Annotated in this window: 47 protein-coding genes (1 of these 47 running past the window's edge); 24 read left to right on the forward strand and 23 right to left on the reverse strand. The window is 55.6% G+C overall.

All coding sequences use genetic code 11. The features are described 5' to 3' along the window. From ACEYDX_RS01260 to ACEYDX_RS01285, 6 genes are all read right to left on the reverse strand, one after another. On the reverse strand, positions 1-604 hold a 604-nt coding region (locus ACEYDX_RS01260; RefSeq protein ID WP_373740223.1), incomplete at its 3' end, for a NosD domain-containing protein. A gap of 207 nt (positions 605-811) precedes the next feature. Next, complete coding sequence (nosZ, locus tag ACEYDX_RS01265; RefSeq protein WP_373740224.1) at positions 812-2833, reverse strand: TAT-dependent nitrous-oxide reductase; 2022 nt, start codon at positions 2831-2833, stop codon at positions 812-814. A 178-nt stretch (positions 2834-3011) separates the two neighbouring features. Continuing rightward, positions 3012-5327, reverse strand: coding sequence for a 4Fe-4S binding protein (locus ACEYDX_RS01270; protein ID WP_373740327.1), 2316 nt, complete (start codon positions 5325-5327; stop codon positions 3012-3014). 520 nt (positions 5328-5847) lie between these two features. Further along, positions 5848-6588 (reverse strand): pseudouridine synthase, encoded by a 741-nt coding sequence (locus ACEYDX_RS01275; protein ID WP_373740225.1) that lies wholly within the window; start codon positions 6586-6588, stop codon positions 5848-5850. 490 nt (positions 6589-7078) lie between these two features. Continuing rightward, a complete protein-coding gene (locus tag ACEYDX_RS01280; RefSeq protein ID WP_373740226.1) occupies positions 7079-8056 on the reverse strand; it encodes a tRNA dihydrouridine synthase in 978 nt (325 codons plus the stop codon). Between the two features lie 125 nt (positions 8057-8181). Then, positions 8182-9000: a ferritin-like domain-containing protein gene (locus tag ACEYDX_RS01285; RefSeq protein ID WP_373740328.1), complete on the reverse strand. Its 819-nt coding sequence runs from the start codon at positions 8998-9000 to the stop codon at positions 8182-8184. Between the two features lie 401 nt (positions 9001-9401). Between ACEYDX_RS01285 and lolA the strand changes: the two genes are divergently transcribed. After that, positions 9402-10022 (forward strand): outer membrane lipoprotein chaperone LolA, encoded by a 621-nt coding sequence (gene lolA / locus ACEYDX_RS01290; RefSeq protein ID WP_373740227.1) that lies wholly within the window; start codon positions 9402-9404, stop codon positions 10020-10022. Between the two features lie 733 nt (positions 10023-10755). On the opposite strand, the gene hpnC is transcribed toward lolA, so the two are convergent. Together hpnC and ACEYDX_RS01300 are read right to left on the reverse strand one after the other, a co-directional pair. Further along, entirely contained in the window at positions 10756-11571 is an 816-nt protein-coding gene (gene hpnC / locus ACEYDX_RS01295; RefSeq protein WP_373740228.1) for a squalene synthase HpnC, read from the reverse strand. Between the two features lie 436 nt (positions 11572-12007). Then, on the reverse strand, positions 12008-13780 hold the full coding sequence (locus tag ACEYDX_RS01300) for an ABC transporter ATP-binding protein/permease (protein WP_373740229.1): 1773 nt from the start codon (positions 13778-13780) through the stop codon (positions 12008-12010). Between the two features lie 312 nt (positions 13781-14092). Here ACEYDX_RS01300 and ACEYDX_RS01305 point away from each other — a divergent pair, with 312 nt between their 5' ends. Both ACEYDX_RS01305 and yjgA read left to right on the forward strand, forming a co-directional pair. Continuing rightward, a complete protein-coding gene (locus tag ACEYDX_RS01305) occupies positions 14093-16294 on the forward strand; it encodes a TonB-dependent siderophore receptor (RefSeq protein WP_373740230.1) in 2202 nt (733 codons plus the stop codon). Positions 16295-16451: 157 nt separating this feature from the next. Next, entirely contained in the window at positions 16452-16988 is a 537-nt protein-coding gene (gene yjgA / locus ACEYDX_RS01310; protein ID WP_373740231.1) for a ribosome biogenesis factor YjgA, read from the forward strand. Positions 16989-17365: 377 nt separating this feature from the next. Here yjgA and ACEYDX_RS01315 read toward each other — a convergent pair whose 3' ends face one another. Then, on the reverse strand, positions 17366-17659 hold the full coding sequence (locus tag ACEYDX_RS01315) for a hypothetical protein (protein WP_373740232.1): 294 nt from the start codon (positions 17657-17659) through the stop codon (positions 17366-17368). A 94-nt stretch (positions 17660-17753) separates the two neighbouring features. Next, a complete protein-coding gene (gene recJ, locus ACEYDX_RS01320; RefSeq protein WP_373740233.1) occupies positions 17754-19499 on the reverse strand; it encodes a single-stranded-DNA-specific exonuclease RecJ in 1746 nt (581 codons plus the stop codon). 19 nt (positions 19500-19518) lie between these two features. On the opposite strand from recJ, the gene ACEYDX_RS01325 reads away from it, so the two are divergent. The 4 genes from ACEYDX_RS01325 to infB all read left to right on the forward strand — a co-directional run bounded on the left by ACEYDX_RS01325 (position 19519) and on the right by infB (position 24646). After that, the gene (locus tag ACEYDX_RS01325) at positions 19519-19725 is read left to right on the forward strand and encodes a hypothetical protein (RefSeq protein ID WP_373740234.1); all 207 of its coding nucleotides are present in this window, start codon (positions 19519-19521) and stop codon (positions 19723-19725) included. A gap of 107 nt (positions 19726-19832) precedes the next feature. After that, entirely contained in the window at positions 19833-20264 is a 432-nt protein-coding gene (gene rimP, locus ACEYDX_RS01330; protein WP_373740329.1) for a ribosome maturation factor RimP, read from the forward strand. A 59-nt stretch (positions 20265-20323) separates the two neighbouring features. Next, complete coding sequence (gene nusA, locus ACEYDX_RS01335) at positions 20324-21820, forward strand: transcription termination factor NusA (RefSeq protein ID WP_373740235.1); 1497 nt, start codon at positions 20324-20326, stop codon at positions 21818-21820. Between the two features lie 15 nt (positions 21821-21835). Continuing rightward, on the forward strand, positions 21836-24646 hold the full coding sequence (gene infB / locus ACEYDX_RS01340) for a translation initiation factor IF-2 (protein WP_373740236.1): 2811 nt from the start codon (positions 21836-21838) through the stop codon (positions 24644-24646). A 391-nt stretch (positions 24647-25037) separates the two neighbouring features. Here infB and ACEYDX_RS01345 read toward each other — a convergent pair whose 3' ends face one another. The 4 genes from ACEYDX_RS01345 to nrdG form a co-directional block, all read right to left on the reverse strand. Beyond that, entirely contained in the window at positions 25038-25919 is an 882-nt protein-coding gene (locus tag ACEYDX_RS01345) for a peptidoglycan DD-metalloendopeptidase family protein (RefSeq protein ID WP_373740237.1), read from the reverse strand. Positions 25920-26003: 84 nt separating this feature from the next. Next, positions 26004-26765 (reverse strand): 5'/3'-nucleotidase SurE, encoded by a 762-nt coding sequence (gene surE / locus ACEYDX_RS01350; protein WP_373740238.1) that lies wholly within the window; start codon positions 26763-26765, stop codon positions 26004-26006. Positions 26766-27050: 285 nt separating this feature from the next. Further along, the gene (nrdD, locus tag ACEYDX_RS01355; RefSeq protein ID WP_373740239.1) at positions 27051-28832 is read right to left on the reverse strand and encodes an anaerobic ribonucleoside-triphosphate reductase; all 1782 of its coding nucleotides are present in this window, start codon (positions 28830-28832) and stop codon (positions 27051-27053) included. Between the two features lie 219 nt (positions 28833-29051). Beyond that, entirely contained in the window at positions 29052-29570 is a 519-nt protein-coding gene (gene nrdG / locus ACEYDX_RS01360; RefSeq protein WP_373740240.1) for an anaerobic ribonucleoside-triphosphate reductase activating protein, read from the reverse strand. A gap of 397 nt (positions 29571-29967) precedes the next feature. Here nrdG and waaF point away from each other — a divergent pair, with 397 nt between their 5' ends. The 4 genes from waaF (at position 29968) to rep (ending at position 36036) form a co-directional block, all read left to right on the forward strand. Next, entirely contained in the window at positions 29968-30990 is a 1023-nt protein-coding gene (gene waaF / locus ACEYDX_RS01365; RefSeq protein WP_373740241.1) for a lipopolysaccharide heptosyltransferase II, read from the forward strand. Between the two features lie 484 nt (positions 30991-31474). After that, entirely contained in the window at positions 31475-32662 is a 1188-nt protein-coding gene (locus tag ACEYDX_RS01370; protein WP_373740242.1) for an acetylornithine/succinyldiaminopimelate transaminase, read from the forward strand. 244 nt (positions 32663-32906) lie between these two features. Beyond that, complete coding sequence (locus ACEYDX_RS01375; RefSeq protein ID WP_373740243.1) at positions 32907-33839, forward strand: AEC family transporter; 933 nt, start codon at positions 32907-32909, stop codon at positions 33837-33839. Between the two features lie 196 nt (positions 33840-34035). Beyond that, on the forward strand, positions 34036-36036 hold the full coding sequence (rep, locus tag ACEYDX_RS01380) for a DNA helicase Rep (RefSeq protein ID WP_373740244.1): 2001 nt from the start codon (positions 34036-34038) through the stop codon (positions 36034-36036). A 420-nt stretch (positions 36037-36456) separates the two neighbouring features. Here the strand turns inward: rep and ACEYDX_RS01385 are convergent, their stop codons facing one another. After that, positions 36457-38187: a potassium/proton antiporter gene (locus ACEYDX_RS01385; RefSeq protein WP_373740245.1), complete on the reverse strand. Its 1731-nt coding sequence runs from the start codon at positions 38185-38187 to the stop codon at positions 36457-36459. A 62-nt stretch (positions 38188-38249) separates the two neighbouring features. On the opposite strand from ACEYDX_RS01385, the gene ACEYDX_RS01390 reads away from it, so the two are divergent. After that, positions 38250-38441, forward strand: a complete 192-nt coding sequence (locus ACEYDX_RS01390; protein ID WP_373740246.1) for a hypothetical protein — start codon at positions 38250-38252, stop codon at positions 38439-38441. Here the strand turns inward: ACEYDX_RS01390 and ACEYDX_RS01395 are convergent. The 3 genes from ACEYDX_RS01395 to cueR all read right to left on the reverse strand — a co-directional run bounded on the left by ACEYDX_RS01395 (position 38438) and on the right by cueR (position 40700). After that, positions 38438-39622, reverse strand: a complete 1185-nt coding sequence (locus ACEYDX_RS01395) for a sugar transporter (protein ID WP_373740247.1) — start codon at positions 39620-39622, stop codon at positions 38438-38440. The two genes, ACEYDX_RS01390 and ACEYDX_RS01395, sit on opposite strands and share 4 nt — an antisense overlap. 37 nt (positions 39623-39659) lie before the next feature. Beyond that, positions 39660-39914 carry a hypothetical protein gene (locus ACEYDX_RS01400; RefSeq protein WP_373740248.1) on the reverse strand — a complete coding sequence of 85 codons (255 nt, stop codon included), beginning with the start codon at positions 39912-39914 and terminating at the stop codon, positions 39660-39662. 399 nt (positions 39915-40313) lie between these two features. Then, complete coding sequence (gene cueR / locus ACEYDX_RS01405) at positions 40314-40700, reverse strand: Cu(I)-responsive transcriptional regulator (RefSeq protein WP_373740249.1); 387 nt, start codon at positions 40698-40700, stop codon at positions 40314-40316. A 96-nt stretch (positions 40701-40796) separates the two neighbouring features. On the opposite strand from cueR, the gene ACEYDX_RS01410 reads away from it, so the two are divergent. From ACEYDX_RS01410 to ACEYDX_RS01420, 3 genes are all read left to right on the forward strand, one after another. Continuing rightward, on the forward strand, positions 40797-41006 hold the full coding sequence (locus tag ACEYDX_RS01410) for a heavy-metal-associated domain-containing protein (RefSeq protein ID WP_373740250.1): 210 nt from the start codon (positions 40797-40799) through the stop codon (positions 41004-41006). A gap of 43 nt (positions 41007-41049) precedes the next feature. Beyond that, positions 41050-41658 carry a DUF1349 domain-containing protein gene (locus ACEYDX_RS01415; RefSeq protein WP_373740251.1) on the forward strand — a complete coding sequence of 203 codons (609 nt, stop codon included), beginning with the start codon at positions 41050-41052 and terminating at the stop codon, positions 41656-41658. A 168-nt stretch (positions 41659-41826) separates the two neighbouring features. After that, complete coding sequence (locus ACEYDX_RS01420) at positions 41827-44064, forward strand: heavy metal translocating P-type ATPase (protein ID WP_373740252.1); 2238 nt, start codon at positions 41827-41829, stop codon at positions 44062-44064. 706 nt (positions 44065-44770) lie between these two features. On the opposite strand, the gene ACEYDX_RS01425 is transcribed toward ACEYDX_RS01420, so the two are convergent. Then, entirely contained in the window at positions 44771-46132 is a 1362-nt protein-coding gene (locus ACEYDX_RS01425) for a DEAD/DEAH box helicase (RefSeq protein WP_373740253.1), read from the reverse strand. Between ACEYDX_RS01425 and ACEYDX_RS01430 the strand changes: the two genes are divergently transcribed. Beyond that, positions 46131-46454, forward strand: coding sequence for a hypothetical protein (locus ACEYDX_RS01430; protein ID WP_373740254.1), 324 nt, complete (start codon positions 46131-46133; stop codon positions 46452-46454). The two genes, ACEYDX_RS01425 and ACEYDX_RS01430, sit on opposite strands and share 2 nt — an antisense overlap. Positions 46455-46537: 83 nt before the next feature. Beyond that, the gene (locus tag ACEYDX_RS01435; protein ID WP_373740255.1) at positions 46538-47482 is read left to right on the forward strand and encodes a class I SAM-dependent methyltransferase; all 945 of its coding nucleotides are present in this window, start codon (positions 46538-46540) and stop codon (positions 47480-47482) included. Here ACEYDX_RS01435 and ACEYDX_RS01440 read toward each other — a convergent pair. After that, positions 47469-47618 carry a hypothetical protein gene (locus ACEYDX_RS01440; RefSeq protein WP_373740256.1) on the reverse strand — a complete coding sequence of 50 codons (150 nt, stop codon included), beginning with the start codon at positions 47616-47618 and terminating at the stop codon, positions 47469-47471. The two genes, ACEYDX_RS01435 and ACEYDX_RS01440, sit on opposite strands and share 14 nt — an antisense overlap. Positions 47619-47770: 152 nt before the next feature. Between ACEYDX_RS01440 and dnaB the strand changes: the two genes are divergently transcribed. The 6 genes from dnaB to ACEYDX_RS01470 all read left to right on the forward strand — a co-directional run bounded on the left by dnaB (position 47771) and on the right by ACEYDX_RS01470 (position 52612). Then, positions 47771-49180, forward strand: a complete 1410-nt coding sequence (gene dnaB, locus ACEYDX_RS01445; protein WP_373740257.1) for a replicative DNA helicase — start codon at positions 47771-47773, stop codon at positions 49178-49180. Between the two features lie 219 nt (positions 49181-49399). Further along, a complete protein-coding gene (locus tag ACEYDX_RS01450) occupies positions 49400-50074 on the forward strand; it encodes a GspH/FimT family pseudopilin (protein WP_373740258.1) in 675 nt (224 codons plus the stop codon). 44 nt (positions 50075-50118) lie between these two features. Next, entirely contained in the window at positions 50119-50754 is a 636-nt protein-coding gene (pilV, locus tag ACEYDX_RS01455; protein WP_373740259.1) for a type IV pilus modification protein PilV, read from the forward strand. Further along, positions 50754-51659: a PilW family protein gene (locus tag ACEYDX_RS01460; protein ID WP_373740260.1), complete on the forward strand. Its 906-nt coding sequence runs from the start codon at positions 50754-50756 to the stop codon at positions 51657-51659. Before pilV ends, ACEYDX_RS01460 begins: the two co-directional genes overlap by 1 nt. After that, the gene (locus tag ACEYDX_RS01465; RefSeq protein ID WP_373740261.1) at positions 51638-52141 is read left to right on the forward strand and encodes a PilX N-terminal domain-containing pilus assembly protein; all 504 of its coding nucleotides are present in this window, start codon (positions 51638-51640) and stop codon (positions 52139-52141) included. The genes ACEYDX_RS01460 and ACEYDX_RS01465 overlap by 22 nt, the downstream gene beginning before the upstream one ends. Before the next feature lie 6 nt (positions 52142-52147). Continuing rightward, positions 52148-52612: a PilX family type IV pilin gene (locus tag ACEYDX_RS01470; protein WP_373740262.1), complete on the forward strand. Its 465-nt coding sequence runs from the start codon at positions 52148-52150 to the stop codon at positions 52610-52612. Positions 52613-53949: 1337 nt separating this feature from the next. On the opposite strand, the gene ACEYDX_RS01475 is transcribed toward ACEYDX_RS01470, so the two are convergent. The 3 genes from ACEYDX_RS01475 to secA all read right to left on the reverse strand — a co-directional run bounded on the left by ACEYDX_RS01475 (position 53950) and on the right by secA (position 57428). Then, entirely contained in the window at positions 53950-54108 is a 159-nt protein-coding gene (locus ACEYDX_RS01475) for a phage virion morphogenesis protein (protein WP_373740330.1), read from the reverse strand. Beyond that, positions 54099-54326, reverse strand: coding sequence for a hypothetical protein (locus ACEYDX_RS01480; protein ID WP_373740263.1), 228 nt, complete (start codon positions 54324-54326; stop codon positions 54099-54101). Before ACEYDX_RS01480 ends, ACEYDX_RS01475 begins: the two co-directional genes overlap by 10 nt. Before the next feature lie 345 nt (positions 54327-54671). Further along, complete coding sequence (secA, locus tag ACEYDX_RS01485) at positions 54672-57428, reverse strand: preprotein translocase subunit SecA (protein WP_373740264.1); 2757 nt, start codon at positions 57426-57428, stop codon at positions 54672-54674. Between the two features lie 155 nt (positions 57429-57583). Here secA and ACEYDX_RS01490 point away from each other — a divergent pair, with 155 nt between their 5' ends. Beyond that, positions 57584-57671 carry the start of a DciA family protein gene (locus ACEYDX_RS01490; RefSeq protein WP_373740265.1) on the forward strand. It continues 332 nt past the right edge of the window, so the window shows 88 of its 420 coding nt (coding positions 1-88); its start codon is at positions 57584-57586; its stop codon lies beyond the right edge, outside the window.

Consider the following 57671-nt stretch of genomic DNA (forward strand, 5'->3'; position numbering starts at 1 on the left):
AGAAACGGTTGTTGCTGAACACGTTTTTGGTGCTGGCATTGGAAAAAATGCCGTCGCGGCCTTGCGAAATGTCGTTGCCGGTTACTTTGGAGCCCGGGGCGTTCCACACGGTTACGCCGTTGCCGCGCTCGTTGCGGCGCAGTTTGCTGTCGCCGACTATTTTGTTGTTGCGCACCAGCGAATCCGTTGCGCCGTGGATATAGACGCCGACTGAATTTTCAAGCACATCATTATGCTCTACCAAGGCGCGCAGGGCGGTTTCTTCAAGATAGATGCCGGCATCCATGGCGGGCAGGCTCAGGCCGGATTTCGTAACGGTCAGATTGCGGACGGTTACGTCGGGGGCGTGGACGGACAATGTGCGGCCGGTACGGTCGCCTTCGATTTCGGCGCTGCGGTCGGCGGGGCCTTCGAGCGTGAGCGGCTTGTTGACGATGACTTTGCCGCGGTACACGCCGGAAGCGAGTTTCAGCGTGTCTCCCGCCTGTGCGCGGTCAACGGCTTCCTGCAGGTTGCTGCCTGCGGCGATATGGACGGTGGCGGCGGATGCCGTCTGAAAAACGGCGGCAACAGCTGTGGACAAGAAGAAGGTTTTGATGTGCATAGGTCGGTTTGGTTTTGTCTGCCGGTTTTCAGACGGCGCTCCTGTTACGGGCCGTCTGAAAAATACCGGCGGGGTTAGGTTGTTTTCAGGGCAAAACCGCCTGTGGCCTGAAACGGCTTTGCTGTAAAAACATGGTGTCCGAAACAAGAAAAAGGCCGTCTGAAAAATCTGTTTTCAGTTTTTCAGACGGCCTGTCTGCCTACTGTATTACGGTTTGACGATCATTTGGCCGGACATCTCCATGTGGAGCGCGTGGCAGAACCATTGGCAGTAATACCAGTGTACGCCCGGAATCGCGGCTTTGAAGGTGATCGATGCAGTAGCCTGAGGGCCGATTTCCATCGCTACGCCGTGGCCTTCGAGCGTGAAGCCGTGGGTCAGGTCTTCGATGGTTTCGTTGTTGGTTACATACACGGTTACTTCGTCGCCGAGTTTGACTTCAAACTGCGGAATGCTGAATGCGGGAGCAACGGCGGTCATGTAAACGCGCACTTTATTGCCTTCGCGGATGACTTTGGAATCTTTCTCCAGCACCACGCCGTCTTTTTTCGCCTGCTCGACGGCATCCGCCCACATCCAGGGGTCTTTCCTGTCCCAGGTTTTTTTCGGGCTGACTTTGTCTGCCGACACAATCATCAAATCGTGCGGTTCGGCAAAGCTGGGGCCGTCGTGCACCAATACCATCTCGTCGCCGGAAATATCAATGAGCTGGTCGTTTTCCGGTTTCAGCGGGCCGACGTTCAGGAAACGGTCTTTGGAGAATTTATTCAGCGAAACCAGCCATTTGCCGTCTGCATCTTTGGTTTCGCCCATAGAGGTATGGTTGTGGCCGGGCTGGTAATGCACGTCGAGTTTCTGAACAATGTAGTCTGCCTGCGGTTTTTTATCGCCCGAAGCGGCAGCCGCACCGCCTTTGGCACCGGAGCCGCCTTTTTTGTAGGCTTCGATGGCTTTGTTGATGTCCCATTTTACCATCTGGCTGTCGATAAACAGCGTGGTATAGGCGAAACCGCGGCCGTCGAAGGCGGTATGCAAAGGACCCAAGCCCAATTCGGGTTCGGCCACGACGACATCGCGTTCTTTGATTTTGCCGGCGAACAGGTCGTCGAGCTTGCGCACATCGAGCACGGTAACGGTGGGTGACAGCTTGCCGTTGAGCATGATGTAGTTGCCGTCGGGCGAAGCGTTACAGCCGTGCGGCGAATTGGGCACAGGGATGTAGCGGGTGTATTTGGATTTGGCTTCTGCACGGCCGTCCAACACTTTCACGCCGTTGATTTCTTTGAAATCGCCGTTTTTGATGCCTTCTTCGATGGCGGCGATGTTGAACACCACACACCAGTCCTGCTCGTTTTTCGATGCTTCGGCCACAGTCAGGCCTTTTTCGGAGTTGTAGCAGGTGGAGAACGAGTATTTGCCCTGATAGTCGGCATCGCCGTTGTCAAGGTTGCCGTCCACCATTACCTGCCACGCAACCTGCATGGTTTCGCCGTCCACGGCGGTATAGACCGCCCACCAGTTTTTCTTGGGATCGTCGAGCAGGCTGCCTTCGTTGGGGATGGGAACGATGTGTTCGCCGTTGGCAAATACATAGCCCGTTTTCGGATAACGCTGCGGACGCAGGCCGTGAACGCCCGACACGTTGGGAATTTCCAGAATTTTGTCGGTTTTCATCACATCACAGCGGATGCGCGCCACTCGGTTGTTGGCTTTGTCGTTTACATACACAAAACGGCCGTCGTATGTTTTGTCGGTAAACGACATATGCGGGTGGTGCAGGTCGCCGTTGGGAATAACCGGCTGGCCGGTGGCTTCGAGATATTTGCGGGTTGCTGGCGTGAGGTTTTCGTTGAGAATCTTGCGGCTCTCGTTGGTGCGGCCCCAACCTGTCGCGCTACACATATTGAACACGGGAACGCGCACCAGCTCGCGCATGGAAGGAATGCCCAACACGCGCAGTTCGCCGGTTTGGCCGCTGGAACTGAAACCGTAATACTGGTCAAGTTCGCCCGGCCCCACATGGACGGACTGGCCGCCTTCGCCCGCTGCGGCAGCGGTTTTCGCACCCGATGCGCCGCTTGCGCTTTTACCGCCCGCACCGCCTTTATTGTCGCATCCGGCAAGCCCCAAAAGGCTTGCGCCGGCAATACCCGCTCCCGAAGCGGCGGCCGTGCCGATGAACGAGCGGCGGCTCAGGCCTGCCTGTTCGGTTTTTTTATCGTCTGACATGACAACTCTCCTTGTTATGAAAATCCGGTATTCAGTCTTGTTTTTCAGACGGCCTACCGCGTTGGAAACAAACTGCTTGGTTGGAAATGTCCGGATACCGCCATACGGCTTGAATCCGATTCGTTTTGCAGATATTCAGACGGCCTGTCCTTCCGCCGCGTAAGGCCGCCTGAAAGCATTATTCCTGTTTGGACGCAGGTTTTACAAAATGCACCACCTGCTCCTGCGGCTGCCGTGCGCGCTGCTCTTCCAGCTCGGCTTTGGCCGCCGCCTGTTTGGCCTTTTTCTTATTGTCGGCAACCACTTGCGGACAACGCGAAGTGTGGTTGTAAAGCACTTGGCAGTGTAGGCACTGGATACATTCGTTGGGGTTAATCTGCCCTTCGGGTTCGATGGCCTGCACGGGGCATTCGTTGGCGCAGAGCTGGCAGGGATTGCCGCACATTTTGTAGCGGCGCAGCCAATCGAACAGGCGCAGCTTGGCCGGAATCGCGATGCCCGCCCCCAAAGGGCAGAGATAGCGGCAGAAGAAGCGCTCGACAAACAGTCCGGCCAGCAGCAATGCCGCGGCAAACAGCACAAACCACCATTCGCGCACGAATTTCAAAATAATCGCGGTTTTAAACGGTTCGACTTCCGCAAACCGTTCGGCCACGGCAAAATCGTAAAGCGACAGCCCGAACAGCAGCATAAAAATCAAATACTTGAATGCGGAAAGACGGGTATGCACGCCCCACGGCAGGGTAAACTGCTTCACGCCCAGTTTTTTGGCGATGCGGTTGCTCAATTCCTGTAAAGCACCGAACGGACACAGCCAGCCGCAGAATGCGCCCCTGTTCCAAAACAGCAGCGAAATCGCCGTTGCGCACCACAGCAGGAACACAATCGGATCCATCAGGAAGTAGTCCCACGAAAACCCCGTCCGCAGCGAATTGGTAAAGGTAAAAACGTTGACCACCGACAACTGGGCGTTCAGATACCAGCCGATATAAAACAGCGTAAATGTGAGATAAACCAAACGGAAGCGATCGTAAAAAACAGGATATTTGACCAACGTGTCCTGAAAGAAAAACACCGCAATCAATACCAGCAGGGCAAAAGACACCACGGCGATTTCCACCGTTTTGCCCAACCAAACCTGTTTCCACAAACCGTTGCTTTCCGTATCGATGGCAGCTTGGGCGTTGCCCTGTACAGGAGCGTCATCGGTTTTTTCCGACGCAGGGACCGTCTGAACCGGTGCTGCGGGTGCTGCCGTTTCTGCAGTGATTTCCACCGGCTCGGCTTTTGGATCGTCTTTGTAATAGCCTTTCGGCAGTTCGTAGTTCAAATCGGCCGTCACAAACGCTTTGTCGCTCACCCCCAAAACTCGCTGGATCATCAGTTGCAGCCGCCACGGTTCCGCACCGTCGATTTTGATGTCTTCCGGTATGGTAAACAGAGAAACTTCTTTAAAATGCGGCGCGCCTTTTGCGGCCAGGCTAACCAAACGCTCGTGCTGCTGGTCGGTAAAACGCAAGCTGGTATCGCCCTGAATCAGCTCGATGCGGTCGAAAATACCGCCGCGCACATAACCCGAACCCTTCCACGAATAGCGGCCTTCGCCTGCCACCACAACCGCAGCCTGCCCTTCTTTCAGACGGCCTTTGAGCGTGTTGTAGGCGGATTCTCCCAGCAGGCTTTTGCCCACGGAAGGCTGCGTCGCCAGTGCCACATACAGGTCGACGAAAGTATCGCTGCCCGGCCCTTTCTCCGCATGTTCGGCGGAACCCGCTTTGCCGTTCTGCTCAAACAGCTTGTTTGCTTCGTCGACCGTCATATGCAGCTTGGCCACCGCTTTTTGGTCGAGCAGCTGCTGCCAGGTTTGAATATCCTGCTTACTGTCGTCCACCATGCGGCGCGGACGGGTTTTCACTTCAGGTGCAGGTGCGGCTGCGGAAGCCGTTTTGCCGTCGGAAGCGGCGGCTACCGCAACCGCAGCCTGTGCGGTACCGAGTCTGTATTGGTGGGCAACAGCCTTCACCGAACGCTGCATGCTGTCGTTAATCACCATCAGCGTTACCGTTGCCCCGCTGATGATGTCGGCAGGTGCCACGCCGGGCTTGGGCGGATTTTTCAGAAAATTCAGACCGACATAGTTTTCGATAAATTTGTCGACTTTCGACTGCGGAATCCCGATCAGCACAATCGGTTCATGGTGGTTGACCAGCTTCGCGCCTTTAATCGTACCGTCGTTGGCCAGCGCCACCATCATATCGATGGGTTTGCTCGAATAGCCGCGCGTGTTCACAACGTCGGTCGTGATGTACACCAGCCCGATCTGTTCCTGCCCTTTGTACACACGAGCCACCATCGGCTTGCCTTCCGGCTTGCCGATACGGTCCGCACCCGGAAAAATCTCCGCCACAGGCACTTTGCCGACAAAATCAGGCAACCGCTCGGCCAACGCCTGCGGCATAAACAAAGCAGCCATTACCAACAACATGGCCAGCATCTGCACCCAAATGCCTGCCCTGCTTCTACGGATTGCTTTCCGGTCGGACATAATTTCTTCCCGTTTTACAGATACTCTAGAACATCTACATTATATGAATCAAATATCCGAAATTTATTGACCTAAATCAATATGCCTAATCTTAACGGCCTATAAACACTTTACAATAAGACTTTGTAATCATATGAAACACCATACGCTTACTTACTATTTCTTTGGGAATAATTGCAATTTCCCAAACAAAAGGCAAACGGACAGACAGGCCGTCTGAAAACATACGGAACATTTTGTGTACAGCCGCATCATCCGAATTACCGAATCATCGGTGCATATTATCTAAACCCTGCCGCTGCACGCAGCTCACGGAAAGGCCGTCTGAAAAGATTTTCAGACGGCCTTACGGCGCAACCAATCTGTCTGTTTTACGGCAGGGCCATACAGCAGCAAAGTGCAGGCAACCCCGTTTTCCGGCTTGCACAAGCGCTGATGAACGGCCGTTATACCCGCACGGGGCTCCGTTTCAAAACCGCTCGCCGGCTTTCAGATAACGCCATTTGCCCGGCGGCAGTTTGCCCAATTTGACCTTGCCCATGCGGATGCGTTTGAGGCCGGTAACGCGCAGGCCGACGAGTTCGCACATCCTTCGGATTTGGCGTTTCTTACCCTGCTTGAGCACAAAGCGCAATTGGTCTTCGTTTTGCCATTCCACTTTGGCGGGGCGCAATGCTTCGCCGTCGAGGCTCAGGCCGTGGTTGAGCAGCTTGAGACCGTCTGCAGACAGTTTGCCTTTCACGCGCACGAGGTATTCTTTTTCCGTGGTGCTGTTTTCGCCGATAAGCTGCTTCGCAATGCGCCCGTCCTGGGTGAGCACCAGCAGGCCGACGGAGTCGATGTCGAGCCGTCCTGCGGGGGCGAGGCCGAATCGGTGCTGCTCGCTGAAACGGATGCGGCTGTCGTCGCCTTCCCATTGGTTTTCGGCGGTAATCAGTTCGGCGGCGGAGAGATAGCCTTTTTCCGCCTGCGCGCTGACATAGCCGACGGGTTTGTTCAGCAAAACGGTAACGCGCTGCGCCTGCCGCTCGTGTGCGCGTTTGTCCAAATCGATGCGGTCGGTGGCGGTTACTTTCTGGCCGAGCACGGCGGTTTGGCCGTTTACTTTCACCCAGCCCTGCTCGATATAGCTGTCGGCTTCGCGGCGGGAACACAGCCCGAGTTCGGCCATGCGTTTGGAAAGGCGTAAAGGTTCTTGGTTTGCGTTCATCATCGGCTTTCAGACGGCATTGGATGTTGAAATTATAACGTCAATCGGCACAGGCCATCTGAAAAACCCTGCCGCAGCGGTCGGAACAGGCTGTGATGCAACGGAGCATCGGCTTCCATGATGAGCGCGCAGACTGCAATCCACCGCCGACACGCACAAGCGGATGGATTAAAAAGTTTTGGCTGTGCAGACATCGTATTGATTACATACCGGTAAGACTGATTCGCCTCAATGTCCGCCATTACCGCGCAGGCGGAATCCGACTTTGATATTTGCAAGCGATTGTTGAAAATAAAAGATGGATTTCAAATATGGATTCCCGCCTGCGTGGGAATAACGAAAAACCAAGTATCGATACAATCAATATCCAAACACAGCCAAATCTTGTAAGGTTACAGCAGGGATAGCGGTATCGCTGTCATCACACTGCCCCAACAGCCTATACAAACAAGGCCGTCTGAAAAACTGTTTTCAGACGGCCTGTTCAGTTTCACCTCCCGCGCTGTTCCTCTTCAAACCGAAGCAGAATCCCCTTCACTTCGTCCGCATCCTTTACCGCCCGGATACGCTCGAACAGCTCCTGCGCCTGCGGGTACACCTTTTTCATCATCCCCAGCCACTGCTTCAGGCGGGCGACGGGGTATTTGTTATTGGCTTCCTTGGCAAGGCACAAATCGAAAAACAGGTTTATCCAGCCCGCAATTTCGGCGAAACCCGCTTCCTGAGCCGCCTCCCCCCGCAGATGCAGTTTGATGCGCCGCGCCAAATCCGGCCGCATCACCGCGCCGCGTCCGAGCATCACGTCGCGGCATCCGCTGACGCGGCGGATGTCGAGATAATCCTGCAAATCAAACACATCGCCGTTGGCCGTTACCGGAATGCCGACCGAACGGCGGATTTTGTCCACCCACTCCCAATGTGCGGGCGGCTCGTAACCTTCCACTTTGGTGCGCGCGTGTACGGTCAGGCCGCAGGCGCCGCCGTCGGCGATGGCGGCGGCACATTCGAGCGCACGGGTTTTGTCGTCGAAACCGAGCCGCATTTTGGCGGTTAACGGAATGTGTTCGGGCAGGCTGCAGCGCAGGGTCTGCACGATATGGAAAATCCGTTCCGGCTCTTTCAGCAGCACCGCACCGCCCTGATGTTTGTTGACCGTCGGCGCGGGGCAGCCGAAGTTCAGGTCGATTTTGTCCGCACCGAAGCGCACGGCTTCCAGCGCGTTAACGGCCATGTTTTCCGCATCGCTGCCCAAAAGCTGCACGGTGCACGGCACGCCCGCAGGCGTTTTGTTGGCGGATGCGATTTCGGGAACGTATTTCAGCCAGGTCGGACGCGAATGGACGGTATGGGTGATGCGCACGAATTCGCTCACGCATTCGTCGAAGCCGCCGATGCGGGTCAGCAGGTCGCGCATCACGTCGTCAACAAGGCCCTGCATCGGGGCGAGAATCAGGCGGGGAGTCGGCATATTCGGTCCGTGTCGTGTGTGGTTTCGGGGAATCGGGGTGGTTTTCAATATATCGTGTACCGCCGCAAACAGGCCGTCTGAAGAACGGCGGCGGCAACTTTTTCAGACGGCCTTGCTGCGGCGGTTTACCCGCCTTTCAAACTTTTCTCGAAATCTTCCAGCATCTCCAGTTCGAAGCGGCTGAACCCGGCTTTTTCCCGCGCCTCGATGTTCACATAGCCCCTGAAAATAAACATATCGTAACGGGAAATCAGTTTTCGGAACAACGATATAGGCTCAAGCCCGCGTTCGGCGCAAAGGTGTTGGTACCAACGGTTGCCGATTTGCACATGGCCGACTTCGTCGCGGTAGATGATGTCGAGCACGGCGCAGGTTTCCACATCGCCCTTCTGTTCCACTTTGGCTCGGATGGCGGGGGTAACGTCCAAGCCCCGCGCTTCGAGCACACGCGGCACCAGCGCCATGCGCACCAGCGGATCGTAGGCGGTTTTGTAGGCCATGTCCCATAAATGCCCGTGCGCCTCGAAACTGCCGTAATCGAAGCCGTAAGTTTTCAGACGGCCCCGCATCAGGCGGAAATGGTGCGCTTCTTCCTTGGCCACGCGTATCCAGTCGCGAACAAATTCAGACGGCATCAAACGGAAACGGTAGGCCGCATCCAGCGCAAGGTTGACGGCATTGAACTCGATGTGGCAGATGGCATGCAGCATCGCCGCATATCCTTCCGGCGTGTGCATTTTTCGCGGCGTAACCTGCGAAGGCGCAACCAGATCGGGCTTGGCGGGCCGGCCGGCAAAACGGAAATCCAAGGGCTTATCCGCGCCGTCGGCACAGACTCCGGACTGCTGCACGGCGGCGGACACTTCATCGGCCAACGCGCATTTTTCATCGGGGTCGCACGACAACAAGGCGCGTTCGAGCAAAGGATAGGGGTTGTAAAGCATGGCGGTTCGCATCGGCGGTTGAGGCCGTCTGAAAAAGTTTCCGTTTGCAGATTTCAGACAGCATCATCATATTTAGAGAATACCGGATTATATCGCCAAACCGCGGCACGGCAGTACCCGCATCCGTACCCGTACATACGCACGAACCCCATCCGACACAGGCGTTCCGCGCGAATCCGCTGTGTTAACAAACCGTTTTTTTCGCAGAAAAGCATCACGGCAGCGTATAAATAAATGTCAAAGCCCCAATGCATATTCAAAACAAAACCCTTAAAATTCATGAAATTAAAAAACAGGCAACCGTTTTACACAAATTAAACCGCCCCGCCGCCCTTGTCTGTTACACAATAACACCTATACTGGACACCGAAACACCCAAACCCGAAAGGAAGGAAACATCCATGAAACAAAACACTCTGTTGAAACTCATCACCGCAGCCGCACTGAGCACCACCGTCGGACTTGCCCAAGCGGGCGCGGTCGATGCGCTGAAGAAGTTCAACAACGACGCAGACGGCATCAGCGGCAGCTTCAGCCAAACCGTCAAAAGCAAAAAGAAAACCCAAACCACACAAGGCACATTCCAAATCCTGCGTCCCGGCCTGTTCAAATGGCAGTACAACAGCCCCTACAAACAGACCATCGTCGGCGACGGCAAAACCATCTGGCTGCACGATGCCGATTTGAACCAGGTAACCAAATCCGCACAAAACCAAGCCATCGGCGACAGCCCCGCCGCCATCCTGTCCAACAAAACCGCGCTTGACAGCAGCTACACGCTCAAAGAAGACGGCTCTTCGGGCGGCATCGACTACGTTTTGGCCACGCCCAAGAAAAACAATGCGGGCTACCAGTTTATCCGCATCGGTTTCAAAGGCGACACTCTGGCCGCCATGCAGCTTAAAGACAGCTTCGGCAACCAGACCACCATCAACTTCAGCGGTCTGAACACCAAACCCAACCTGTCGCGCGGCGCATTCAAGTTCACCCCGCCCAAAGGCGCGGACGTTGTGAGCAACTAAACCGCTTGTAATGTTTCGAGCATAAAAGGCCGTCTGAAAAACTTTTCAGACGGCCTTTGCCGTGTTCTTTTATTTTGTGCGGCTTTTACTTCGGTTGCAATTGGACAAAACCTTGATTTGCACCATATCGTCCGCAACCGCCATTTCCGTACACACGGGAATCCATGGTTCATATTCACAAACGCATGCATCAACAAGGTTTCCGAAACTTCAAGCCGGATTCCCGCCTGCGCGGGAATGACGGAATGGTTTCAGCAACGCATGGTTGTACGGTTACGCCGCTTCGGGCGGGCTAACCGTACCTCCCCGTTCTAAATTCTCCGGGCACGGCGGTCCGACCCTTCGCAGAACGAACATTCGCGGTCGGGATTTGCAACCCAGTCTTCATAGTCCATATCCAAATGAATCCAAGGCTCGAAACCTGCGGCCGCGCCACCCGTTACCTGTTCCGATTCACATGCCGATAATTGTTTCATCATCATCTCCTGAATGTTATTGCATACAAAGCCAATCCGTATATTCCGATACAGCGGAAACAGCCGGTTGGCCGGGAAAACGGCCGGTTTTTCGGAATACGCATCCCGTGCCGGCCTGTTTATGGGACAGGCAGTTTCGCAAACAGTTCCCGAAAATCCTGCCCCTGCCCCAAAGCTGCCATCTTGCGCGGTTGTACGGTTGCCGCATAGCAAAGGCCGTCTGAAAACAGGTTTTCAGACGGCCTTGTCGTTGCAGTCTATTTTTTCATCACGGCGCGTTTCACGATGATCCACCAGTCTTTCTTATCCAGCACGGGACGGCGGTTGAACACATCGTATTTTTCACCGTCGAGTTTTTGCAGAATCATCTGACCGCCGGCCACAATCATCCGCAGTTCGAAACCGATGCGGCCTTTGAGCGTTTTGCCCAGGGGCGAACCGGCCTTGAGCATTTTGAAAGCGCGTTCGCATTCGTAGGCCATCAGCCGCTGGAAGGCAAAATCCGCCCTGCCTTCGGCAATCTGCGCTTCGGTTACGCCGAATTTCTGCAAATCGTCCTGCGGGATGTAAACGCGGCCTTTCTGCCAATCCACGGCCACGTCCTGCCAGAAGTTGATGAGTTGCAGCGCGGTGCAGATGCCGTCGCTTTCGGCGATGCTGCGCGGATCGGTTTCGCCGTAGAGGTGCAGCATGATGCGGCCGACGGGATTTGCACTGCGGCGGCAGTAATCGGCCAATCCGGCGAAATTCTGATAGCGTTTGGTTACGACGTCCTGTTTGAATGCGGACAACAGGTCGTAAAACGGCTGCAACGGCAGTTTGAACGGCCGCACGGCTTCGTTGTTCAGACGGCGTACCAGCTCGGTTTCGGGTTCGAGGCCGTCTGAAATGCGGGTCAGTTCCGCCTCCAATGCGCCGAGTGCCTGCAAACGGCTTTCGTTGTCCGTTTCGCCTTCGTCGGCGATGTCGTCGGCGGTGCGGGCAAAGGCATACACGGCGTGTATCGGGCGGCGCAGACGGCGCGGCACGGCAATGGAACCGACGGGGAAGTTTTCGTAATGGTTGACCGACATGGCGTTTCCTTGTTTTTTTCAGACGGCAGTATAGCGGATATGGCTGCGGTTGGGGTTCGGCTCAGACTTGGTTTTGGTTTTGTCGGATTTGGTTTCGAGCTGGAATTCAGATTCAGATTGGATTTACCCTGCCCTGTCATATTTAGGCCGTCTGAAAAACCATTCTCAGACGGCCTTGGTATTCGGTTGGATTTCTACGGCATGTTGACTGATGCGGTATCGTGAACCACCGTCATTTCCGCGTAGGCGGAAATCCGGCTTTAAATTTCAGAAACCTTTTTGATTCATGCGGTCGTGAATATCAACTCTGGATTCCCGCCTGCGCGGGAATGACGGTCAATCCGAATCCCAAGCTCTCTAAACGCAGCCTTCAAAAAGATAAGCGCAATGTAAAGGCCGTCTGAAAAACCATTTTTCAGACGGCCTTCATTACGGCTTAACCACACGCTGCTTCGCCTACCTGCACGATGCGGTTGTGGAACGCGTCCAGCGTGCTGCGGTGGCCGATGCTGACAATCACGGCTTCGGGCAGGCTGCGGCGCAACAGGGTGTAGAGCTGCGCTTCGGTCGGTTCGTCGAGCGCGGAAGTGGCTTCGTCGAGCAGGATGATTTTCGGGCGGGCAAGCAGGGCGCGGACGAAGGCGACGCGCTGTAATTCGCCGGGCGAGAGTTTGCTCTGCCAGTCGTCGGTTGTGTCGAGCCTGCCGACGAGATAGCCGAGCCTGCAATCGCTCATTGCCTGTTCGAGTTCGGGGTGGTGCGGGGCTATGTCGGGATAGCACACCGCTTCGCGCAAGGTGCCCTGCGGGGTGTAGGGGCGTTGCGGCACAAACAGGATTCCGCTGTGGGCGGGGCGTTCGATGCGGCCACTGCTGCCGAACGGCCACAGCCCTGCCAAGGCGCGCAGCAGCGAGGTTTTGCCGCAACCGCTGGGGCCTTTGATCAGCAGCGAGTCGCCGCGTTTGACGTCAATATGGATGCCGCCGAGCAGGATTTCGCCGTTGTGGCGGTAAAGGGCGACGTTGTCCAGTTTGAGGCCGTCTGAAATTTCATGTACTTCGGGCTGTTGCGCGGAATACTGTTCTTCGGTGCTGACGAGAAAGCCGTAGAGACGTTCCTGTCGTGCGCGGTAGGCGGTGAATTCTTCGTAAAACAGGCGGAAAAACGACAGGGCGCGTTGCAGGCGGGAAAAGACCTGCACGGTCTGCTGCACGTCGCCCACTTTGATTTCGCGGGCGAACACGCGCGGGGCCTGCAAAATCACGGGGAAAAGCTGGATGCCGCGGCTGAACATTTCGTTAAACCCGCTGAGTGCAACGCTTTGGCGGGCGATGCGCCAGCGGTTGCCGATAATGGCGGCAAAACGGCTGCGCAAGCCTTGTTCTTCCCGCCATTCGCCGTTGTAAAAGGCGACGCTTTCGGCGTGGTCGCGCACGCGGATGAGCGAGTAGCGGTAGTTGCCGTTGAGTTTTTCGTTTTCATAATTGTATTTAATCAACGGGTTGCCTATCCACATCGCGATTGCGGTGGCGATGATGACGAAGATGAACACAAACCACACGATGCCGCGCGGAATTTCGATGCCGAACACGTTCAGCACGCCCGCCAAGCCCCATAATACGATGGCGAATTCCATCGATGAAATCACGGAATCGAGCATGCCGCGTATGAATTTGATGGTGGACGTGATGAAATCCTGCGCGTCCTGCTGGATACGCTGGTCGATGTTGTCGGGTGCGTGGCGGCGCATGTGCAGGCGGTAGTAGTTTTTGTCGGCCAGCCAGCGTTCGGTCAGCACCGCGTTGAGCCGTTCCGACCATTTGATCGCCAATACCTGATCGAAAAATTCGTTGACCACGCCGTTGAACGTGCGCAGCAGAATCACGCCCGCATTCATTGCGGCAAACAGCCAAAAGGCTTCGGCATCAAGGTCTTGCAGGGTGTTGAGCAAACCTGCGGTCATGTAGGTGCTCATCACGTCGAGCCGCACTTCGGTGAGCAGCAACACCACCATCAGCAGCACCGCCGCCGCGATTTTCAGACGGCCTTTGAAGTCGGGCAGGCACGGTTTCAGGATATACCAAAACTCGCGGCCGAAACGGGTCCTGCCCGCCAGAAAAATAATCACGGCCGCGGCAAGCGCAATGCCGGCGGACGTTTGCAGCAGCCACAAGGGGGTAGCGTAGAGTTCGGTTTGCCATTTCTGCATGATGTTCCGTACTTCGATGGTTTGTGTGATAAACGGCGGTTTTCCGTTTTTCAGACGGCCTGATTCGGCTCAGGCCGTCTGAAAAACCTTCACAACTGTTTGTCGGATAACTATCAGTGAAGTTTGTATAATGTTGTATTTAAATCAGAATTTCACAGATAAAAGTTATTTTCACGTTAAATTTTAGAAAATGCGAGATGGTATCAAATATAATATTGCCGCGAAATTACTTTGTAATTTTTTACCTTGCCGGAGATTCCCGCTCCGTTTTCCCTCAAATACCCAAACCTTGAACCTTTGAAGAAGAGAACGATGAACAGCAGACTTGCCCTCCTCCCCCTGCTCGTGGCCGCCGCATTCGCCTGCGCCGCCGACGAAACCGCCCCTGCACAACCCGACAGCAGCGTCGAACTGCAACAGGTCGAAGTCAGGGGCACCAACAAATCCTTCCGCTCCTTTTCCATCGCCAGCGACGGCGATTTGCGCGACCGCGTAAACTTGGGACTGCTGGGCAAAGCCAACGCCTTCACCGCCCCGGTTACCGTAGTCAACTACGACGAAAAAGCGATTAACGACAAAGCCGCCCGCAATCTGGTGGACGTTGTCGCCAAAACCGATGCCTCCACCATGTCGTTCGGCGGCGAAACCAACACCCTCAACGGCCTGTATGTGCGCGGCCAGCAGCTCGATGCCCGCCAGTTCAGCGTCAACGGCCTGGCCGGCATGTATTCCTACCAATCCTCCCCCACCGCAGCCGTCGGTTCGGCGCAACTGATTAAAGGCGCGTCCAGCGCGATTAACGGCATGGATCCCGAAGGCGCGGTTTCAGGTTCCGTCAACATCGAAACCAAAAAAGCCACCGACACTCCGATCAACACAGTCGGCATCGGCTACTTCAGCGACAGCCGCGCCCAAGGTTCGTTTGATTTCGGCCGCCGTTTCGGTACCGACCAAAAATGGGGCGCACGCATCAACGGCAAACTGCGCAACGGCGACACCCCGCGCGACGGCTATAAAGAAGACAACAAAGAATTCGCCCTCAACGCCGATTACCGCGGCGAGCAACTGCGCGTCGCCATCGACAGCATGTATTCCAAACGCAAAACCACAGGCGGCCGCGGCCGCGTACAGGACATCCAGTTTCTGAATTTCCGCCTGCCCGCCGCACCCGACGGCAAAACCAACCTTGTCCCGGACTGGCAGGGCCAAACCACGCGCGACCAAACCAATATGCTCACGTTTGAATACGACGCACACGACAAAGTCCAGCTTTCAGGCGGCATCGGTTACAACCATTCGCGCTACTACGGCAACTTCGCCCAAATCAACGCAGGCACAATCAACAGAAATACCGGCAGAATCACCACGCTCATCGAACCAAACGGCGATTATTATCTCGGTGCAAATAGAAACAACGGCTCCCGCCTGAGCGACCAAACCTCCAAAACCTTCAGCATCAATTTGGGCGCACGCGGCGAATTCGAAACCGGCCCGGTAACCCACACTTGGAGTACCGCATACGACCGCGTCCGCCGCTCACGTCTGAATTATTGGGGCAGCGACTACACCAACAGTATCCGAACCAACTTCTACAACCCCGATTTCAGTTCCGGCACACGCACCCTCGCCCCGCTTGCCGCCACACCCAGTGTCAACGCCACCTACGTTGCCAACAGCCTCGCCCTGTCCGACACGCTCGGCCTTTCAGACGGCAAATACCGCCTGACACTCGGCGGCCGCATGCAGTGGATTAAACAGGAAGACAAAACCGAAACACCCGTTTCCAAAGGCAGCGCCCACCGCTTCAGCCCCATGCTGATGGCCGCATGGCGTCCGCAACAGGATACCGTCGTTTACGGCAACTACATGGAAGACCTTGAACCCGGCGCCATCGATGCCGATTCCGGCACCATGGCCGACCCGCGCGTCAGCCGCCAGTTCGAAGTCGGCGTACGCAAAAACTGGGGCAACGTCGTTACCGCACTCAACGCCTTCCAGATTACCCGTCCCGGCTATTGGCGCACCACTGGCGCGGCACAAGGCAAAGAACGCAGCCGCGGCATAGAATTCAACACCTACGCCAACCTGCTCGACAAAACCCTGCGCCCCAGCTTCGGCATCATGTACCTGCGCCCCGACCTCAAAAACTACCCCACCTACACCGACACACTGGTCAACGGTACCCAAGTCGCCAGCCCCCGCATCATCGCCAAAGCAGGCATCGAATGGGACACCCCGTGGGTCAAAGGCCTGACGCTCAACAGCCACGCCCAATACTACGGCAAGTCCTATCAGGACACGCAAAAACAGTACAGCTTCCCCTCATACACCCTGTTTGACGTCGGCGCCAGCTACGCCGCCAAAGTCGGTAAAAACAAACTGACCGTCAGCGGCTCGGTGGAAAACCTGTTCAACAAAAACTACTGGCAGGTCCAACGAGGCCAATACGACCGCAGCTTCGCCGTCGTCGGCATGCCCCGCACCTACTGGCTGAAAGCGGAATACGCGTTCTAAAAACCCGCCTGCTTATCATGATGCAGAAGCAGAGAAAGGCCGTCTGAAAATATTTTCAGACGGCCTTCAAACTACTAGCCACATAATTAAGAATATATAGCGGTTACACATACAGCACGGTAAAATGCTCAAAATAATTTAATTTTCAGATACACACATGAATACCAACGATACCGAATGGGTCAGCAAAACCCGTATGAAGCAGCAAATGAACGATTTACAGGATTTAGGCATGCAGCTTACCCGTCTTGCGCCCGATACGCTGAAAAAAATCGGGTTGCACGAAGATTTGTTGGAAGCTATTCTTACCTATAAGAAAATCACAGCCAACGGTGCGCTCAAGCGGCAGGCACAGTATATCGGGCGTTTGATGCGCGACACCGATCCCGAGCCCATCGAACGCTTTCTGGCCAAACTGCGCGGCGACAATGCAGCGCACAACGCTTTTCTGCAACGCGTCGAACAGACTCGCGAGCGTTTAATCGCAGATAACGACGCGCTTACTGTATTTATGGCCGACCATCCCCATGCTGATGCCAACAAGTTGCGTACGTTAATCCGCAACACCCGCAAAGAACAGGAGCTGAGCAAACCTCCGAAAAATTTCCGTGCGCTGTTTCAGGAAATCAAATCCGTCATGGAAGGTGGCGGCTCGGACAGCAGTATTCAGGAGCAGCAACAAGCAGAACCGTAACTCCATTCGCAGCAGCCGTGTACGACAGTTACGGCAAAGGCCTAAAGGCCGTCTGAAACATGATTTTCAGACCGCCTTTAGGCCTTTAAACTGATTCTCCATTAAAAAATACCGAATGCCGTGAAATATTCCCGACAATCTTTATAAACATTTAAATATTTTTTGCATAAAAATCATACATATATCCTAATTTTTTTTTAATTTATAAAATATAATCTATTAAAAAATAGGAAAATTTTTTATACAGCCAATCCGGTTGTTTTTCAAAACTTAACCGGGGCGGATTGTTCTGTAAAAATGCGGCTAAAACTGCAAGTATGTTTGAATTTAAAAACAATCCAAACCTAAATACCTCTTTTGGAAGCAAACTCCATTGTTCAACCGCAACCGAAATTTTCAGACGGCCTGTCATTTAAACCGCGAATACGGCTGCCGCCGTTTGGACTGCGTTCGGATATTGCACCGATACCTGATTTTTCGTCATTTCCATTCAGACGGAAATCCGTATCCGATATACGCCGACGCTTCTTAAAAATAAAGCTGTGTGTGTGGATATTATATTGATTGGCAATTGGCAAGACAGCCCCTCCAATCTCCGTCATTCCCGCGTGGGCGGGAATCCATGTTTGAAATCCGGTATCTTTTTCTAAGCCAGCACTTATGAATATCAAAACCGGATTCCCACCCGCACAAGAACGACGCAAACCAAAGTATCAGCACCATACCCAAACATACAGCCAAGCGTTTTCAGACGGCCTTTTCATGCTAAGCCGCCTCCCAATAATCAATATAAAGCTGCAACTCCGTATTGCCGCGCCATTCGTTGGCCACGGGACGGTAAACGGTGCGGATGCGCGCGGGAATGTCGTCTTCGCAACGCCAGAACATCGCTTCGAATTCGCAGCCGTCTTTTTGCAGCCAGGCTTTGCGGTGTTTGCCTTCCGCGCCCATCGGCTGCTGGCGCACGACGGCGAATTCGTCGGTAAAGCTCGGCGGCGCGAAGCCCTGCCCCCAAACGTGGCGGGCAAGGTTCTGCGCCTGTTCGAGCGTGATGTCGCGGGCGGGCAGGCTGCCGTCGGTAACGAAGGTTTGCGACAAATCGTCTTGACCGACCATATCGCGCACGGCGGTTTCGAAGGCCGTCTGAAAAGTGGGAATGTCGCGTTCGAGTATGCTCAAACCCGCCGCCATCGCGTGTCCGCCGAATTTCAAAATCAAATCGGGATGGCGTTTGCTTAACAAATCGAGCGCGTCGCGCAGGTGCAGCTTGGGAATGGAACGCCCTGAGCCGCGCACTTCGCCGTTGCCTGCGGGAGCGAACACTACGGCGGGGCGGTAGAAACGGTCTTTCAGACGGCTGGCAACGATGCCGACCACGCCTTGATGGAAATCTTCACGGTAGGCCGTGAGCGTGGTTTGGCCGTCGGGCAGGGTTTCGGGAAAACCGTCCAACGCGTCTTGCAGCATGGATTGTTCGATTTCGCGGCGTTCGATGTTCAAATCGTTGAGCTGCGCGGCCAGGCTTTGCGCTTCGGCTTCGTCGGCGGCCAGCAGGCAGGCGATGCCGACCGACATGTCGTCGAGCCGCCCTGCCGCATTGATGCGCGGGCCGAGTGCAAAACCCATGTCGAACGGCTGCGCTTTGCGCCAGTCGCGGCGGGCAACGTCAAACAGGGCGCGGATGCCCGGCCGCATTTTGCCCGCGCGCATCCGTTTCAGGCCCTGCGAAACGAGAATGCGGTTGTTGTGGTCGAGCGCGACCACGTCGGCCACCGTGCCCAATGCCACCAAATCGAGCAGTTCGCCGAGATTGGGTTCGGCAATGGTGTTCACACCGTCAAGGCCGTCTGAAAACGGTTTGGCATTTTCAGACGGCCTGAAATGGCCGCGCCGCCGCAATTCGGCACGCAATGCCGTCAGCACATAAAAAATCACACCGACACCGGCCAGACTTTTGCTTGGAAAGCCGCAGCCTTTCTGATTCGGGTTCACGATGATGCAGTCGGGCACGGTATCGGCGGGCAGGTGGTGGTCGGTAACGATGACGTCCAAACCCAAAGCCTGCGCGCGCGCCACGCCTGCGGTGCTGGCGATGCCGTTGTCCACCGTCAGCAAAACGTCTGCACCTTGCGCCGCCGCTATTTCCGCCAGCTCGGGCGTAAGGCCGTAGCCGTGCTCGAAACGGTTGGGTACGAGAAAATCAACCGCGCCGCCCATCGCGGCCAAACCGTTTACGCCCACCGCACAAGCCGTTGCGCCGTCGGCATCGTAGTCGGCCACAATCAGGATTTTTTCGCGCTTCTGCACCGCGTCGGCCAGACGGGCTGCGGCTTCGGTACAGCCTTTGAGCATGGTGTAGGGAATCAGCGCGGAGAGATTGTCGGCAAGTTCGCCGGCAGTTTCTACTTGGCGGGCGGCGTACAGGCGGGCGGTTAACGGGTCGGCTCCTGCCGCCATCAAGGTTTGGAAAGCGGCGGAATTTACCGGACGGATTTGGATTTTTGCGGACATGTTATACGGAAAGTGTTTTTTGTACGGAAACGGAAAAGGCAGTATTGTAGCGCGTTTGGAAACCCATCCCCTGCCTTTTACAGAAGCCGAGAAACACGCCGCTGCAACCATCAAGGTCTTCAAACAGAGCCGTTTTTCCCGCCGCGACCACTACCCGTTTTCTCATCACGGCAGTGGTTTCCGCATAAACCCCGTCCGAACAGGCCGTCTGAAAATTACACCGTGAAATCAACACTTTTTTTTTGATGTGAAACGGGTTATAATTAGGAAATTTTTCGATTTACTTCTGAAAAATGGCCACACGGCCATTTTTTGTTTATGCAGCGGAGCAAAATGGACATTCAGACTATTCTCGACAAAACCCTGCCGGGCCTCGGTTACGAACTTGTGGATTTCGAGCTGACGGCCCAGGGCGATTTGCGTATTTTCATCGATAAAGAAAGCGGAATTACGGTAGAAGACTGCGCCACCGTGAGCAACCACCTGAGCCGCCTGTTTATGGTGGAAGACGTGGATTACAAACGTTTGGAAATTTCAAGTCCGGGGCTTGACCGTCCGTTGAAAAAAGCCGCGGATTTCGTACGCTTTGCCGGACAGCAGGCAAAAATCAAAACACGTCTGCCGATTGACGGCCAAAAAAACTTCATCGGATGTATCGAAGGATGTGAAAACGAAACCGTTACCCTGTCTTTTGACGGCAAAACTGCCGAAATCGAGCTGTCAAACATCGACAAAGCCCGCCTGAAGCCTGAATTCAAATTTTAAAGCCTTTTAAAAACAAACTTTTTTAGATTTTTAGATAATCAAACGGAGATTCTTGAAAAATGAGTCGCGAAATGTTGCAACTGGCCGAAGCATTGGCCAGCGAGAAAAACGTGGAAGCCGAAGTGGTGTTTCAGGCTTTGGAATTTGCATTGGGCACCGCCGCCAAGAAAAAAGCCAACCGCGAGCATATGGACGTCCGCGTGGAAATCGACCGCGAAACAGGCGAATACCGTACTTTCCGCCGCTGGCTGATTGTAGAGGACGAAGCCTACACTTATCCCGACGTGGAAAAAACCATCGAAGAAATCCAGGAAGAAATTCCGGGTACGGCCATTCAGGTAGGCGAATATTACGAAGAACCGCTGGAAAACGAAGCGTTCGGCCGCCAAGCCGCCCAAACTGCCAAACAGATTATCCTGCAACGCATCCGCGATGCCGAGCGCGAACAGATTCTCAATGAATTTCTGTCGCGCAAGGAAGATATTGTGCTGGGCACGGTCAAACGCGTGGAACGCCACGGTGTGATTGTGGAAATCGGCCGCTTGGATGCGCTGCTGCCTCGCGATCAGATGATTCAGCGCGAAAACTTCCGTACGGGCGACCGTGTGCGCGCATTGTTCCTGCGTGTCGACGAAAGTGCGAACACCGGCAGGAAACAGGTGATTCTGAGCCGTACCGCCAATGAATTCCTGGCAAAACTGTTTGCCATGGAAGTTCCCGAAATCGACGACGGCCTGCTGGAAATCCGCGAAGTGGCACGCGACCCTGGCCAGCGTGCAAAAGTGGCCGTAAAAGCCAACGACCAGCGCATCGATCCGCAGGGAACCTGTATCGGCGTGCGCGGCAGCCGCGTCAATGCCGTCAGCAACGAGCTGGCTGGCGAGCGTATCGATGTGGTGCTTTGGTCGCCCGAAACCGCCCAATTTGTAATGAACGCGCTGTCTCCGGCTGCTGTTTCCCGTATTTTGATTGACGAAGACAAACATGCAGTAGATGTGATTGTGGCCGAAGACCAGCTTGCGCTCGCCATCGGACGCGGCGGCCAAAACGTGCGCCTTGCTTCCGACCTGACCGGCTGGCAGCTGAACATCATGACGGTGGAAGAAGCCGAAGAGCGCAATGCAGCCGAAGATGCCGCCATCCGAAACCTGTTTATGGAACACCTGAATGTGGACGAAGACACGGCGGATGTGCTGCTGGAAGAAGGCTTCGCCACACTTGAAGAAATCGCATATGTGCCTGAAGCCGAGCTGCTCGACATCGAAGGTTTCGACGAGGACACTGTAAAAATCCTGCGTGCCCGAGCACGCGATGCTATTTTGACACTGGCCATCGCTTCGGAAGAAAAACTGGAAGAAGTCAGCGACGATATGCGCGAAGTGGCCGGTGTGGATCAAGATATGCTGCGCGATTTGGCCGAAGCGGGCATTACCACCCGCGACGATTTGGCCGATTTGGCAGTGGACGAGCTGGTGGAAATTACCGGCATCAGCACCGAAGAGGCCGAGAAAGTGATTCTGGCCGCACGCGAACACTGGTTTAACGAAGAAAACTAAAGGGGGCTTAATCAAATGAGTCATACAACAGTAGAACAATTTGCCGCCGAACTGAAAAAACCTGTGGAAGACCTGCTGAAACAGTTACGCAGCGCAGGTGTTGAAAAAAGCAGCGGCAGCGACAGCATCACGGCCGAAGACAAACAGAAACTTCTGGCCTATCTGCAAAAATCGCACGGCAGCGACGGCGCAACCATCAGCGTACGCCGCAAGAAAGCGGAAGTCAGCACGGTAAACGGCGTTCAAGTGGAAACCCGCCGCCGTACCCGCGCAGTAGTCGTACCGCCGCCGGAAGAAATCGCCGCCGAAGCAGCCAAAGTGAAAACGGCCCAAGAAACCGAAGCGAAAGCCGCTGCCGAAGCCGAGGCGGAAAAAGCCGCCATGGAGCAAGCCCGCGCCAAAGCAGAAGCGGAAGCAGCCAAACTGAAAGCCGCCAAAGCCGAAAAAATGAAAGCAGCGGAACAGGATACCCAAACCGCAGTAGCGGATACGCCGTCTGAAAAACCGGCAGTTCCTGAAAAAGCGGCCGACGAAACCGACAAACCTGTTAAAGAACCCAAAGCCAAAGGCGGCAAAGACAAAGAGGCGAAGAAAAAAGCCGCTGCCGAACCTGCTGCGCCGCAACCTGTGGTAAGCGATGCCGAAAAAGCACAGCGTGAAGAAGAAGCACGCCGTGCCGCCGCATTCCGTGCCCATCAGGAAGCATTGCAACGCGAAAAACAAGAGCGTTTGGCGCGACGTGAAGCCGTGAAGCAGCAGGCTGCACAAGACGCGAAAGCTGCGGAAGAAGCAAAAGCGGCCAAATCAGCCGCCAAACCGCAACAAGCCCAGGGTTCCGCCGACAAAACCGCATCTGCCGAAAAACCTGCCCAACCCGCTCGCGGGAAAAAAGACGACCGCCGCAGTCATGACGATTCAGACGGCCGTAATGCAAAAGGCAAAGGCAAAGGCGGCAAAGACGCCCGCGGCGGACGTAGCGGCGACGACGAGCGCGTACGCGGCGGCAAAAAAGGCAAAAAACTCAAACTCGAGCCGAACCAGCACGCCTTCCAAGCGCCGACCGAACCCGTGGTTCACGAAGTGCTGGTGCCCGAAACCATTACCGTGGCCGATTTGGCGCACAAAATGGCCGTTAAGGGCGTGGAAGTGGTAAAAGCCCTGATGAAAATGGGCATGATGGTAACCATCAACCAATCCCTCGACCAAGAAACCGCGCTGATTGTGGTAGAAGAACTCGGCCACATCGGCAAACCGGCCGCGGTGGACGATCCCGACGCATTCCTGGACGACGATGCCACACACGCCGAGGCCGAAATGCTGCCGCGTCCGCCCGTCGTTACCGTGATGGGTCACGTCGACCACGGCAAAACCTCGCTGCTCGACTACATCCGCCGTGCCAAAGTGGTACAGGGCGAAGCGGGCGGCATCACGCAGCACATCGGTGCGTATCACGTGGAAACCCCGCGCGGCGTGATTACCTTCCTCGACACCCCCGGCCACGAAGCGTTTACCGCCATGCGCGCGCGCGGTGCGAAAGCCACCGACATCGTGATTCTGGTCGTGGCCGCCGACGACGGCGTAATGCCGCAAACCATCGAAGCAATTGCCCATGCCAAAGCGGCGGGCGTGCCGATTGTGGTGGCAGTAAACAAAATCGATAAGGAAGCAGCCAACCCCGAACGCATCCGCCAAGAGCTGACCCAGCACGAAGTCATCCCCGACGATTGGGGCGGCACGACCCAGTTCATCGACGTTTCCGCCAAACAAGGCACCAACATCGATGCCCTGCTCGAAGCTGTATTGCTCGAGGCCGAAGTTTTGGAACTACAAGCACCTGCCGATGCACCCGCCAAAGGCATCATCGTCGAAGCCCGTCTCGACAAAGGCCGCGGTGCCGTGGCCACGCTGCTGGTACAGAGCGGCACATTGCGCAAAGGCGATATGCTGCTGGCCGGCACCGCATTCGGTAAAGTACGCGCCATGATGGATGAAAACGGCAAACCGATTAACGAAGCCGGGCCGTCGATTCCGGTGGAAATTCTCGGCTTGTCCGACGTACCGAATGCCGGCGAAGATGCGCTGGTATTGGCCGACGAGAAAAAAGCCCGCGAAGTCGCCCTGTTCCGCCAAGGCAAATACCGCGACGTACGACTGGCCAAACAGCAGGCCGCCAAGCTGGAAAACATGTTCAGCAACATGGGCGAAGGCCAAGCGCAAAACCTGGCCGTGATTATCAAAGCCGACGTTCAGGGTTCTTACGAAGCCTTGGCAGGCAGCCTGCAAAAACTTTCTACCGACGAGGTGAAAGTAAGCGTACTGCACAGCGGCGTGGGCGGCATCACCGAGAGCGACGTCAACTTGGCGATTGCTTCGGGCGCGTTCATCATCGGCTTCAACGTGCGCGCCGACGCATCCGCACGCAAGCTGGCCGAAACCGAAGACGTGGAAATCCGCTACTACAACATCATCTACGATGCGATTGACGACGTGAAAGCCGCCATGAGCGGAATGCTCTCGCCCGAAGAAAAAGAGCAGCAAACCGGCACGGTGGAAATCCGCCAAGTCATCAGCGTGTCCAAAGTCGGCAACATCGCAGGCTGTATGGTTACAGACGGCCTTGTGAAGCGCGACAGCAAGGTACGCATCATCCGCAACAACGTGGTCATCCACACCGGCGAACTGTCTTCGCTCAAACGCTTCAAAGACGATGTCAAAGAAGTGCGCATGGGCTTCGAATGCGGCCTGATGATTAAGGGCTACAACGAAATCGAAGAAGGCGACATGCTCGAATGCTTCGACATCGTCGAAGTGGCGCGTACGCTGTGATTTCGCTTTAAAACCCAAAGGCCGTCTGAACGTTTCAGACGGCCTTTTTAGTTGGTTACTACAAACACATTCACTCTTTTTCAGACGGCCATTCTTTTAACGGCAGCGGTTTAATGGCTGTGTTTAAACCATCGGCAAAACCGTATCGCCGATTCCATAAGCAGACAAAAATCCAAATCCGGCATCCGGTATCTTTCATTTTCAAGTTCAAAGCGTACGCGTGAATATCGAAAATGGATTCCCGCCTGCACGGGAAACAACCCGCCGAGTATGAACACACTATCCAAATACACTCTGAAACAACAATCCGTTTCAAAAATAACAAAGGCCGTCTGAAAAACTTCTTTTCAGACGGCCTTGATACTTAATTCAAGTATATGAATGTATCTGCTTAGAAAGCGACAAAATTAGCAGGGTTAACCGGTTTACCGTTTTGACGCACTTCAAAATGGAGCTGCGTACGCGGGGCATCGCTGTTGCCCATTTTGGCAATGGTTTGGCCGCGTTTCACGGTTTGGCCTTCGTTCACGAGCAGGCTTTGGTTGTGGCCGTAGGCGCTCAGGAAGGTTTGGTTGTGCTGGATGATAATCAGGTTGCCGTAACCGCGCAGACCCGAACCTGCATAAACGACTTTGCCGTCGGCCGCCGCGACAACGGGCTGGCCTGCCGTACCGGCAATGTCGACGCCTTTGCTGCTGCCGCCGAATTGGGTAACGACATTACCGCGTGTCGGGCGTACCCATTGGATGCCGCTGACGTTGCGGCTGCTGCCGGTCGATACGGAAGGCGTGCTTGCCGCACCGGTAGACTGCTTATTGGCAGCCGTAGTCGTCGTTGCAGAACCGCCGGCAGGTGCAACGTAGCCGTTGGGTTTCACACGCAGGGTTTGGCCTACGCTGATGGTGTTGTCGCCCGACAAACCGTTCCATGCGCGCAGGTCGTCTTGGCTGATTTTATAGCGTTTGGAGATGTTGTAAACGGTATCGCCGCGTACGACGGTGTGTGTGGCGGCATTGATGTCGACCGGTGCGTTAGAAGGCTGGTAAGTGCCGCCCGAAGAAACCGACGGAGCGCTTGCCGGCGGAGTATAGGGTGCGTTTGCGGACGAACCCGTACCGGGATCGTAAGGAGTTGCACCGTAAGGGTTGCTGCCCGAACCGGCGCGTGAACCTTCCGTGCCTTTCACAACCGGAGCGGGCGGTTGCGAAGCGCAGGCGGCAAGCATAAGAACTGCCGCAAGAGAGGCGGCGCGGAATGCGGTTTTTCTTAACATATTCATTACCTTCTATGTATTGGGTCGTAACAGGGGCGTATCTTAAATCAAAATATGCCCGCTTCTCAAGTGTTTCGGGACGTTTTAATCGGTAAAGCCGGGCATTTTCCGCCAGAAATCCGCCGTTTTTTTCATATCGGAATAATCGGTCAGGTCGATTTGCAGCGGCGTTACCGTAATAAACCCCGCTTCGCATTCGGCGAAATCCGTACCGTCTTCGCGGTCGGAAATGCTGCCGACGGGGCCGATCCAATAAACCGCCTCTCCGCGCGGATTTCTTGCAGGAACAATACTTTGCGCATGATGGCGGCGGCCGAGACGGGCGGTTTTCAAACCCTGTATGTCTTCGGGTGCGACAGCGGGGATGTTGACGTTCCACAAAACCGGCTTTTCGGGCGGCACGGCCAGCAGGTGTTCCAGCAGCATCCATGCGGCTTTTTCGGCGGTTGCCCAATAACGGCCGCCCGAATCGTTGAGCGACAGCGCAACGGCGGGAAACCCCATCAGATAGGCTTCCGTCGCTGCCGCCACCGTACCCGAATAGAGCGTGTCGTCGCCCATATTGGCACCGTGGTTGATGCCGGACAGCACCAAATCAGGCACGAAATCCGGCAGCGCGTGCAGGCCGAGATGGATGCAGTCGGTGGGCGTGCCGCTGACATAATAAAAGCCGTTGGCCGCTTCGCGGATGCGCAGCGGCCGGTCGAGCGTCAGCGAATTGCTCACGCCGCTGCGGTCGCGTTCGGGCGCAACCACGCGCACATTGGCGAACTCGCCCGCCACCCTTGCCAAAACGGCAATGCCTTCGGCCAGATAGCCGTCGTCGTTACAAATCAGGATGTTCATCAACCCCGTCCTTGTCGGAAAAAACGGGGATTGTACTGCCCTGCCGCGGAAACTGTCCATGGACGGCAAACCGGCCGATAAAGCGCAACAGGCCGTCTGAAAAACGGTTTCAGACGGCCTGCATATCCGCATCTTCTGGAAGTTCGGATACCGGATAACCGAAATGCCTTGCCTTTAATTGCCGTTATTCCCGTGTTGGCGGAAAAACATCTCCGGAACAAACCGGCCAAACAGCCGTCTTTCGGAAAACCGCACAGGCCGTCTGAAAACATTTTTCAGACGGCCTTACGCCGCATGGCGGTGGTAGTGCCGCAGGGCGTGTTCTTTCCTGCGTCCGCTGGAGAATGCCGACACGCGTTTGAGGTAGCCGATGACGCGCGTGCCGTGGTCGATGTTGTGACTGCCGCATTGGCTGCACGAATATAAAGTACGCTTATCGATGTGGTTGCACTCGTTGCAAATCGTAATCCGCACGTTGACGCAGAAGTAGTTGCAGCCGGTTTGCGCGGCGATGTCGAGCAGCGAGCGGTAGCCGCTTTCGGGCAGGGCTTCGTCCAGGTTCAGGTGCAGGGCGGAGCCGCCGTCGAGCCAGTCGACCAGTTCTCTGCCGTGCAGCAGGAATTTGTCGAGCGCGTTGGTTGCTTCGTCTTCCACCACATAGAAATAGGAGTTGTAGCAGTCGCGGCTGACTTGGTAGCCGTCGGCTTTGTCCCATTTGGCGTTTTTCACGCCGAGGTTTTCGGCGGGCACGAATTCGGTGTTGAACTTCACGCCGTAATGCTTGGTGGCGGCTTGGTTGGCCTCGAAAATGGTTTTCAGACGGCCTTGCACGAAGCGCACATAGTCTTCGTTGTAACCGACTTTGATGCCGTGAAACTCGGCGGCTTCGGCCATGCCGTTGATGCCGATGGTCAGGAACTGTTTATCCAGCGTGATGAACCCTGCGTCGTACACGGGCAGCATTCCGGCGGCTTGGTATTCCTCCATCAGCTTGCGGTAGGCGTATTGGTATTGATGGATTTTGGCAACTTCGGCGGCCAAATCGCGGCCGTCCTGCTCCAAGCGGTTCATGTTGATGGTGATGACGTTAATCGAACCGGTGGCCACGCCGCCCGCGCCGAGCGTGTAGGAGAAGGTGCGGTCTTCGATGGCGTTGCGCAGGCGGCAGCATGAAGCCAGCGAGTCGGGATTGTCAGAAAGGTAAACGAAAAACGAATTGCCGTCTGAAAGCTCTTTCGCCATGTCGTCGGCAAACGCGGTGTCTTTGCACTTGCCGTTTTCGGTGAGCATGGCGGCGGTCACCACGGGGAAGGTCAGCACGGCTTTGCTGCGTTCGCGGTTGAACCATTGCAGGAAGAAAAGTTGCAGTTTTTCAACGCTTTCCCAATCGGGTTTGGAAAAATCGGGGAACACGAAATCGCCGAACATCGCCTCGAAATAGTGGCGGTCGTACACGGAAATGTTCCAAAACACGCTCTGATAACCGCGCGCGGCGGCGGGCTGGTTGATGCTGTACACCACCTGCTGAAAGTGGTTGGCGATTTCGTCGGCATGGGTTTCCAGATAGTTGTCGCCGAAATCGCGGCGGGCGAAGTGGTCGAAATAAGTGAGAAACTCCACCGTCGCCACCGCACCGGCAAACTGCGCGCTCACGGCGAACACGAGGTTCACAAACGAGCCGCAAAACGAAGCCAGATGCTGCGGCGCTTTCGATTCACCACCGAGTTTGGTCAGGCCGTCGAGCAGAAACGGATACAGCGTCAGCGACACGCAGTAAGGCTTCAGGCTGGTTTCGTCGTGCACATAAATCTCGTGCGCCTCGATTTGGCGGATGTATTCGGCCGCCGTCTCCGCACCGAACAGCTCGCCGATTTTGCGCGAAACCTGCGCGCGGTTGACCTGAACGAAGAAATCCTTCATCAGCTCCGCTTCCATCGTGGCAATGTTTTTCTGCGTAACGTTGGCGTTCGCGTCCATTTTCGAGCCGTCGGCCGCGTTGTGCGCCGAGATGTAGTCGCGCATGAAATCGAGTTTGCCGTTTAACTGTTCGGGATGCAGCCGAATCATGGTGTTCTCCTGAGGTAATCGGGTTGGGGATGGTTGGTAGGAAGTTGGGTATTGCAGGGAAGCCGCATACGCCGTTATGCCGTCTGAAAAATCGGTTTCAGGCTAGGGATTTTTTGTTCAAACCGGATTCGCACACAGTGGATTTGAACCGCCCTGCTATCCCGCCGCTTCATGGCGTTTTCAGCAGGACATACCGTCGCACATTATTTTCAGACGGCCTCACGCCGCCGCAATTTCAAATACCGGTTTGGCTTTCTTTGCCGGATTTTCTTTCCAAAACAAACGGTTCAAGATTTCGCCTGTATGCAAATTAACTAGTTTTTGGTTGGTAAACGGGCTGTCCAAACCGCCGAGCGCGGCGTTCCACCGCCCCGTTTTCAGATAATCCAAATGCGGTATCAGGCCGTCTGAAACGGCTTCCAGCTCTTCCCGTTCCAAACCCGTATAAAGGCAGGTTTTCAAACCCGCCGATTTGACGGTTTGCAGCAGGTTTACCAATGCCTCCGGCTGCCATTCGCCGCCCATAAACAGCACGCAGCCAATCAGCCCGCGATAGCGTTTCAGACGGCCTTGCAGATATTCGGCGGTCAGTACCGTGCCCGAACCGGCTTTCCAACTGTCGGCACTGTGGCAGCCTTGGCAGCGCAACGGGCAGCCGGAAATCAGAAACGCCAGAGAAGTTTCGTTCGGCACTTCCTGCCAGACGATTTGTTCGGCGGTGAATCTGAGCTGGTTCATGGCCACACCTAAAATACAATATATAGTGTTATAAATTCATAAAATATACTACATGTTGTATTTTATGGATTTCCGAAAACCGTTCCTTGAGACACATCAACTTTCATTACACAACACCGCAACATCCCAAACGGATACCGGCCTGATTCCGCATCGGCAGGCCGTCTGAAAAACCGCTTTCCTGTCTGCGGCCAACCGAAACCATCCGCATCCTGCCGCAACATCCGAAATCATCTGCGTATCTCCCGATTAAGCATTTGCGCATAACCCAGACGCATCCGCGTATAATTCCGAAACAACCGCACACAAACTGCACACCATCCTTAATGTATCCGCATACGGAAAAACGCAAACCGGCCGTCCCAAACTGTTCAGACGGCCTTCCGAATACACCGCCATGTCCGAAAAAATCCTCATTATTTCCCCGAGCTGGATCGGCGACTGCGTGATGACGCAGCCGCTTTACCGCCGTCTGAAAACCCTGCGCCCCGGCTGCACCATCGACGTATTCGCGCCGAAATGGTCGATGGCCGTGTTCGAGCGGATGCCCGAAGTGAACGAAGTCATCGAAAACCCGTTCGGCCACGGCGCGTTGCGGCTCGGCGAACGCATCCGCACCGGCCGCGAACTCGGCAGGCGCGGGTACAGTCAGGTCATCGTGTTGCCCGGCTCGCTCAAATCCGCCGTGATTGCCGCCGCCACGGGCATCAAACGGCGCACGGGCTATGTGGGCGAATCGCGCTACCTGCTGCTCAACGACATCCGCAAACTCGACAAAACCGCCCTGCCCCTGATGGTCGACCGCTACACCGCGCTGGCGCATCCGTCGCAGGCCGATTTCGACGGACATTCCGACCATCCCTCGTTCCACATCAACCCCGAAAGCGTGGCCGCCGCACTCGCCAAACACGGCCTGCACCTCGACAAACCCGTGCTGGCGTTCTGTCCCGGTGCGGAATACGGCCCGGCCAAACGCTGGCCGCCGCGCCATTTCGCCGCACTTGCCCGCCGATACGCCGCACGCGGGTGGCAGGTTTGGCTGTTCGGTTCGCAAAAAGACTTTGCAGCCGCAGAAGAAATCAACACCCTTTCAGATGGCCTCTGCACCAATCTGTGCGGCCAAACCAGCCTTTCCGAAGCCATCGACCTGCTCGCGCAGGCGCAGGCCGTGGTCTGCAACGACAGCGGCCTGATGCACCTGGCCGCCGCCCTCGGCCGCAACATCGCCGCCGTGTACGGTTCGTCCAGTCCCGACCACACCCCGCCGCTGAGCCGCACCGCCGAAATCGTTACCCTCAAGCTCGACTGCTCGCCCTGCTTCAAACGCGAATGCCCGCTCGGACACACCGACTGCCTGAACGGAATTCCGCCGCAAATGGTCGACGACGCACTGCAAAGGCTGGCCGCTGCAACGGCGTAAACGGCACAGCGCAAACATCAAAGGCCGTCTGAAAACCCTTTTTCAGACGGCCTTCGTTCCGCCGCCATTTCCGTATAGGCGGAAATCCGCAAAAGCTGTTTGCCGCCTTTGCCGCACTCACCGGCCTTCACAGTCTTTCGGCACGGATGACCGTGTTCTCGAACATAAGGCAGACAAACAGAAACAAAACACAATGAAGGCCATCTGAAAAACCCTTTTTCAGACGGCCTTCGTTCCGCCGCCATTTCCGTATAGGCGGAAATCCGCAAAAGCTGTTTGCCTCTTTTGCCGCACTCACCGGCCTTCACAGTCTTTCGGCACGGATGACCGTGTGCTCGAACATAAGGCAGACACACAGAAACAAAACACAATAAAGGCCGTCTGAAAAACCTTTCAGACGGCCTTGAAACCAACCTTTCGTTGAACCCCGCACATAATCGGCGCATAATCGTTTTTTCCCGCAACACGCCAAAGGATTCCCGCCATGCAAAACCACATCACGCCCAATTTCTCCTTCGCCCCCATCATTCCCGAACGCGCTTCGGGCAGCCGAGTGTGGGATACCGAAGGCCGCGAATATGTGGACTTGGCGGGCGGCATCGCCGTCAACGCGCTCGGCCACTGCCATCCCAAACTGGTGCAGGCCCTGCACGAACAGTCGCAGAAACTGTGGCACATTTCCAATATCTACACCACCCGACAGGCGCAGGAGCTGGCGGCCAAACTGGTGAACCATACCTTTGCCGACAAAGTGTTTTTCTGCAACTCGGGCGCGGAAGCCAACGAAGCCGCACTCAAACTGGCGCGCAAATACGGCCGCGACCGCTCCGACGGCAGCAAAACCGAAATCATCGCCTGCACCAACAGCTTCCACGGCCGCACGCTGTTTACCGTATCCGTAGGCGGCCAGCCCAAATACAGCAAAGATTTCGCCCCCCTTCCCGAAGGCATCACCCATGTGCCGTTCAACGACACCGCCGCACTCGAAGCCGCCGTATCCGAACGCACCTGCGCCGTGATTATCGAACCGATTCAGGGCGAAAGCGGCATCCTGCCCGCCGACCCGGCCTATCTCGAAGCCGCCCGCCGCCTGTGCGACCGCCACGGCGCGCTGCTGATTTTCGACGAAGTGCAAACCGGCATGGGGCGCACAGGCAAACTGTTCGCCTGCGAACATTCCGGCGTCGTACCCGACATTCTCAGCAGCGCGAAAGCCTTGGGCTGCGGCTTCCCCATCGGCGCCATCCTGACCACCGATGCCGTTGCGCCCACGTTTTCCCCGGGCACGCACGGCTCCACGTTCGGCGGCAACCCGCTCGCCTGCGCCGTCGCCTCCGCCGCTTTCGACATCATCAACGCCCCCGGAACACTGGCACACGCCGAAACCCAAGGCGGAAAACTGCGTACCGCGCTGGAACGGCTCGGACGCGAAACAGGTGTGTTCAAACAAGTGCGCGGCATGGGGCTGCTCATCGGCTGCGTCATGGCGGATGCTTACGGAAACCGCGCGGGCGAACTGGTATCGCAGGCTTTGAAAGACGGACTGATGGTATTGTCGGCCGGCGCAAACGTCGTGCGGTTCGCACCGTCGCTGCTGCTGTCCGACGAAGATTTGCACGAAGGCATACGCCGTCTGAAAACCGCCGTACAACATTGGCTTCAGGCCGTCTGAAAATATTCCGCAGGGCGGAACCGTCCGCCCTTGCTTTAACCGGGCCACCGCAAAAATACGGCGGCCTTTGAAAAACAAAGCGCCGTCGGGAAACAGTTGATGCGGAAACCGCCGCCGTCCGTACAGACGGAATAACTTTTTTATCTCGCCGCAAAACGTATGGCAAGGCAGGTTCGCCCCCTACTCTCCCGTATGCCCACCCGGATTTCTTTTCAGACGGCCTACCCGTCTCCCGCCCCTCCCTATGGATACCGCCCTGCTGCTTGCCGGAAAAATCACCGGCCTGATTCTGATCGTATTGATGGGTTTCGCGCTCGTGAAAGCCAAGTTGATGACAACGGAAGACAGCCGTCCGCTGTCGGTCATCGCGCTGTATGTTATCAGCCCGTCGGTGATGATTAACGCTTTCCAAACCGATGCTTCGCCCGAAGTGTTGAAAGGGCTGGCGCTGTCGTTCGGTTTGGCCGTTTTCTTCCATGTCCTGCTGATTCTGCTGGGCAGGCTGTTCAAACGCCTGTTCGGGTTGGACGCGCTCGAGCAGGCCGCCACCGTATATTCCAATTCGGGTAATCTGATTATCCCCATCGTGATGTCGCTGTTCGGCGGAGAATGGGTGATTTACGCCAGCGGCTTTATCGTGGTGCAGACTTTTCTGGTGTGGACGCACCTGCGTATGCTGCTCAGCGGTACCAACCGTCTGTCGTGGAAGACCATGCTGTCGAACATCAACATCCTGTCGATGCTGGCGGGCATGGTGCTGTTCGCGCTGCAAATCCGCCTGCCTGCGGTCATTACCGACACGCTCTCTTCGGTCGGCATCATGATCGGCCCCGTCGCCATGCTGGTGGCCGGTATGCTCATCGCCGCCCTGCCCCTGCGCGACATCATCGCGTCCAAACGCGTTTACCTGGTTGCCCTGCTGCGGTTGGTGGTGATGCCGTTCGTCATGCTGCTGGCGGTGAAAATATGCGGTTTCGCCCATATGGGCGGCCACAGCGATACGGTGGTACTCATCAGCTTCCTCGCCACGGTCAGCCCGGCCGCCGCCACGGTAACCAATATGGCCGTGGTGTACGGCGGCAATGCCCGCAAAGCGGGGGCGATTTACGGCGTAACCACGCTGTTGTGCGTCATCACCATGCCGTTGATGATTGCGCTTTATGACTGGATTATGTAAACGTTCGGGCCGTCTGAAATCCGGCTGTTGCGGTTGCTTCGGCCACCGTCCGTATTAACGCCTTTTTGTGCCGGTATTTCCGTATCCGCCATGCGACTCCACACCAGACAGAGGCCGTCTGAAAAACAGTTTTCAGACGGCCTGATGCTATAATCTGCGCCCCTTCGTCCGTTTTTCCCCAACATCATCCGCAGCCATGAAACTCAATCCCCAGCAACAACAGGCCGTCAACTATCTCGGCGGCCCCCTGCTCGTGCTTGCCGGCGCGGGCAGCGGCAAAACGGGCGTGATTACCCAAAAAATCAAGCACCTGATTGTGAACGTCGGCTACCCGCCGCACACCGTGGCCGCGATTACGTTTACCAACAAAGCCGCGCACGAAATGCAGGAGCGCGTGTCGAAAATGCTGCCGAAAAAGCAGACGCGCGGGCTGACGATCTGCACCTTTCACTCGCTGGGCATGAAAATCCTGCGCGAAGAAGCGGCGAACATCGGTTATAAAAAGAATTTTTCGATACTCGACGGCACCGACAGCGCAAAAATCATCAACGAACTGTTGGGCAGCACGGGCAAAGAAGCGGTGTTTAAGGCACAACACCAGATTTCGCTGTGGAAAAACGATTTGAAAACGCCCGAAGACATTGTTCAGACGGCCTCAAACGAATGGGAACGCCAGATAGCGCGGGTATATGCGGGTTATCAGTCCACGCTCGAACATTATCAGGCGGTGGATTTCGACGACCTCATCCGCCTGCCCGCGGTACTGCTGCGCGACAACGCCGAAGTACGCCGCAAATGGCAGCTCCGCCTGCGCTACCTGCTGGTGGACGAATGCCAGGATACCAATGCCTGCCAATACATGCTGATGAAACTGCTGACCGGCGCGGAAGGCATGTTTACCGCCGTGGGCGACGACGACCAGTCGATTTACGCATGGCGCGGCGCGAATATGGAAAACCTGCGCCAAATGCAGGAAGACTACCCGCAGATGAAAGTCGTCAAGCTCGAACAGAATTACCGTTCCACCGCGCGGATTCTGAAAGTGGCCAACAAAGTGATTGAAAACAATCCCAAACTGTTCAAAAAAACCCTCTGGTCCCAATTCGGCATGGGCGAGCAAATCAAAGTGGTGGCCTGCCAAAACGAACAGCACGAAGCCGAATGGGTGGTCAGCCAGATTGTGAAACAGAAACTGGTTGGCGGCGACAAAACCCAATACGCCGATTTCGCCGTACTCTACCGCGGCAACCATCAGGCGCGCATCTTCGAAGAAGCCCTGCGCAGCGCGCGCGTGCCCTACCGTCTTTCAGGCGGCCAGAGCTTTTTCGACAAAGCCGAAATCAAAGACGTATTGGCCTACATCCGCCTGATTGCCAATCCCGACGACGATCCCGCCTTTTTGCGCGCCGCCACCACCCCCAAACGCGGCATCGGCGACGTAACGCTGGGCAAGCTCAACGCCTACGCCCAAGCGCACGGTTGCAGCCTGTATCAGGCCGCATTGCAGGAAACCGCCCTGTCCGAACTCTCCGCCGCCGCCCGCGAACACGTTTGCAGTTTCATGGATTTGATGGAAAACAGCCGCCGCCGCGCCGAAACCGACCCCGCCGGAGAACTCGTCAACAGCCTGCTGGCCGACATCGGCTACGAAGCCCACCTGTTAAACAGCGAAGAAGGCAAAGCCGGCGAAATCAAATGGCGCAACGTCTGCGACCTTACCGGCTGGCTCGCCCGAAAAGGCGAACAAGACGGCAAAAACCTCATCGAAATCGCCCAAACCATCGCCCTGATGACGCTGCTCGAAGGCAAAGACGAAGACGAAAACGACGCCGTCAAACTCTCCACCCTGCACGCCAGCAAAGGCTTGGAATACCCCTACGTCTTTCTCGCAGGCTGCGAAGAAGGCATCCTGCCCCACGCCGACAGCATCGAAGAAGCCAACGTCGAAGAAGAACGCCGCCTGATGTACGTCGGCATTACCCGAGCCAAACGCCAACTCACGCTCACCCACTGCATCAAACGCAAACGCGCCGGCACATGGCAGTTCCCCGAACCCAGCCGCTTCATCGACGAAATGCCGCAGGAAGACTTGAAAATACTCGGCAGAAAAGGCGGCGAACCGATTGTGAGCAAAGAAGAAGGCAGAAGCAATCTCGCGGGGCTTCAGGCCATGCTGGCCGCAAAAGGAGCGAAATAACGCGGGGCGGAAACACGCTGTTCGTTGCTCAATCAACCGGAACACATACACAAACCTGACATATCGATACATCAAGGTCGTCTGAAAAAGTTTTCAGACGGCCTTTGACGGTTTTGGCCGTATTCGGATATGACGTTTTCTCCATTCCCGCGCAGGCGGGAATCCGGCGTTGGCATTCAGAAACTTTTTTACTCATACGCTTGTGAATATTGACCACAGATTCCCGCCTGCGCGGGAATGACGGCTTCCGAAGGTTGCACAATACAATCGCCAATCAAAATTAAGAGCAAAACCATGCGGCCAGGCAGAATGCCGCAACCATGCACACAACAAATGCCGTCTGAAAAAACAGGCCGTCTGAAAACTTTTCAGACGGCCTGTTCCATCGGTACACAGGGTTACACCGCTTTATCCAACCCGTTAACTCGGGCACTTCAAGCCCAGCCACTTCATCGCACCGTCGTTGTCGGTTTCTTTCACGGTTAAGATAAAGTCGCCGATGTGGATGCGGTCGCCTTCCACCGGCACGCTGCCTTCGAAACGCTTTTTGAACAGGCCGCGCAGGGTCAGGCCGCGTTCTTCGTTGTCGAGTTTCAGGCCGTAGGCATCGGCCAAATCACCCGCCATGCTGGAGGGATTGACGACAAATTCGCCGAAGAAGTTGAAATTCATGCGCACGGAACTGCCGGTTTCGGCAAAACGTTTGGCGATGGTTTCCACCTGCTCGGGCGGCACGATATACCAAGCGATGTCGCCCGCTTGCAGGCGGGTGTCCAAGCCCAGTTCTTCGCGTTTGCCGCCGCGTATCAGGGCGAAACAGCGGGTGGAGAGCAAGTCCAAATCCTGAGCGACTTCGTCGGGGTGCATGCCTTCGGCATCGGAGTCGGCCAGCACTTCGTAAGCCAGCAGCGGTACGGATTCGTTTTCCGAGAGCCAGATTTCGCGGCTGTCTTTCGGTTCGGGTTTCGGCGGCACGGTCACTTTGAGCCAGTGTGCCACCACGGGAATGGTGGTACCCTGAATCAGCAGGGAAAGAATCACGACGGCAAATGCCACGTCAAACAACAGCCGCGCGTTGGGCACGCCCATCACCAGCGGCATCATCGCCAGCGTAATCGGCACCGCGCCACGCAGCCCCACCCAGCTGATGTAGGCCATTTCGCGCGGGCTGTAATGGAATTTCCAAATGCCGCTCACCACCGCCAACGGACGCGCCACCAGCATCAGGAAGGCGGCGATGGCCAGCGCGTCCAGCCCCTGTTCCCAAAGATGGTGCGGCGTAACCAGCAGGCCGAGCACCACAAACATACTTGCTTGAGCGAGCCATGCCAGGCCGTCCATCACGCGCAAAACGTGTTCGGTGGCGTGGCTGTGGCGGTTGCCCACGAGAATGCCCGCCAGATAGACGGCCAAAAAGCCGCTGCCGCCGATCAGGTTGGTCAAACCGAAAATCAGCAGGCCGCCCGACACAATCATCAGCGCATACAGCCCTTCGGCCAAATTCAGACGGCGTGTCAGCCGCGACAGGATTTTGCCGCCGAGAAAGCCTGCCCCCAAACCGAAGCCGAGTTGGAGCAGCAGCATCCACAAAAACGAAAACACGCCTGATTCTTCGGGAGTGAGCGTGAGCGAAATCAGCGCGGTTACCAGAAAAATCGCCATCGGGTCGTTCGCGCCCGACTCGATTTCCAGCGTAGCCTGCACGCGTTCGTTAAGGCGCACACCGCTGTTGCGCAACAGGCTGAACACCGCGCCCGCGTCGGTCGAACCGACGATGGCGGCCATCAGGATGCCGAACCGCCAGTCCCAATCCATATACCATGTGGCGAACAGGCCGAGCAGCGCAACCGTGGCTATCACGCCCCAACTGGCCAATACGGACGCAGGTTTCAAGGCAATGCGGAAGCTGTCGAGCTTGGTGCGCAGGCCGCCGTCGAGCAGAATCACCGCCAAGGCCAGTTGGCCGATGGCTGTGGCGGTAAAGAAATTGTCGAACTTAATGCCGCCGATGCCCTCTTCGCCCGCCAGCATGCCGATAACGAGAAACATCAGAAGCAGCGGCATACCCAGCCGCGCCGACAGCGTGGTGGAAATCACGCTGAGAAAGAGCAGCAGCCCGCCGAGTACGAATAAACTGTTGAGTCCGTCCATAACGATTGTGAAAAGTGTGTGCGCAGATGATGGAAAGTGTGCGTATTCTAGCATAAAAACGCTTGTTTTTTAGTATCTTGCCAGCCCGCCGCCACACATATCCTGCCGATTGGCATAACCGTAAAACCAAGCACGATACTGCCGCCGCATACGGTTTGCCGACTCCGCTTCATTACTGGCACTTCCGCCCCAAACAACACAGGCCGTCTGAAAACTTTTCAGACGGCCTGTTGCCCGACGGCATGCCCGTTTAACCGTTTTGCCCGAAAAAATCCTTGCGCCTTACCATTACCGCAGCCAACAGTAAAGCCGCCGACGCCAAGGCCGCACCGCTGAAACCGATGTTTGGCAGACCCAGCGCGGCGGCGGCATATTTGCCGAGCAGCGCGCCGCCGCCGATGCCGACGTTGAACAGCCCCGAAAACACCGACTGCGCCACATCGGTCGCATCGGACGCAAAACGCAAAACGCACGACTGCATCCCCAAGCTCACCAGCATCAGAGCCACGCCCCACGCAAACGCCAGCGCGTTCATCCCCCATACCGAACCCGACAGCGGCAGCATCAGCAGCATGGCCGACACCGCCACGGCCACCGCACCGGAAAACAGCATCTTCGGATGCTTGGCAAACCATTTGCCGAACACGAACGAACCGGCAAAACCCGACACACCGTACACCAGCAGCAGCACGGTCACGTCGCCCGCCGCAAAACCGCCCACCTGCAACACGAACGGCTCGATGTAATTGTAGGCCGTGAAATGCGCGGTAATCATCAAAACGGTAAAACCGTACAGCATCATCAGGTTAGGCCGTCTGAAAAGCTGCGGCAGACTGGCCAGCGACCCCGTGTTCACGCTCGGCAGCAGCGGCAGGTTTTTCGCCAGCACCGCCATGACCGCCGCCGCACACAGGCCGACAATCAGAAACATTGTCTGCCAACCCGCCCATTGCCCGACAATCCGCCCCAGCGGAATCCCCGCCACCATCGCCATCACCGACCCCGTGCTCAGCCAGCCCAAAGCCTGATTGCTCCGCCCTTTGGGCGCAATCCGCACCGCCAGCGCCGCCGTCACCGACCAAAACACCGCATGCGTCAGTGCAATCCCGATGCGGCTCGCCAACAACACGTTGAAACTCCAAGCGAAAAACGACAAAACATGGCTCGCGGCAAACAGCGCGAACAGCCACATCAGCAGCTTGCGCCGCTCGATTTTGCGCGTCAGCAGCATCAGCGGCAGCGAAAGGAAGGCCACAATCGCCGCATACACCGCCATCATCACGCCCGCTTCCGTCGGCTTCATGCCGAAAGTCGCGCCGATGTCGCTCAACAGCGCAATCGGCACATATTCGGTGGTATTGAAAATAAACGCCCCCACCGCCAAAGCGGCCACCGCCAGCCAGCGGCGGTTTTCGGAAATCGCGGTTTCCTGCACGATCATCTCCCGTAATCTTTGAAAAAAACCGCGCATTTTACGCCTGTTCCAACGGAGTTTGAACCGTCAATCCGCTTAAAATCGGGCAACGCCGATACAGGCCGGCTGCCGCACGGCGGTAAACGGCAGTATCGATGCCCTTGGTCGATAACCACCACCCCCTCATCGTTGCCGCCACATCACCTACCCTGTTTTCCTGCGCAGGGTTCAGATGCCGCCGACACAGCGGTAAAACGGCACGCTCGGTATGCTGCCCACCGTCAAACTCATCAAAGCTGTGTTCGGGTATCACATTGGCAGCACACCGGCAAAACGGATTTTTCCAACTTCCGTCATTCCCCGTAGACGGGAATCGGGACGTTAAACCCACAAGAAACCGATGTTGTTTGCAGCATCCAAACCCACCAGTTTCCGGATGCCCGTCTGTGCAGGAATAACTTCTGAAAACAACCCCTTATAAACAAAAAAATGCTCAAACACAGCCATTCGCAAACCGAACGGCTGCAACTTTTCAGGACACCGCCAACCGTTTTCAGACGGCGTAACCATCAAAACGATGCAGGCCGCTTTAAAACGGCAAACCTGTTTTCAGACGGCATCCGTTTTTATCTTGCCCAAACGGTTACGCCGTCTGAAAAAACGACCGGCCGCATCCGACCAACCGACGCACACACTCCCAACCGCAAACCGCCTAACCACCTAAGCCGTCGAGAATCGAACATTCCGGGCATTCGTCGCCCCTGCAGGCATCGTGCCAGCGTTGCAGTTCGCCGACCATCTGCTGCAAACGCAGAATCTGCGCGTTCAGTTCCGCGATATGGCGGGCGGTCAATTCTTTCACTTCGCTGCTGTTGCGCTCGGGATTGTCCTGCAAACGCAGCAGCTCGGCGGTCTGCTGCAAGGAAAACCCCACTTCGCGGGCATGGCGGATGAAGCGCAGCCGCGCCAAATCCCCTTCCCCGTAACGGCGGTAACCTGCCCCGCTGCGCTGCGCCGACGGCAGCAGGCCGTGTTTTTCGTAATCGCGGATTTGTTTGGCCGACAATCCCGTTTTGCGGGCGGCTTCGCTGATGTTCATGGCTTGACCTTAACCTTAGGTAAAGGTTTATAGTAAAGGCCATCTGAAAACGGCGCAAGGCCGTTCCCTGCAAACTTCAAACCGAAAGGAAGCATCATGAAAACCATCACCCTCAACATCGGCGGCATGACCTGCGGCGGCTGCGTCAAAAGTGTTACCAAAATTCTGGAAGGCGTGAGCGGCGTATCCAAAGCCGAAGTCAGCCTGGAAAACGGTCATGCCGTCGTCGAATTCGATGCCGCAAAAACCCATGCCGGCGCCTTGATCGAAGCCGTGGAAGACGGCGGTTTCGACGCTTCGCTGTGATGTTTCAGACGGCCTCTGCGGTTAATTGATTAAGGATTGGGCAATGCATACGGTTTGGCAGAAAAACGCGCTGCAATGGACGCGCGAACCTGAAATTTACACGTTAAGCGACGACGAAATCACGGTGCAAACGCAGCCGCATACGGATTTGTGGCAGCGCACCTACTACCGTTTCCAAAACGACAATGCGCCCGTTTTGCAGACGGCCACCGACGAGCCTTATTTTTCTTTCGTCGTGAAAACGGCTTTCGACAGCCGCCGCCGGTTCGACCAATGCGGCATCGCGGTGTATCTCGACAGCGAAAACTGGCTCAAGGCATCGATTGAATACGAAAACGAGCGGTTCCAACATTTGGGCAGCGTGGTAACCAACCGGGGCTATTCGGATTGGGCCACCACGGAAATTCCCGCCGGTGTCCGCCACATGTGGTACCGCCTGAGCCGCCGCGGGCATGATTTTAAAATCGAATGCTCGCCCGACGGCGAAGTATTCAGGCAGATGAGGATTTGCCATCTGGCGGCTGCGGGCGGGACGGTTTCGTTCGGCGTGTATGCGTGCAGCCCCGAAGATTCTTCGTTTACGGCACGGTTTTCCCATGCACGGGTGCTACCGTGCCAATGGCCGGCGCACGACGGCCAACAGCCCGATTGACACAACAGGCCGTCTGAAAACACGGTAAACACAACAGGCCGTCTGAAAACACGGTAAAAACGCCATGCGGCCAAGCTGTCCGCAGGTTTGAGGCCGCATCGAAGCGCAACCGCCGCGCCTGCCATTTGCGCGGCAGGCATGTTATCCCCATTCACACGGAAGCCAGCCATGACCCAGAAAGCCCGTTTCCAAATCAACGGCATGACCTGCCAAGCCTGTGCCTCGCGCATTGAGAAGGTATTGAACAAAAAGGATTTCGTTCAGACGGCCTCGGTGAATTTCGCCAGTGAAGAGGCGCAGGTGGTGTTCGACGACAGCAAAACCGATGTTGCCGCACTGATTGACATCATCGGGAAAACCGGCTTTGAAGCGGCGGAGAAAACCGACGCGCTGCCCGATGTGCCGTCTGAACACCCTGTCGGCTGGCGGCTGTGGCTGCTGCTGGCGGTGAACGTGCCGTTTCTCATCGGCATGGCGGGGATGATGGGCGGGCGGCACGACTGGATGCTGCCCGCGCCGTGGCAGTTTGCGCTGGCGAGCGTGGTGCAGCTTTGGCTGGCCGTGCCGTTTTACAAAAGCGCATGGGCGAGCATACGCGGCGGACTGGCGAACATGGACGTGCTGGTTACGGTGGGCACGCTGTCGATTTACCTTTATTCGACCTATATGATATTTGTCCACCGCGCGATGGGGCACGACGGCATGGCGCACGTTTATTTCGAGGCGGGCGTGATGGTGGTCGGCTTTGTGAGCCTGGGCAAATTTCTCGAGCACCGCGCGAAAAAATCCAGCCTCAACAGCCTCGGTCTGCTGCTGAAACTCACGCCGCGCCAAGTGAATGTGGAACGCGGCGGCCGGTGGCAGAGCCTGCCGCTCGACCAAGTGCAAATCGGCGATTTAATCCGCGCCAGCCACGGCGAGCGCATCGCGGCCGACGGTATTGTCGAGAGCGGCAGCGGCTGGGCCGACGAAAGCCACCTGACCGGCGAGTCGCAACCCGAAGCGAAAACCGCCGGCAGCAAAGTGCTGGCCGGCGCCATGATCACCGACGGCAGCATCGTTTACCGCGCCCGCCAACTCGGCAGCCAAACCCTGCTCGGCGACATGATGGCCGCGCTTTCCGAGGCGCAGGGCAGCAAAGCGCCGATCGCGCGCGTGGCTGATAAAGCGGCGGCGGTGTTCGTGCCTTCCGTGGTGGCCGTCTCTTTGATTACCCTTGTTTTAACGTGGCTGATAAAAGGCAGTTGGGAAACCGCGCTGGTGCACGCCGTGGCCGTGCTGGTGATTGCCTGCCCCTGCGCGCTCGGCCTGGCCACGCCTGCCGCGGTTATGGTGGGCATGGGCAAAGCGGTGAAACACGGCGTGTGGTTTAAAGACGCCGCCGCGATGGAAGAAGCCGCCCGCGTCGATACGGTGGTGCTCGACAAAACGGGCACGCTCACCGAAGGCAGGCCGCAAGTGGCGGCAATATGGCTTTCAGACGGCCATACAGGCAGTTCGGTAAATTTAAGGCCGCCTGAAAACGGCACTTCACCCAATGCAAACACCGTAGAAGCAAACACATCTGAAATTGCCGAAACCGAACTGTTGCGCCTGGCCGCCGCCATCGAGCAAAACGCCGCCCATCCGCTGGCCCGCGCCATCGTTCAGACGGCCTTGTCGCGCGGCATCGCCGTTCCCGAAGCCCGCAACGCGCAAACCGAAGCCGGTGCAGGCATTGCCGCCGAAGTCGAAGGCATTTTGGTCAAAGTCGGCAAACCCGATTACTGCGGCCTCGCGCTGCCCGAAAATTCAGACGGCATCTGGCAAATCGCCACCATCGTCGCCGTATCTGCAAACGGTCGGCCGCTCGGCGCATTCGCCCTTTCAGACGGCCTCAAAAGTGACACCGCCGCCGCCATAGGCCGTCTGAAAGCGCACGGCATCGGCATTTACATCATGAGCGGCGACAACCAAAACACGGTGGACTACACCGCGAAACAGCTCGGCATCGCCCACGCCTTCGGCGGCATGAGTCCGCGCGACAAAGCCGCCGCCGTGCAGCAGCTCAAAGCATCCGGCAAAACCGTGGCGATGGTCGGCGACGGCATTAACGACGCGCCCGCGCTGGCCGCCGCCAACGTCAGCTTCGCCATGAAAGGCGGTGCCGACGCCGCCGAACACACCGCTTCCGCCACGCTGATGCAGCACTCGGTCAACCAGTTGGCCGATGCGCTGGCCGTTTCCCGCGCCACGCTGAAAAACATCCGCCAAAACCTGTTTTTCGCCTTTTTCTACAACATCTTGGGCATCCCGCTGGCCGCCCTCGGCCTGCTCACCCCCGTCATCGCGGGCGCGGCGATGGCGTTAAGCTCGATTTCGGTATTGGGCAACGCGCTGCGCCTGAAACGGGTAAAGATTGATTGAAATGCGGCGGAAACAGAAAAAGAAAAGCGCGGGAAAAAGGTACAAAAATTCTTTTGAAACAAGGAAATGATTGATAAGGCCGTCTGAAAACCACCTATTCAGGTTTTCAGACGGCCTTAAAATTTGGCTCTATGCGGGATATTGCGTGAATACTTCATTTCCCCTCATTCCCGAGCAGGCGGGAATCCATGTTGGAAATCCGGTATCTTTCCTGTTAAACAATCACTTGTGCGCATCAAAGCCGGATTCCCGCCTGCGCGGGAATGACGAAAACGGCAAAATCTGTCTGCCTGTATGCAACCAAGCCAAGCATCCAAAAGCAACCTTATCCGTTTCGCAATAAAGCCGAAAACGGCAAAGGCCGTCTGAAAACCACCCATTCATGTTTTCAGACGGCCTTAAAATTTGGCTCTATGCGGGATATTGCGTGAATAACTTCACTTCCCATCATTTCCGTGCAGGCAGGAACCCATGCCGGGAATCCGGTATCTTTCCTGTTAAACAATTACTTGCGCGTATCAAATCTGGATTCCCGCCTGCGCGGGAATGACGGAAACGAAAAAATCCGTCTGCCTGTATGCAACCAAGCCAAGCAACCAAAAGCGACCTTATCCGTTTCGCAATTAAGCGGAAAACGGCAAAGGTCGTCTGAAACCTGCGTTTCAGACGACCTTCGGTTGTCAAAGAGAATGGTCAAACCAAACGGCTATTTTTTGAATCCCTGCTTGCCTTTACCTGCCGGTGCGGATTTTTTGCGGTCTTTAAACCCGCCGTCGGCAGCTTTGCCGTCGCGCTTTTTAAAACCTTCTTTCTTCCCGTCCGACTTTTTACCGCCGAACTTCTTGTCTTTATCGAAGCCGCCTTTGCCGCCCCAATGCCCGCCCTTGCCCTTGCCTTTGGGCTTGTCGCCGCTTTTGCTGCGTTTGCGGGTCGGCTCCATGCCTTCGATGGTCATTTCGGGGATTTTGCGGCCGATGAATTTTTCGATTTTGTGTACTTTCACATACTCGTTCACTTCGGCAAACGTAATCGCCAAACCGGTGCGCCCCGCACGGCCCGTGCGGCCGATGCGGTGCACATAGTCTTCGGCCTGCTTGGGCAGGTCGTAGTTGATGACGTGGGTGATGGTGGGCACGTCGATGCCGCGCGCGGCCACGTCGGTGGCCACCAGGATTTTGCAGCGGCCTTTGCGCAAATCCATCAACGTGCGGTTGCGCCAGCCCTGCGGCATGTCGCCGTGCAGGCAGTTGGCGGCGAAACCTTTGTCGTACAGCTCGTCGGCCAACACTTCGGTCATCGCTTTGGTGGAGGTGAAAATCACGCATTGGTCGATGTTGGCATCGCGCAGAATATGGTCGAGCAGGCGGTTTTTATGGCGCATGTCGTCGCAGTACAGCAGCTGCTCTTCGATTTTGCCCTGCTCGTCAACGCGTTCGATTTCGATGACTTCGGGATTTTTGGTAAGCTTGCGCGCCAGTTTGCCGACCGCGCCGTCCCATGTGGCGGAAAACAGCAGGGTTTGGCGGTCTTCAGGGGTTTCGGCAACGATTTTTTCGATGTCGTCGATAAAGCCCATATCGAGCATACGGTCGGCTTCGTCGAGAATCAGCACTTCGAGCCGCTCGAAATCCACCTTGCCGCTGTCCATCAAGTCCATCAGACGGCCAGGCGTGGCGACAATCAGATCCACGGGCTTGGCCAGCGCACGGATTTGGTAGCCGAACGACGAACCGCCCACGATGGATACGGTTTTGAACCATTTCATGTTTTTGGCATAGGCCAGCGCGTTTTTCTCCACCTGCGCGGCCAGTTCGCGCGTGGGCGTGAGCACCAGCGCGCGCGGGCCTTTGCCCGGTTTTTCGCTGCGGCGGGTCAGGTGTTGCAGCACGGGCAGCAGGAAGGCGGCGGTTTTGCCCGAACCGGTTTGCGCGGATGCCATGATGTCGCGGCGTTCGAGCGCATGCGGAATCGACTGCGCCTGAATCGGCGTGGGCGTTTCGTAGCCTTCGCTTTGGAGTGCGGAAAGGATGTTTTTATCGAGGTTTAAATCGGCGAATTTGACGGACATGGTTTTCCAGAAAGGAACAACAACGCATTCCGTCCGAACGGTTTTTCAGACGGCCTTGAAGCAGGGAAACGTAAATCAGGAAACGAAAGACGCAGGGTTGTCGCAAGCTCTGTGCTTGTGGTTAACATCGGCGACAACCTGCAAAAACGCCGCGAAACGGGCGGCAGTCGGAAGAACGGGGTTCGGAACACCACGGTTGGCTGAAGACGATGGCTTCAAAAAAGACAAGGGGCGGATGGTAAAGGGATACACGGCGGCGGTCAAGCGGAATATTTTTTATATTCAAATGTTTTGCGGTGTCAAAAACCACCGGCGGGGGTAAAATATGCGCGCGGCCGACAGGCCGTCTGAAAACCGCCCCTCCTGACCCAATCCCGTATCCAACCGCAACAAGGCCGCCCGAACATGACCGACATCTCTCCCTTCGCCAACCGCATGGGTAAAAACATCAAGCACTTAATGAAATGGGCCAAACGCAACGGCATCGAAGCATGGCGCATCTACGACCGCGACATTCCGCAGTTTCCGTTTGCCGTCGATATTTACGGCGGCCAAATCCACCTTCAGGAATACGACACCGGCTGGCTGATGCAGCCCGAAGAATACGAAGCATGGCTGGCGGAAGTTGTCGAAGCCGTTGTTTTCGTAACCGGTTTTGCCGAAAACCAAATCCACCTGAAACGGCGCGAACGGCAAAAAGGCAAAGAGCAATATGAAAAAACGGGGCGCGCAGGCGAAGATTTCGTGATTGCAGAACACGGGCGGAAGTTTTGGGTAAACCTCGACAAATACCTCGACACCGGCCTGTTTCTCGACCACCGCAACACCCGCAGAAAGGTTGGCGACACGGCGGCAGGCAAACGTTTTCTCAACCTGTTTTCCTACACCGGCAGCTTCACCGTGTACGCCGCCACCGGCGGCGCGGCCGCCAGCGAAACCGTGGATTTGTCCAACACCTATCTCGACTGGGCGCGACGCAATTTCGCACTCAACGGCATCGACCCAACGCAGCACCAAATCATCCGCACCGACGTGTTCCAATATCTTCAGACGGCCTTTGAAGCAGGCAAACGCTTCGACCTGATCGTGATGGATCCGCCGAGCTTTTCCAACAGCAAGAAAATGCCCGGCACACTCGACATCCAGCGCGACCAGCAAAAACTCATCGACGGTGCGATGCGGCTGCTGGATTCAGACGGCCTTATGTATTTTTCCAACAACCTGCGCAGTTTTACGCTCGATGCGGCCGTGTCCGAACGCTATGCGGTAAAAGACGTTTCCAAACAATCCGTTCCCGAAGATTTCCGCAATAAGAAAATCCACCAATGCTGGGAAATCAGTCATCGGTAAACGGGTCGTCAAATCCGATAAGGCCGTCTGAAATGCCGCCGTGCAGATGTATCGCTGCAACCGCGCGTCCGCGTCCTGCCGTCTGAAAAACCGTGTCCTGCAACTTCGCAGTCTCCGCCCGAATCTCCAAACCCAACGTTTTCCATTCATCCCGAACCTTACCGTCGTTTTTCAGACGGCCTACTGACCGATGCCGTCTGAAAAATCCGTGAGAAACGGAAGCACCCTAGATATAATAACGCCCTTCCCCCGTTCCGCCCCAAACCGATCCGACACAGAGAAACCGCCATGAACGACTACTCCGAAACCATGCCGTCTGAAGACCGCGAAGTCAGCGCCCTGTCGCTGCCGCCGCATTCCATGGAAGCCGAACAGTCGGTACTGGGCGGTCTGCTGCTGGAAAACGCGGCGTGGGACAGAATCGCCGACATCGTTACCGGCGAAGATTTCTACCGCCACGAACACCGCCTGATTTTCCGCACCATTGCCAACCTGATTAACGAAAGCCGTCCCGCCGACGTGATTACCGTGCAGGAATCACTTGAGCGCAACGAAGAACTGGAAGCCGCGGGCGGATTCAACTATCTGATTTCGTTGGCACAAAACACGCCTTCCGCCGCGAACATCCGCCGCTACGCCGAAATCGTGCGCGAACGTTCGGTGATGCGCCAACTTGCCGAAGTCGGCACCGAAATCGCCCGCAGCGCCTACAACCCGCAAGGTCGCGATGCAGGGCAACTGCTCGACGAGGCCGAAAACAAAGTGTTCCAAATCGCCGAGAGCACGGCCAAATCCAAACAGGGCTTCCTTGAAATGCCCGCGCTGCTCAAAGAAGTGGTCGAACGCATCGACATGCTCTATTCGCGCGACAATCCCGACGAAGTAACCGGCATCGCCACGGGCTTTGTCGATTTGGACAAAAAAACCTCAGGCCTGCAACCGGGCGACCTGATTATCGTGGCCGGCCGCCCGTCGATGGGTAAAACCGCGTTTTCCATCAACATCGCCGAACACGTCGCCGTCGAATCGCACCTGCCCGTAGCCGTGTTTTCGATGGAAATGGGCGGCGCGCAGCTTGTGATGCGTATGCTCGGCTCGGTCGGCAAGCTCGACCAGCACGTTTTGAAAACCGGCCGCTTGGAAGACGAACACTGGGGCCGTCTGAACGAAGCCGTGGTCAAACTTTCCGACGCGCCGATGTTCATCGACGAAACCCCCGGCCTGACCGCGCTCGAACTGCGTGCCCGCGCCCGCCGCCTTGCCCGACAGTTCGGCGGCAAACTCGGCCTCATCGTCATCGACTACCTGCAACTCATGGCAGGCTCCGGCCGCAGCGACAACCGCGCTTCCGAATTGGGCGAAATCTCCCGTTCGCTCAAGGCCTTGGCCAAAGAGCTGCACGTGCCCGTTATCGCGCTTTCGCAGCTGAGCCGCACCGTCGAGCAGCGCACCGACAAACGCCCGATGATGTCTGACCTTCGCGAATCCGGTGCCATCGAGCAAGATGCCGATTTGATTATGTTTATGTACCGCGACGAATACTACAACGCCGAAACCCAGTTCAAAGGCTTGGCCGAATGTATCATCGGCAAACACCGCAACGGCCCCACCGGCAAAGTATTCCTGACCTTTATGGGTCAGTTCACCAAGTTTGAAAACGCAGCCTATGTGCCGGATGCCGCCATGATGGAAGATTGATACAGTTTTTCAGACGGCATCAGGCAAATTTCATATTTTGCTGGCACACCGCCGCACGCTTCGGTTAAAATACGCAAAGAAAACGAATGCCCGAAGCATCGAACCATAAAAAACACAGCATCCGAAATCAAGCGGCTGCCGCATTTTCAGACGGCCTTCCCTTCATTCCGAGACTGCGCCCCGAAAACCACATTACAGCAACGCGGAACGTCAAATCCCATGCACGCCAAACAAAAAGGTTACACCCTTATCGAACTCTTGGTCGTGATTGCCATCATCGCAATCATGGCGGCGATTGCCATGCCCAACATGAGCAACTGGATTGCCGCCCGCCGATCAGCCTCCCAAGCCGAATCCATTGCCAACCTGCTGCGCTTCGCCCGCAGCGAAGCCGTTCGTCTCAACCTGCCCGTTTACGTCTGCCCCACACGGGTCAAAAAAGACGGCAATGTCGAAGACCACTGCAATGCAGCCCGTTCGGGAGAAGGCATGGTTGCCTTTGCCGACGGTAATAAAGACAAGGTTTATACCCGCAGTACCGGTACCGGCAAGGATTTCGACATCGATTTGCGCGCCATCATTCTCGGCGGCGAAAACAAAGACGGCCGCGTTACCCATCAATTCGCCACCACAAAATTCGACGGCTCTCCGACAGGAAACAGCAATCAGGTCTGGGTATTCAACCCCGACGGCACTTTCGGTCACGCCGCTTCTCTCTCCGCCAAATTCGACACCGGCACCGGATACGTCAAAATCGCCATGACCGATAAAGACGCCGCTACGCCAGACGAAAAACAGAGCCGTTCCGCCGTCGTCTTAATCAATCCGGGCGGCCGCGTCGAAGTCTGCTCGAAATCCGATACACGCCCCCTGTGCCAATATCCGTCCAACTAAACCGACAAAAACCAACCGTCAACACCACACATTACGGAATTCCGATGATTATCCGCAAATCCATCCCCCAACCCCGGCAAGGCCGTCTGAAAAACAGCCAGGCAGGCTTAACCCTGCTTGAAGTGCTGGTTGCCATGTTTGTCTTGGCCGTCGGCGTATTGGCACTGCTCGCCACCCAGCTGCGCAGCGTTGCCGCCGTCCGCGAAGCCGAAGGCCAAACCATCGTCTCCCAAATTACCCAAAACCTCATCGAAGGCATGCTGCTGAACCCAGACTTGTCCGCGCAAACCAACAACAGCGGTTCGGCACAACTGACAACAGGCTGGACCAGCAAATCCTACGATGCCTATCTGCAAACAGGAAAAAAAGCTGACACCTGCGCCGATGATTTTGCCGCCGACATGACGAAAGGCAGTTTGGCAAACGCCCAGCGCTGTCAGTTTGAAAAAGACCTGAAAAACGCCCTGCCCGAAGCCGACATCTATTACACCGTCTGCAAAGACGATTCGGGTGAAGCCCCCACCCTTTCCGGCAGCAATTTCAACGGCAGATGCAGCGGCAACGGTTCCACCACCATGATTAAAGTCGCATGGGTAGGCGCGGAAAAAGAAAACGACAACGCAAACGGCCCGTCGGGCAGTGATACTGTTTATACCTTCCAAGCACGGGTAGCAGAATAATGAATAAAAAACACATCCAACACATTCCGGCCCGCTCAAACATCAAAGGCTTCAGCATCATCGAATTCATGGTGGCCAGCCTGTTGAGCATGATTGTCCTGATTGCCGTCAGCGGCGGCTATTTCACCACCCTGCAACTCAACAAAGCGGGTATGCAGCGCCTGAGCGTACAGCAGGACCTGCGCAACGCCGCCAACCAAATCGTGCGCGATGCGCGCATGGCAGGCAGTTTCGGCTGTTTCAACATTTCCGCCGCCGCTGCGGACGGCAGCAGGAAATTTACCGCAACCGCCGTAACGGAAGAAAACATTGCCAACGAAAAAGATGCGTTCAAACTGCTTGGCGGCGCAGGCAAAGACCAATTAAATCCGGTGAAAGAAATTACTTCCGGTTTACCCAGCGGGCTGACAAAAGCCATTGCGTTCCAATACGGTACCGACCCCGTATCCGGCACAGGCGACATTTTCAGCAGCTGCGGCAAACTCTACCGGCCCAACGGCAGCAAAACAGACGCCGAAATCAAAACCGCACTCGGTGCAACGCAAGACAACGAAATCACCAGAATGTCCTATGCCGTCAATGCCTATGCCGTCGGTACGGTTGACGGCAAAACCGGCCTCTTCCGCGTACAACGCAGCGGAAACGGTTGGGGCAATCCCCAACTGCTGGTCGACGGTCCGAGCTCGGTTGATTTCGAATACATTTATCCCAATGACTGTGCCGCCGGAACATTCAAGTTGGAATCCAGCCTGCGTGCAGATACCACACCGGCCATGGTGCGTCTGAGACTCAACAACGGCACTGCCATCAACGCTGGTGATGCCGCCGATACCAATAACATAACCGTTTACAACATCGACGCAACCGTACGCGGAGGAAACACATGCGCAGACCGAACTGTTTAAACCAAACCAAACACAACCAGCAAGGTTTCGCCCTGTTTATCGTTTTGATGATTATGATCGTCATCGCCCTGCTGGTTGTCGCCGCCACCCAATCCTACAATACCGAACAGCGCATCAGCTCCAACGATGCCGACCGCAAATTGGCGATGTCGGTTGCAGAAGCGGCCTTGCGCCAAGGCGAAAGCGAAATCGTTGATTTGCAGGACAAAGACCCCAGCGTTTTTAAAGACGACTGCACCGACGGCTATTGCACCACATCGGCCAATGACCCTGCATGGAAACGTGCCGCAGATAAAGACAGCAAACCGTATATCGAAGAAAACGGCAGGGAATATAAAACAGGCGATGCCAAAGCCCGCTACATTACCGAATACATCAACACCGATGCCGCAGGCAGCAAAATTTACCGCGTTACTGCCAAAGCATGGGGTAAAAACGAAAATACGGTCGTGATGCTCCAATCCTACGTTGCCAGCGAGTAAGCAGCCATGAAACACACGAAAACACACGGTTTTACCCTGCTGGAAATGATGATTGTCGTGGTCATCATCGGTATTCTCGCCGGCATTGCCCTGCCCTCTTATCTCCGCTATATCGAGCGCGGCTACCAAACCCAAGCCCATGCAGAGCTGACCAACATCAACAGCAAGATGAAAATCTGGCTGGTGAAAAACCCGGGTTCGAACAGAGCCGCTGTCGAAACCGAATTGGCAAAACAAGCCACCGACAGCCAGGTAGATGATGCCAAAGTGGCCGAAAAATACAATTTTTCCGGCAAAATGGAAGGCGATGCAACATCAGCTTCGCGCCGCTACAAACTGCTTGCCGTGCCTGATTCTTCTTCGGGTTATAAATTGTCGGTTTGGATGGACAGCAGCGGCAACGCCTACAAATGCGATACCAAAGCAGATGCCGAGGCGTTTAAAACATCCGGCGGTTGCGAAAAAGCCTAACCCACCTTTAAATGCCTTAGAAACAAAGATGTCACTTAAATTTACGATTCTTAAATTGAATTAAATTTATATCTAATTGTTTTTTAAAAAAAATATACTCATTTGAACTTTATTGTAGATATGGCTGTTCAGAGCAAGTTTACGCTCTGCTCTACTGTTTACATTTTGTTCGCAGGACGTCTGAAACGTCTTTCAGACGGCTTTTCTATAATGTGTTTCGTCGTAATTTTCTCCTTTTTTATGGGTGTGGCATGCAATCACTGCCAGCTTTCTCATAATGGCCATTATTACCATCTTTGGCTTTTTCTTTTCGGTCATACGCTTGATGAACTTTGGAAAGTGATTTCTGCCGTATGCCATCAGTGCGAACATAAACAAAGTACTACTTAGTTTGCGGCTACCGTATTTTGTCAAGACCCCTACCTTTAACGCTCGTCTCAGATTGCTTTGCCTGCAGATTCAATCCAGCAAATACGACAAATTGATTGGCCGTTCGGTAAAGTAAAGTATTACAAAGTAGGTAGTTTGCAAGTATGGCAATAGTAAATTGGTCGATGTCAGGTATGTTTTGAGACAGTCTGCGACGAACTTCAATTCTGTGTGCGCAGTCAGTTTAGTAATTTGGCCGTCTATGGCTTTGAGTTGATTATTTCAGGTGTTCAATATTGCTTTGATGGATTGTTCGGACAAATGGATCTGTTTGCGGTTTGCAAACGATTCTCTTCGGCAGTTTTAGATTGTTGGATTGTTCACGGAGAACAAGTATGCATTTCAGGCTCTGATGCGGTTTTAATGCAGGCTGATACGGATAGAGTTCTTTGTTTTCGAGATTCGAGAACGGCAATATTCAGCAATGATTATTGCATCCTACTTATCGGTCTTAATGCGTTTGAAACGGCTTTGGATATAAGCGTGGATTTTCAGAGGATGGGCAACATGTATCAAATCTTCGGAAGTAGTCAAGTAATTTGCAACATCTTCATAGTAATTACCCGTGGCTTCCATTTGTTACGTATGTTGAAATGCTGCATCAATAATTGCCTTCGACATATCCAACCCTATTGTATTTCTCATATGTAATTTCCCTTATGACTTTCAGGTTCACGACTAAAACCCTTTGAGATAAATATACAGGAGTCTCTGAGATAAATGGGATGAAGTTGGATGGTGACGGATGATGTGGAAGGGCGGATTTGAAATACCGTTATAGTATATGAAATAAAAATGAAACGGACGAATTTGCCCGTTTTTTTGTTTTCACAGCCCGTGTTTGAGTGATTCGACGGCAATTTTTATCAGACGCTCTTCCGCACCGGATTGTAAACTTCCGTCCCCGCTTACGGGTAAGTACGGGCAGGTAAACTGACTTTACGGCCGTGGTCGGCATTACCGCCTAAGTGGTGGATGGCGGCGTAGGGTTTGTTACTACCGATACGGACGAAGTCGTTTCCGGCTTTGGTAGAAATGCTAGCGGCGAGTTGGCCAGTCAGTTGCAGGGTTCACCATCGGTGGTACACTTGCTTTGTTTCCATTTTTCGTCGCCCCAGCTTTCGTTTTCGAAGTTGTCTTCTGTGAGCGAGACCTTTTCGGTGGCGATGGCACGATCATGGGGCGGGTGTTGGCGGAGTTTTTTGAGTTGGCTGAGACCGTGTTCCAGTTGGCTTGAATCTAGGCTGATTTCGAGAATTTTTAGTCTTTCAAAAGTTGTAGCCAAGCCAACTCCGCCGCCAACAGCGCGGCCTTGAATTTGGCGTTGCCCATCATGGTTTTTAAGGCAACGCGGGCGATGTCAGGGTAGATGGCTCGGGCTTTCTATACAGCCACCAAAGCCATACGCGAGAGTATAGCTTTGCCTTGGCGTTGAATCCTGCACTCGGTACGACGAATTTACCGTCGATGCGGATGCCAGTGCGTTGGGGGTAGAGTAGCGGGTTTCGCCGGTGTATTATTCGTTGGTGCCGATGTCAATGGTTTGGGGTTCCAACGGGAGAGGCAATATATAAGGCCGTCTGAAATTTTTCAGACGGCCTTGATGCAGTCGGACAATCAAACCGGCAAATCAGCTCAACTTACCGTGGCACTGTTTATAACGCAGGCCGCTGCCGCAGGGGCAAGGGTCGTTGCGGTGGATGACACGGCCTTGGTCGGCCAATGCCTCGGGGCTGAAGTCGTTGCCGTTGGGATCGAAAGCTTCAGTAACCAGATTGGTTTGCGACTCTCCCAATACATCCGTCATGGCAGGCGCACCGGAATGCACGGCTTGAATACCGGTGGGTTCGTACGGCTGGCTGTCTTCCAGAATGTCTTCGCTCTGCTCGATTTCAACCGACACCAACAGAGTGGCAACACTGTGTTTGATGCTGTTCCACAGGTTTTCAAACATGATGAACGCTTCGCGTTTGTACTCCTGCTTGGGGTTTTTCTGGGCATAGCTGCGCAAGTGGATGCCTTGGCGCAGATAGTCCATCGCTGCGAGATGCTCGCGCCATTGGTTGTCGATGACCTGTAACATCACGTTGCGCTCGAAACTGCCCATGGTTTGTGCGCCGACAAGCTCGACTTTTTCGGCGTATTCCTTTTCGATTTGGGCAAGCAGACGCTCTTTCACGTCTTGGTTATCCAGCGCATTGTTTTCTTTAAGCCAGCCGCGGATGTCGGCATGAATGCGGAATTCGCCGGCAAGCTGGGTTTCGAGTGCGGATAAATCCCATTGCTCCTCCATGCTGTCGGGCGGCATATGGGCATCGACAATATCACTGACCACATCAGAGCGGATGCCTTTGGCCAACTCTGTAACATCATGATTCATCAGAATTTCGTTGCGCTGATGATAGATAACCTTACGTTGGTCGTTGGCCACGTCGTCGTACTCGAGCACCTGTTTGCGCATATCGAAGTTACGACCTTCCACTTTGCGCTGCGCGCCTTCAATCTGACGGGTCAACAGGCCGTGTTCGATGGCAACACCGCGTTCGGGGGCAAGACGGTTGAGAATGGCTGCGGCACGGTCAAGGGCGAACAGGCGCAACAGCGGATCTTCAAACGAAAGGTAGAAACGGCTGGAACCTGGATCGCCCTGACGACCCGCACGACCGCGCAACTGATTGTCGATGCGGCGGCTTTCGTGGCGTTCGGTGCCGATAATGTGCAGGCCGCCTGCGGCCATGACTTTGGCGTGTTCGGCTTCCCAACCGTTTTCTAGCGCGGCGATTTGGGCGGCTTTTTCTTCATCAGTCAACTGTTCGTCGGCACGGACGGCATCGCTTTGGTGCTTAACGTTGCCGCCGAGCACGATGTCCGTACCGCGACCGGCCATGTTTGTGGCAACGGTAATCGCACCGACTTTGCCCGCCTGCGCCACAATCAGGGCTTCGCGCTCATGTTCTTTGGCGTTCAGGACATTATGCGGCAGACCTGCCTTATTGAGCAGGTCGGACACCAGTTCGGAATTCTCGATGCTGGTTGTACCGACGAGAACCGGTTGGCCTTTGGCGTAGCATTCTTGGATGTCTTTGACAACGGCTTCGTATTTTTCCTCGGCGGTGCGGAAAATCTGGTCGTTGAAATCTTTGCGCTGCATCGGGCGGTTGGTGGGGATAATCACCGTTTCCAGATTGTAAATGCTTTGGAACTCGAAGGCTTCGGTATCGGCCGTACCGGTCATGCCGGAAAGTTTCTTATACAGTCGGAAGTAGTTTTGGAACGTGATGGAAGCGAGCGTTTGGTTTTCGCGCTTGATTTCCACGCCTTCTTTGGCTTCCACGGCCTGATGCAGACCGTCCGACCAGCGCCGTCCGGCCATCAGACGGCCTGTGAATTCGTCCACAATCACGATTTCGCCGTCTTGGATGACATAATGCTGATCAAGATGAAACAGCGAATGGGCGCGCAATGCGGCCATCAAATGGTGCATCAGCGTGATGTTGGCGGCGGAATAGAGCGAATCGCCCTCCTGAAGCAAACCCATGTTTTGGAGAACTTCTTCCGCATGTTCGTGCCCCGCTTCGCTCAGGATGACCTGATGCTGCTTTTCGTCCACCCAGTAATCGCCCTCGCCCTCTTCGGTTTTCTGGCGGATAAGCTGCGCGGGCACTTTGTCCATAATTTCGTAAAGCTGCACATTGTCGTCGGCCTGACCGGAAATAATCAGCGGCGTACGCGCTTCGTCGATCAAAATCGAATCCACTTCGTCCACCACGGCAAAGGAAAGCTCGCGCTGAACTTTGTCGTATTGGTCGGTTACCATATTGTCGCGCAGGTAATCGAAGCCGAATTCGTTGTTCGTACCGTAGGTAATGTCGGAATTGTAGGCGGTTTGGCGGTAAAAAGGCTCCATATCGCTGACAATCACGCCTACGGTCAGGCCGAGGAAGTTATAGAGCGGCTCCATAATGCCCGCATCGCGCTGCGCCAGATAGTCGTTGACGGTAACGACGTGCACGCCTTTACCCGAAAGCGCATTCAGATACACGGCCAACGTTGCCACCAGCGTTTTGCCTTCACCCGTGCGCATTTCGGCGATGTTGCCGTCGTGCAGCACCATGCCGCCGATAAGCTGCACATCGAAATGGCGCATTCCCAATACGCGGCGGGATGCCTCGCGGCATACGGCAAATGCTTCGGGCAGAATGCTGTCGAGTGCTTGGCCGTCTGCCAGCCGCTGCTTGAACTCGGCGGTTTTGGCGCGCAGCGCTTCATCGTCCAGAGCCTGCATTTCAGGTTCCATGGCATTGATTTTCTGGACGGTTTTACGGTATTGTTTAAGCAGACGGTCATTGCGGCTGCCAAAGACTTTTTTGGCGAAATTAGTAAGCATGAAGGGTTCCTGCGCCTGATATAGAATAATGGGCAAATTGTCATTTTAACACAAGGCTCGCGCCAGCGTGGACGTATGCCGTCTGAAATGGAGACGGCAGGTAGGGATTTCAACTGTCACCCAATCAACAATCAACCTGAAAAGGCCGTCTGAAAATGAATTTGGAACAACTCGGCAAAAAAGACAGACACCTGACTGCGCTGTTGCAGCAGGCGCAACAGTGGCAGCGGCTCGACGGCAAAA

The organism is Neisseria sp. (genome assembly GCF_041804105.1).
GTDB lineage: Bacteria > Pseudomonadota > Gammaproteobacteria > Burkholderiales > Neisseriaceae > Neisseria.

Coding starts and splice junctions, on each gene's coding strand:
- nosZ (WP_373740224.1), bottom strand. CDS start 2,833: ATGTCAGACGATAAAAAAACCGAACAGGCAGGCCTGAGCCGCCGCTCG.
- ACEYDX_RS01270 (WP_373740327.1), bottom strand. CDS start 5,327: ATGCTGGCCATGTTGTTGGTAATGGCTGCTTTGTTTATGCCGCAGGCG.
- ACEYDX_RS01275 (WP_373740225.1), bottom strand. CDS start 6,588: ATGAACGCAAACCAAGAACCTTTACGCCTTTCCAAACGCATGGCCGAA.
- ACEYDX_RS01280 (WP_373740226.1), bottom strand. CDS start 8,056: ATGCCGACTCCCCGCCTGATTCTCGCCCCGATGCAGGGCCTTGTTGAC.
- ACEYDX_RS01285 (WP_373740328.1), bottom strand. CDS start 9,000: ATGCTTTACAACCCCTATCCTTTGCTCGAACGCGCCTTGTTGTCGTGC.
- lolA (WP_373740227.1), top strand. CDS start 9,402: ATGAAACAAAACACTCTGTTGAAACTCATCACCGCAGCCGCACTGAGC.
- hpnC (WP_373740228.1), bottom strand. CDS start 11,571: ATGTCGGTCAACCATTACGAAAACTTCCCCGTCGGTTCCATTGCCGTG.
- ACEYDX_RS01300 (WP_373740229.1), bottom strand. CDS start 13,780: ATGCAGAAATGGCAAACCGAACTCTACGCTACCCCCTTGTGGCTGCTG.
- ACEYDX_RS01305 (WP_373740230.1), top strand. CDS start 14,093: ATGAACAGCAGACTTGCCCTCCTCCCCCTGCTCGTGGCCGCCGCATTC.
- yjgA (WP_373740231.1), top strand. CDS start 16,452: ATGAATACCAACGATACCGAATGGGTCAGCAAAACCCGTATGAAGCAG.
- recJ (WP_373740233.1), bottom strand. CDS start 19,499: ATGTCCGCAAAAATCCAAATCCGTCCGGTAAATTCCGCCGCTTTCCAA.
- rimP (WP_373740329.1), top strand. CDS start 19,833: ATGGACATTCAGACTATTCTCGACAAAACCCTGCCGGGCCTCGGTTAC.
- nusA (WP_373740235.1), top strand. CDS start 20,324: ATGAGTCGCGAAATGTTGCAACTGGCCGAAGCATTGGCCAGCGAGAAA.
- infB (WP_373740236.1), top strand. CDS start 21,836: ATGAGTCATACAACAGTAGAACAATTTGCCGCCGAACTGAAAAAACCT.
- ACEYDX_RS01345 (WP_373740237.1), bottom strand. CDS start 25,919: ATGTTAAGAAAAACCGCATTCCGCGCCGCCTCTCTTGCGGCAGTTCTT.
- surE (WP_373740238.1), bottom strand. CDS start 26,765: ATGAACATCCTGATTTGTAACGACGACGGCTATCTGGCCGAAGGCATT.
- nrdD (WP_373740239.1), bottom strand. CDS start 28,832: ATGATTCGGCTGCATCCCGAACAGTTAAACGGCAAACTCGATTTCATG.
- nrdG (WP_373740240.1), bottom strand. CDS start 29,570: ATGAACCAGCTCAGATTCACCGCCGAACAAATCGTCTGGCAGGAAGTG.
- waaF (WP_373740241.1), top strand. CDS start 29,968: ATGTCCGAAAAAATCCTCATTATTTCCCCGAGCTGGATCGGCGACTGC.
- ACEYDX_RS01370 (WP_373740242.1), top strand. CDS start 31,475: ATGCAAAACCACATCACGCCCAATTTCTCCTTCGCCCCCATCATTCCC.
- ACEYDX_RS01375 (WP_373740243.1), top strand. CDS start 32,907: ATGGATACCGCCCTGCTGCTTGCCGGAAAAATCACCGGCCTGATTCTG.
- rep (WP_373740244.1), top strand. CDS start 34,036: ATGAAACTCAATCCCCAGCAACAACAGGCCGTCAACTATCTCGGCGGC.
- ACEYDX_RS01385 (WP_373740245.1), bottom strand. CDS start 38,187: ATGGACGGACTCAACAGTTTATTCGTACTCGGCGGGCTGCTGCTCTTT.
- cueR (WP_373740249.1), bottom strand. CDS start 40,700: ATGAACATCAGCGAAGCCGCCCGCAAAACGGGATTGTCGGCCAAACAA.
- ACEYDX_RS01410 (WP_373740250.1), top strand. CDS start 40,797: ATGAAAACCATCACCCTCAACATCGGCGGCATGACCTGCGGCGGCTGC.
- ACEYDX_RS01415 (WP_373740251.1), top strand. CDS start 41,050: ATGCATACGGTTTGGCAGAAAAACGCGCTGCAATGGACGCGCGAACCT.
- ACEYDX_RS01420 (WP_373740252.1), top strand. CDS start 41,827: ATGACCCAGAAAGCCCGTTTCCAAATCAACGGCATGACCTGCCAAGCC.
- ACEYDX_RS01430 (WP_373740254.1), top strand. CDS start 46,131: ATGGTTTTCCAGAAAGGAACAACAACGCATTCCGTCCGAACGGTTTTT.
- ACEYDX_RS01425 (WP_373740253.1), bottom strand. CDS start 46,132: ATGTCCGTCAAATTCGCCGATTTAAACCTCGATAAAAACATCCTTTCC.
- ACEYDX_RS01435 (WP_373740255.1), top strand. CDS start 46,538: ATGACCGACATCTCTCCCTTCGCCAACCGCATGGGTAAAAACATCAAG.
- dnaB (WP_373740257.1), top strand. CDS start 47,771: ATGAACGACTACTCCGAAACCATGCCGTCTGAAGACCGCGAAGTCAGC.
- ACEYDX_RS01450 (WP_373740258.1), top strand. CDS start 49,400: ATGCACGCCAAACAAAAAGGTTACACCCTTATCGAACTCTTGGTCGTG.
- pilV (WP_373740259.1), top strand. CDS start 50,119: ATGATTATCCGCAAATCCATCCCCCAACCCCGGCAAGGCCGTCTGAAA.
- ACEYDX_RS01460 (WP_373740260.1), top strand. CDS start 50,754: ATGAATAAAAAACACATCCAACACATTCCGGCCCGCTCAAACATCAAA.
- ACEYDX_RS01465 (WP_373740261.1), top strand. CDS start 51,638: ATGCGCAGACCGAACTGTTTAAACCAAACCAAACACAACCAGCAAGGT.
- ACEYDX_RS01470 (WP_373740262.1), top strand. CDS start 52,148: ATGAAACACACGAAAACACACGGTTTTACCCTGCTGGAAATGATGATT.
- secA (WP_373740264.1), bottom strand. CDS start 57,428: ATGCTTACTAATTTCGCCAAAAAAGTCTTTGGCAGCCGCAATGACCGT.